At 60.7% G+C, this 55079-nt stretch carries 56 protein-coding genes (2 of these 56 running past the window's edge); 30 read left to right on the forward strand and 26 right to left on the reverse strand.

Translation table 11 applies throughout. The features are described from left to right. Both HYI44_RS03925 and HYI44_RS03930 read left to right on the forward strand, forming a co-directional pair. Positions 1-967, forward strand: the 3' portion of a protein-coding gene (locus HYI44_RS03925; protein ID WP_007913665.1) for an aspartate carbamoyltransferase catalytic subunit. Its footprint begins 38 nt before the window's first position; 967 of the gene's 1005 nt are visible here — the last part of the coding sequence; its start codon lies beyond the left edge, outside the window; its stop codon occupies positions 965-967. Then, positions 964-2235 (forward strand): dihydroorotase, encoded by a 1272-nt coding sequence (locus HYI44_RS03930; RefSeq protein WP_122841146.1) that lies wholly within the window; start codon positions 964-966, stop codon positions 2233-2235. Before HYI44_RS03925 ends, HYI44_RS03930 begins: the two co-directional genes overlap by 4 nt. A gap of 89 nt (positions 2236-2324) precedes the next feature. Here the strand turns inward: HYI44_RS03930 and HYI44_RS03935 are convergent, their stop codons facing one another. Continuing rightward, entirely contained in the window at positions 2325-2744 is a 420-nt protein-coding gene (locus HYI44_RS03935) for an NINE protein (protein ID WP_122841145.1), read from the reverse strand. A gap of 250 nt (positions 2745-2994) precedes the next feature. Between HYI44_RS03935 and HYI44_RS03940 the strand changes: the two genes are divergently transcribed. Continuing rightward, positions 2995-3603, forward strand: coding sequence for a C40 family peptidase (locus tag HYI44_RS03940; RefSeq protein WP_122841144.1), 609 nt, complete (start codon positions 2995-2997; stop codon positions 3601-3603). Positions 3604-3734: 131 nt separating this feature from the next. Here the strand turns inward: HYI44_RS03940 and HYI44_RS03945 are convergent, their stop codons facing one another. Beyond that, the gene (locus HYI44_RS03945) at positions 3735-4769 is read right to left on the reverse strand and encodes a type IV pilus twitching motility protein PilT (RefSeq protein WP_122841143.1); all 1035 of its coding nucleotides are present in this window, start codon (positions 4767-4769) and stop codon (positions 3735-3737) included. A gap of 57 nt (positions 4770-4826) precedes the next feature. On the opposite strand from HYI44_RS03945, the gene HYI44_RS03950 reads away from it, so the two are divergent. From HYI44_RS03950 to HYI44_RS03990, 9 genes are all read left to right on the forward strand, one after another. Next, the gene (locus HYI44_RS03950; protein WP_122841142.1) at positions 4827-5519 is read left to right on the forward strand and encodes a YggS family pyridoxal phosphate-dependent enzyme; all 693 of its coding nucleotides are present in this window, start codon (positions 4827-4829) and stop codon (positions 5517-5519) included. A gap of 24 nt (positions 5520-5543) precedes the next feature. Continuing rightward, positions 5544-6362 carry a pyrroline-5-carboxylate reductase gene (gene proC / locus HYI44_RS03955; RefSeq protein WP_122841141.1) on the forward strand — a complete coding sequence of 273 codons (819 nt, stop codon included), beginning with the start codon at positions 5544-5546 and terminating at the stop codon, positions 6360-6362. Between the two features lie 10 nt (positions 6363-6372). Further along, complete coding sequence (locus HYI44_RS03960) at positions 6373-6963, forward strand: YggT family protein (RefSeq protein ID WP_045059824.1); 591 nt, start codon at positions 6373-6375, stop codon at positions 6961-6963. Between the two features lie 193 nt (positions 6964-7156). Beyond that, complete coding sequence (metX, locus tag HYI44_RS03965; protein WP_045059823.1) at positions 7157-8296, forward strand: homoserine O-succinyltransferase MetX; 1140 nt, start codon at positions 7157-7159, stop codon at positions 8294-8296. Positions 8297-8303: 7 nt separating this feature from the next. Continuing rightward, on the forward strand, positions 8304-8924 hold the full coding sequence (metW, locus tag HYI44_RS03970) for a methionine biosynthesis protein MetW (protein WP_045059822.1): 621 nt from the start codon (positions 8304-8306) through the stop codon (positions 8922-8924). A 26-nt stretch (positions 8925-8950) separates the two neighbouring features. Next, positions 8951-9385, forward strand: coding sequence for a DUF4426 domain-containing protein (locus HYI44_RS03975; RefSeq protein WP_045059821.1), 435 nt, complete (start codon positions 8951-8953; stop codon positions 9383-9385). Beyond that, complete coding sequence (rdgB, locus tag HYI44_RS03980) at positions 9382-9978, forward strand: RdgB/HAM1 family non-canonical purine NTP pyrophosphatase (RefSeq protein ID WP_122841140.1); 597 nt, start codon at positions 9382-9384, stop codon at positions 9976-9978. Before HYI44_RS03975 ends, rdgB begins: the two co-directional genes overlap by 4 nt. Continuing rightward, positions 9975-11180 carry a radical SAM family heme chaperone HemW gene (gene hemW, locus HYI44_RS03985; protein ID WP_122841139.1) on the forward strand — a complete coding sequence of 402 codons (1206 nt, stop codon included), beginning with the start codon at positions 9975-9977 and terminating at the stop codon, positions 11178-11180. The genes rdgB and hemW overlap by 4 nt, the downstream gene beginning before the upstream one ends. 22 nt (positions 11181-11202) lie before the next feature. Further along, entirely contained in the window at positions 11203-11526 is a 324-nt protein-coding gene (locus HYI44_RS03990; protein WP_122841138.1) for a DUF3392 domain-containing protein, read from the forward strand. 128 nt (positions 11527-11654) lie between these two features. Here the strand turns inward: HYI44_RS03990 and trmB are convergent, their stop codons facing one another. The 4 genes from trmB to HYI44_RS04010 form a co-directional block, all read right to left on the reverse strand. Then, positions 11655-12380, reverse strand: coding sequence for a tRNA (guanosine(46)-N7)-methyltransferase TrmB (gene trmB / locus HYI44_RS03995; protein WP_045059818.1), 726 nt, complete (start codon positions 12378-12380; stop codon positions 11655-11657). A 9-nt stretch (positions 12381-12389) separates the two neighbouring features. Continuing rightward, positions 12390-13184: a thiazole synthase gene (locus HYI44_RS04000; protein WP_122841137.1), complete on the reverse strand. Its 795-nt coding sequence runs from the start codon at positions 13182-13184 to the stop codon at positions 12390-12392. 60 nt (positions 13185-13244) lie between these two features. After that, complete coding sequence (gene thiS / locus HYI44_RS04005) at positions 13245-13445, reverse strand: sulfur carrier protein ThiS (RefSeq protein ID WP_007897898.1); 201 nt, start codon at positions 13443-13445, stop codon at positions 13245-13247. 108 nt (positions 13446-13553) lie between these two features. Next, entirely contained in the window at positions 13554-13925 is a 372-nt protein-coding gene (locus HYI44_RS04010; protein WP_122841136.1) for a DUF423 domain-containing protein, read from the reverse strand. Between the two features lie 73 nt (positions 13926-13998). Between HYI44_RS04010 and mtgA the strand changes: the two genes are divergently transcribed. Then, positions 13999-14721, forward strand: a complete 723-nt coding sequence (gene mtgA / locus HYI44_RS04015) for a monofunctional biosynthetic peptidoglycan transglycosylase (protein WP_225568835.1) — start codon at positions 13999-14001, stop codon at positions 14719-14721. Positions 14722-14870: 149 nt separating this feature from the next. On the opposite strand, the gene rpoH is transcribed toward mtgA, so the two are convergent. From rpoH to ftsY, 4 genes are all read right to left on the reverse strand, one after another. Beyond that, the gene (gene rpoH / locus HYI44_RS04020) at positions 14871-15725 is read right to left on the reverse strand and encodes an RNA polymerase sigma factor RpoH (protein ID WP_045059814.1); all 855 of its coding nucleotides are present in this window, start codon (positions 15723-15725) and stop codon (positions 14871-14873) included. Between the two features lie 113 nt (positions 15726-15838). Next, positions 15839-16861 (reverse strand): permease-like cell division protein FtsX, encoded by a 1023-nt coding sequence (gene ftsX, locus HYI44_RS04025; RefSeq protein ID WP_225568836.1) that lies wholly within the window; start codon positions 16859-16861, stop codon positions 15839-15841. Then, positions 16858-17529: a cell division ATP-binding protein FtsE gene (ftsE, locus tag HYI44_RS04030; RefSeq protein WP_045059812.1), complete on the reverse strand. Its 672-nt coding sequence runs from the start codon at positions 17527-17529 to the stop codon at positions 16858-16860. Before ftsE ends, ftsX begins: the two co-directional genes overlap by 4 nt. Next, positions 17526-18998, reverse strand: a complete 1473-nt coding sequence (gene ftsY / locus HYI44_RS04035) for a signal recognition particle-docking protein FtsY (RefSeq protein WP_225568837.1) — start codon at positions 18996-18998, stop codon at positions 17526-17528. The genes ftsE and ftsY overlap by 4 nt, the downstream gene beginning before the upstream one ends. 343 nt (positions 18999-19341) lie before the next feature. On the opposite strand from ftsY, the gene HYI44_RS04040 reads away from it, so the two are divergent. The 4 genes from HYI44_RS04040 to HYI44_RS04055 are packed head-to-tail and all read left to right on the forward strand — an operon-like array spanning position 19342 to position 23849. Further along, the gene (locus HYI44_RS04040; protein WP_045059810.1) at positions 19342-20697 is read left to right on the forward strand and encodes a M16 family metallopeptidase; all 1356 of its coding nucleotides are present in this window, start codon (positions 19342-19344) and stop codon (positions 20695-20697) included. Beyond that, positions 20690-22180, forward strand: coding sequence for a M16 family metallopeptidase (locus HYI44_RS04045; protein WP_225568838.1), 1491 nt, complete (start codon positions 20690-20692; stop codon positions 22178-22180). The genes HYI44_RS04040 and HYI44_RS04045 overlap by 8 nt, the downstream gene beginning before the upstream one ends. After that, positions 22180-22794 carry a 16S rRNA (guanine(966)-N(2))-methyltransferase RsmD gene (rsmD, locus tag HYI44_RS04050; RefSeq protein WP_122841131.1) on the forward strand — a complete coding sequence of 205 codons (615 nt, stop codon included), beginning with the start codon at positions 22180-22182 and terminating at the stop codon, positions 22792-22794. Before HYI44_RS04045 ends, rsmD begins: the two co-directional genes overlap by 1 nt. A gap of 29 nt (positions 22795-22823) precedes the next feature. Further along, a complete protein-coding gene (locus tag HYI44_RS04055; RefSeq protein WP_263868212.1) occupies positions 22824-23849 on the forward strand; it encodes a hydrolase in 1026 nt (341 codons plus the stop codon). Positions 23850-23953: 104 nt separating this feature from the next. Here HYI44_RS04055 and HYI44_RS04060 read toward each other — a convergent pair whose 3' ends face one another. After that, positions 23954-24808 (reverse strand): sulfurtransferase, encoded by an 855-nt coding sequence (locus HYI44_RS04060; protein ID WP_225568839.1) that lies wholly within the window; start codon positions 24806-24808, stop codon positions 23954-23956. A 15-nt stretch (positions 24809-24823) separates the two neighbouring features. After that, the gene (locus tag HYI44_RS04065; RefSeq protein WP_225568840.1) at positions 24824-25513 is read right to left on the reverse strand and encodes a TetR/AcrR family transcriptional regulator; all 690 of its coding nucleotides are present in this window, start codon (positions 25511-25513) and stop codon (positions 24824-24826) included. 149 nt (positions 25514-25662) lie between these two features. Between HYI44_RS04065 and HYI44_RS04070 the strand changes: the two genes are divergently transcribed. The 5 genes from HYI44_RS04070 (at position 25663) to HYI44_RS04090 (ending at position 30413) form a co-directional block, all read left to right on the forward strand. Further along, positions 25663-27093 carry a coniferyl aldehyde dehydrogenase gene (locus tag HYI44_RS04070; RefSeq protein WP_122841128.1) on the forward strand — a complete coding sequence of 477 codons (1431 nt, stop codon included), beginning with the start codon at positions 25663-25665 and terminating at the stop codon, positions 27091-27093. Positions 27094-27118: 25 nt separating this feature from the next. Next, the gene (locus tag HYI44_RS04075; protein WP_122841127.1) at positions 27119-27664 is read left to right on the forward strand and encodes a twin-arginine translocation pathway signal protein; all 546 of its coding nucleotides are present in this window, start codon (positions 27119-27121) and stop codon (positions 27662-27664) included. 128 nt (positions 27665-27792) lie between these two features. After that, complete coding sequence (locus tag HYI44_RS04080) at positions 27793-29388, forward strand: GMC family oxidoreductase (RefSeq protein ID WP_225568841.1); 1596 nt, start codon at positions 27793-27795, stop codon at positions 29386-29388. Positions 29389-29503: 115 nt separating this feature from the next. Then, a complete protein-coding gene (coaD, locus tag HYI44_RS04085) occupies positions 29504-29983 on the forward strand; it encodes a pantetheine-phosphate adenylyltransferase (protein ID WP_045059801.1) in 480 nt (159 codons plus the stop codon). A gap of 178 nt (positions 29984-30161) precedes the next feature. Next, positions 30162-30413, forward strand: coding sequence for a YfhL family 4Fe-4S dicluster ferredoxin (locus HYI44_RS04090; RefSeq protein WP_028621174.1), 252 nt, complete (start codon positions 30162-30164; stop codon positions 30411-30413). Positions 30414-30436: 23 nt separating this feature from the next. On the opposite strand, the gene HYI44_RS04095 is transcribed toward HYI44_RS04090, so the two are convergent. From HYI44_RS04095 to HYI44_RS04105, 3 genes are read right to left on the reverse strand one after another with little or no spacing between them, the layout of a single operon-like run. Continuing rightward, positions 30437-30760 (reverse strand): hypothetical protein, encoded by a 324-nt coding sequence (locus HYI44_RS04095; RefSeq protein WP_045059800.1) that lies wholly within the window; start codon positions 30758-30760, stop codon positions 30437-30439. A gap of 52 nt (positions 30761-30812) precedes the next feature. Further along, on the reverse strand, positions 30813-31625 hold the full coding sequence (gene mutM / locus HYI44_RS04100; protein ID WP_045059799.1) for a bifunctional DNA-formamidopyrimidine glycosylase/DNA-(apurinic or apyrimidinic site) lyase: 813 nt from the start codon (positions 31623-31625) through the stop codon (positions 30813-30815). A gap of 41 nt (positions 31626-31666) precedes the next feature. Next, the gene (locus HYI44_RS04105; RefSeq protein ID WP_205940129.1) at positions 31667-32482 is read right to left on the reverse strand and encodes an HDOD domain-containing protein; all 816 of its coding nucleotides are present in this window, start codon (positions 32480-32482) and stop codon (positions 31667-31669) included. 207 nt (positions 32483-32689) lie between these two features. Between HYI44_RS04105 and HYI44_RS04110 the strand changes: the two genes are divergently transcribed. The 4 genes from HYI44_RS04110 to ilvD all read left to right on the forward strand — a co-directional run bounded on the left by HYI44_RS04110 (position 32690) and on the right by ilvD (position 37450). Next, positions 32690-33229: a type 1 glutamine amidotransferase domain-containing protein gene (locus tag HYI44_RS04110; RefSeq protein WP_122841124.1), complete on the forward strand. Its 540-nt coding sequence runs from the start codon at positions 32690-32692 to the stop codon at positions 33227-33229. Positions 33230-33396: 167 nt separating this feature from the next. Next, positions 33397-34593, forward strand: coding sequence for a class I SAM-dependent rRNA methyltransferase (locus tag HYI44_RS04115; protein WP_122841123.1), 1197 nt, complete (start codon positions 33397-33399; stop codon positions 34591-34593). Positions 34594-34792: 199 nt separating this feature from the next. After that, a complete protein-coding gene (locus HYI44_RS04125; RefSeq protein ID WP_225568842.1) occupies positions 34793-35251 on the forward strand; it encodes an REP-associated tyrosine transposase in 459 nt (152 codons plus the stop codon). Positions 35252-35608: 357 nt separating this feature from the next. Then, positions 35609-37450 carry a dihydroxy-acid dehydratase gene (gene ilvD / locus HYI44_RS04130; RefSeq protein ID WP_045059795.1) on the forward strand — a complete coding sequence of 614 codons (1842 nt, stop codon included), beginning with the start codon at positions 35609-35611 and terminating at the stop codon, positions 37448-37450. 176 nt (positions 37451-37626) lie between these two features. Here the strand turns inward: ilvD and HYI44_RS04135 are convergent, their stop codons facing one another. Next, on the reverse strand, positions 37627-38682 hold the full coding sequence (locus HYI44_RS04135; RefSeq protein WP_122841121.1) for a haloacid dehalogenase-like hydrolase: 1056 nt from the start codon (positions 38680-38682) through the stop codon (positions 37627-37629). 240 nt (positions 38683-38922) lie between these two features. On the opposite strand from HYI44_RS04135, the gene HYI44_RS04140 reads away from it, so the two are divergent. After that, entirely contained in the window at positions 38923-40314 is a 1392-nt protein-coding gene (locus HYI44_RS04140; protein ID WP_122841120.1) for an L-cystine transporter, read from the forward strand. 122 nt (positions 40315-40436) lie between these two features. On the opposite strand, the gene HYI44_RS04145 is transcribed toward HYI44_RS04140, so the two are convergent. Beyond that, positions 40437-40949 (reverse strand): dihydrofolate reductase, encoded by a 513-nt coding sequence (locus HYI44_RS04145; RefSeq protein ID WP_225568843.1) that lies wholly within the window; start codon positions 40947-40949, stop codon positions 40437-40439. Between the two features lie 99 nt (positions 40950-41048). Here HYI44_RS04145 and HYI44_RS04150 point away from each other — a divergent pair, with 99 nt between their 5' ends. Continuing rightward, positions 41049-42419: a DUF2868 domain-containing protein gene (locus HYI44_RS04150; RefSeq protein WP_225568844.1), complete on the forward strand. Its 1371-nt coding sequence runs from the start codon at positions 41049-41051 to the stop codon at positions 42417-42419. After that, positions 42412-43788 carry a GTPase/DUF3482 domain-containing protein gene (locus HYI44_RS04155; protein ID WP_225568845.1) on the forward strand — a complete coding sequence of 459 codons (1377 nt, stop codon included), beginning with the start codon at positions 42412-42414 and terminating at the stop codon, positions 43786-43788. The genes HYI44_RS04150 and HYI44_RS04155 overlap by 8 nt, the downstream gene beginning before the upstream one ends. 136 nt (positions 43789-43924) lie before the next feature. Here the strand turns inward: HYI44_RS04155 and HYI44_RS04160 are convergent, their stop codons facing one another. From HYI44_RS04160 to HYI44_RS04190, 7 genes are all read right to left on the reverse strand, one after another. Then, positions 43925-44485 (reverse strand): phosphonate degradation HD-domain oxygenase, encoded by a 561-nt coding sequence (locus HYI44_RS04160; RefSeq protein WP_122841116.1) that lies wholly within the window; start codon positions 44483-44485, stop codon positions 43925-43927. 2 nt (positions 44486-44487) lie between these two features. After that, a complete protein-coding gene (locus HYI44_RS04165) occupies positions 44488-45618 on the reverse strand; it encodes a TIGR03364 family FAD-dependent oxidoreductase (protein WP_225568846.1) in 1131 nt (376 codons plus the stop codon). 206 nt (positions 45619-45824) lie between these two features. Further along, entirely contained in the window at positions 45825-46850 is a 1026-nt protein-coding gene (locus HYI44_RS04170) for a putative 2-aminoethylphosphonate ABC transporter substrate-binding protein (RefSeq protein ID WP_225568847.1), read from the reverse strand. A gap of 27 nt (positions 46851-46877) precedes the next feature. Continuing rightward, positions 46878-48602: a putative 2-aminoethylphosphonate ABC transporter permease subunit gene (locus tag HYI44_RS04175; RefSeq protein WP_225568848.1), complete on the reverse strand. Its 1725-nt coding sequence runs from the start codon at positions 48600-48602 to the stop codon at positions 46878-46880. Continuing rightward, positions 48602-49678, reverse strand: coding sequence for a putative 2-aminoethylphosphonate ABC transporter ATP-binding protein (locus HYI44_RS04180; protein ID WP_045059785.1), 1077 nt, complete (start codon positions 49676-49678; stop codon positions 48602-48604). The genes HYI44_RS04175 and HYI44_RS04180 overlap by 1 nt, the downstream gene beginning before the upstream one ends. A gap of 119 nt (positions 49679-49797) precedes the next feature. Next, positions 49798-50661, reverse strand: a complete 864-nt coding sequence (locus HYI44_RS04185; protein WP_225568849.1) for a LysR family transcriptional regulator — start codon at positions 50659-50661, stop codon at positions 49798-49800. A gap of 16 nt (positions 50662-50677) precedes the next feature. Continuing rightward, entirely contained in the window at positions 50678-52945 is a 2268-nt protein-coding gene (locus HYI44_RS04190; protein ID WP_225568850.1) for a heavy metal translocating P-type ATPase, read from the reverse strand. 86 nt (positions 52946-53031) lie between these two features. Here HYI44_RS04190 and cadR point away from each other — a divergent pair, with 86 nt between their 5' ends. Next, positions 53032-53481: a Cd(II)/Pb(II)-responsive transcriptional regulator gene (cadR, locus tag HYI44_RS04195; protein WP_225568851.1), complete on the forward strand. Its 450-nt coding sequence runs from the start codon at positions 53032-53034 to the stop codon at positions 53479-53481. Positions 53482-53600: 119 nt separating this feature from the next. On the opposite strand, the gene HYI44_RS04200 is transcribed toward cadR, so the two are convergent. Then, the gene (locus tag HYI44_RS04200) at positions 53601-54572 is read right to left on the reverse strand and encodes a thymidylate synthase (protein WP_225568852.1); all 972 of its coding nucleotides are present in this window, start codon (positions 54570-54572) and stop codon (positions 53601-53603) included. A gap of 48 nt (positions 54573-54620) precedes the next feature. Then, positions 54621-55079: the 3' portion of a prolipoprotein diacylglyceryl transferase gene (gene lgt, locus HYI44_RS04205; RefSeq protein WP_045059780.1), read on the reverse strand. Its footprint extends 348 nt past the window's final position; the window shows 459 of its 807 coding nt (coding positions 349-807); its start codon lies off the right edge, out of view — the gene reads right to left on this strand; its stop codon occupies positions 54621-54623.

Genomic DNA, 55079 nt, shown 5'->3' on the forward strand with positions numbered 1-55079 from the left:
TGATCAGGGCCAGCTGCGCCACTTCCTCTCGCTCGACGGTTTGCGCCGCGAGTTGCTGACGGAAATCCTCGACACTGCCGACTCGTTCCTGGAAGTCGGCGCCCGGGCGGTAAAAAAAGTCCCGCTGCTGCGCGGCAAGACCGTGTGCAACGTGTTTTTCGAGAACTCTACCCGTACCCGCACCACCTTCGAACTGGCGGCCCAGCGCCTGTCGGCGGATGTCATCACCCTGAACGTGTCGACTTCCTCGGCGAGCAAGGGCGAAACGCTGCTCGACACCCTGCGCAACCTCGAAGCCATGGCCGCCGACATGTTCGTCGTGCGCCACGGTGACTCCGGCGCGGCGCATTTCATTGCCGAGCACGTCTGCCCGCAGGTGGCGATCATCAACGGCGGCGACGGCCGGCATGCGCACCCGACCCAGGGCATGCTCGACATGCTGACGATCCGTCGGCACAAGGGTGGTTTCGAAAACCTCTCGGTGGCCATTGTCGGCGACATCCTTCACTCGCGGGTCGCGCGCTCGAACATGCTGGCGCTCAAGACCCTCGGCTGCCCGGACATCCGCGTGATTGCGCCGAAGACCCTGCTGCCGATCGGCATCGAGCAATACGGCGTCAAGGTCTACACCGACATGACCGAAGGCCTCAAAGACGTCGACGTGGTGATCATGCTGCGCCTGCAGCGAGAGCGCATGACTGGCGGCCTGCTGCCGAGCGAGGGCGAGTTCTACCGCCTGTTCGGCCTGACGACCGCACGCCTCGCCGGCGCCAAGCCCGATTGCATTGTCATGCACCCGGGCCCGATCAATCGCGGGGTGGAAATCGAGTCTGCAGTGGCCGATGGTCCGCACTCGGTCATCCTCAACCAGGTGACCTACGGGATTGCCATTCGTATGGCCGTTTTGTCCATGGCCATGAGCGGGCAAACCGCCCAGCGCCAATTCGAGCAGGAGAACGCCCAGTGAAACTCAGCATTCTCGGCGCACGCGTCATCGATCCCGTCAGCGGGCTGGATCAAGTCACCGATATCCACATTGAAGCCTGCAAGATCGTCGCCCTCGGCGCCGCACCTGCCGGTTTCGTCGCAGTCGACACCATCGACGCCCAGGGCCTGGTGGCCGCTCCAGGGCTGGTCGACCTGAACGTTGCCCTGCGCGAGCCCGGCTACAGCCGCAAAGGCTCGATCATCAGCGAAACCCGCGCCGCGGCTGCCGGCGGCGTCACCAGCCTGTGCTGCCCACCGAAAACCAAACCGGTCCTGGACACCTCGGCCGTCGCCGAACTGATCCTCGACCGCGCCCGTGAGGCCGGCAACACCAAAGTCTTCCCGATCGGCGCCCTGAGCAAAGGCCTGGACGGCGAACAGCTTGCAGAACTGGTGGCATTGCGTGATGCCGGTTGCGTGGCCTTCGGCAACGGTCTGGAGAGTTTCCGCAACACCCGCACCCTGTGCCGGGCACTGGAATATGCGGCAACGTTCGACCTGACAGTTATCTTCAACTCCCAGGATCATGACCTGGCTGAAGGCGGCCTGGCCCACGAAGGCCCGACCGCGAGCTTCCTCGGCTTGCCAGGCATTCCGGAAACCGCCGAAACCGTGGCCCTGGCCCGGGATCTGTTACTGGTCGAGCAAAGCGGCGTACGCGCGCACTTCAGCCAGCTCACCAGCGCCCGCGGCGTAGCCCTGATCGCCCAGGCCCAGGCCCGTGGTCTGCCGGTGACCGCCGATGTGGCCCTGTATCAGTTGATCCTGACGGATGAAGCGCTGATCGACTTCAGCAGCCTCTATCACGTCCAGCCGCCGCTGCGCACCCGTGCTGACCGCGACGGCCTGCGCGAGGCGGTGAAGTCTGGCGTGGTGTCAGCCATCTCCAGCCACCACCAGCCCCACGAGCGCGATGCCAAACTGGCGCCGTTCGGCGCGACCGAACCGGGCATCAGCAGCGTCGAACTGCTGCTGCCGCTGGCCATGACGTTAGTGGAGGATGGGTTGCTCGACCTGCCGACACTGCTGGCGCGACTGAGCGCGGGCCCCGCCGAGGCGTTGCGCCTGCCGGCAGGCAAGCTGGTGGTAGGGGGTGCGGCGGATATCGTGTTGTTCGATCCGGCGGCCTCGACCGTAGCCGGTGAAAACTGGCTGTCCAAAGGCGAGAACTGCCCGTTCATTGGCCACAGCCTGCCGAGTGTGGTGCGGTACACCCTGGTGGATGGACGGATCAGCCACCAGGCCTGAAAAAAAAGATCGCAGCCTGCGGCAGCTCCTACAGGGAAACGCATATCCCAGTGTAGGAGCTGGCGAAGCCTGCGATCTTTTGATCTTGCTTAACGGCTCTGCGCGTTACGCACGGAAACCTGGTCATTCAACGTCCAGAAGTCATACAGCACCCCCAGGAAGAACAACCCGCCCGTCACCAGGTACAGCAACCCGCTGATCCATTTCCCCTGGTACATGCGGTGTACACCGAACACGCCCAGGAAGGTCAGCAGAATCCACGCGACGTTGTATTCGATCGGCCCAGCGGTGAAGCGCAGGTCTGCCTCGCGATCCATGGCCGGGATCAGGAACAGGTCGATCAGCCAACCGATACCCAGCAAACCGAAGGTGAAGAACCAGATCGTCCCGGTCACCGGCTTGCCGTAATAAAAGCGGTGAGCACCGGTAAATCCGAGGATCCACAGCAGGTAGCCAATGAGCTTGCTATGGGTGTCCTGATGCGGAACAGGGTGTTGATAGGTATTCATGAATGACCTCGATTCACACGATAGATAAATATTCTTTAATTCTTTGTGACTTTTTTACGCGTGGCCGACAAATGGCAAATGTTATCCTGCCGTTCTCTAAAGTCTTGTCGCATAAGGCATTTGCCTGACGACTCGCGTACATCTGTCGCCAATTTGGTTCCCTTGAGACTTTTGCGAATCGACCAACGGACCCGGAATGGACAAAAAAGCTGTTATAAAGTTGCGCGCTAACCAATATGAGCCCTGCCTAATGCGTCCATTTTTCAAGACATGGCTAACCATTTGCCTTTTGATGCCACTGGCCGCCCACGCCACCAATCGTGAGCAACGTCTTCCTAACGTTAATGGTTACACCCCGAAATCCCATGCTTCTGCTCCTTCGAGCAAAAGCAAAAAAACCGCTCCAACCCTGACCAGTAAAAGCAGCCTGGTCCCGCCAATGGCGAGCAAGGAAAGCAGCAACGTGCTCAGCCGTGCGGTGAATGTGCTCGGTACTCCTTATCGTTGGGGCGGTAGCAGCCCAAGTAAAGGGTTTGACTGCAGCGGGCTGGTAAAATACGCGTTCAACGACGCGACATTCGACCTGCCCCGCACGTCGAACGCCATGGCCAGTGGTCATGGCGAGAAAGTCGATCGCAAGGATCTGAAGCCTGGCGACCTGATTTTCTTCAACATCAAGAGCCGTCGGGTCAATCACGTCGCCATTTACCTGGGCAACGACCGCTTCATCCACGCACCGCGTCGTGGCAAGTCGGTGAGTATCGATACGCTGAAAAAACCGTATTGGGAAAAACACTACGTAGTGGCCAAGCGCGTACTGCCGAAAGAACAGAGCGCGTTGCGGGTTGTTCAGCGCTGATCTGAAAGCACGACATCTTCGCCGGACATTACGGCCCTATCGCGAGCAGGCTCGCTCCCACTTTGGAATGCATTTCCCTGCGGGAGCGAGCCTGCTCGCGATGGCATACTTGATAGCGCCACCGATCTCCCTCAGAAGTTATCCGGCAACCGCGCCTTCTCCCGCGCATGCTCGCGACTGATCAGCCCTTTGTTGACCAGATCCTTCAAGCACATATCCAGCGTCTGCATCCCCAACGACGCGCCGGTCTGAATCGACGAATACATCTGCGCCACCTTGTCCTCGCGGATCAGGTTACGGATCGCCGACGTTCCTATCATGATCTCGTGCGCGGCAACCCGGCCGCCACCGACTTTCTTGATCAGCGCCTGCGATACCACGGCCAGCAGGGACTCGGAGAGCATCGAACGCACCATCGACTTCTCGTCTCCCGGAAACACGTCCACCACCCGGTCGATGGTTTTCGCCGCCGACGTGGTGTGCAGCGTGCCAAACACCAGATGCCCGGTTTCCGCCGCCGTCAAGGCCAGCCGAATAGTCTCCAGGTCGCGCATTTCACCCACCAGAATCACGTCCGGGTCCTCGCGCAGGGCCGAGCGCAGGGCCGTGGCGAAGCTGCGGGTATCACGGTGAACTTCGCGCTGATTGATCAGGCATTTTCGTGATTCGTGGACGAATTCGATAGGGTCCTCAATGGTGAGGATATGGTGATGACGATGGTTGTTCAGGTAATCGATCATGGCCGCGAGGGTGGTCGACTTGCCGGAGCCGGTGGGCCCGGTCACCAGCACCAGGCCGCGCGGAGCCTCGGTGATTTTGCGAAACACCTCCCCCATGCCCAGGTCATCCATGCTCAGGACTTTCGAGGGAATGGTGCGAAACACTGCACCAGCGCCACGGTTCTGGTTGAAGACATTGACGCGAAAGCGCGCCACGCCGGGCACATCAAAGGAAAAGTCGGTCTCCAGGTGCTTCTCGAAATCCACCCGCTGGGTGTCGTTCATGATCGCGTAGATAAGCTCCTGCACCTGTTTGTGATCCAGGGCAGGCAAGTTGATGCGGCGTACATCGCCATCGACGCGAATCATCGGTGGCAGGCCGGCGGACAAGTGCAGGTCGGACGCGCCCTGTTTGGCGCTGAAGGCCAGCAGCTCAGTGATATCCATAGCGCTCCTCAATTCCAGTAGAATGCCGCCAACCTCAGAACCGCTGGCGCCTCTTGAATGTCCACGATAGCAGACAACATCGCACAGGTTAGTTCGCGCATCCATGCTGCGGCCCGGGCCGCTCACCGCGACGAGCACAGCGTGCAGTTGCTCGCCGTGAGCAAGACCAAGCCCGCCGAAGCGTTGCGCGAAGCACATGCCGCCGGTATCTGCGACTTCGGCGAGAACTATCTGCAGGAAGCCCTGGGCAAACAGCTCGAATTGGCCGACCTGCCCTTGATCTGGCACTTCATCGGCCCCATTCAATCGAACAAGACTCGCGCTATCGCCGAGCACTTCGCCTGGGTGCATTCCGTGGATCGCTTGAAAATCGCACAACGCCTGTCCGAACAACGTCCGGCCGATTTGCCTCCACTGAATATCTGCATCCAGGTCAACGTCAGCGGTGAAGCCAGCAAATCCGGCTGTACCCCTGAAGATCTGCCGGCGCTGGCGCAAGCCATCAGCCAATTGCCGCGCATCCGCTTGCGCGGGCTGATGGCGATTCCCGAGCCAACTGAAGATCGCGCCGCCCAGGACGCCGCCTTTGCTGCCGTACAGCAACTGCAAGCCAGTTTGAACCTGCCGCTCGACACACTTTCCATGGGCATGAGCCACGACCTCGAGTCGGCCATCGCCATGGGCGCCACCTGGGTCCGTATCGGTACGGCCCTGTTTGGCGCCCGCGGCTCTCAACCAATGCAGCCTTGATGGCTCTCTTTGTAAGGACCTGACATGAGCAAGACTCGTATTGCCTTTATCGGTGCCGGCAACATGGCCGCCAGCCTGATCGGCGGCCTGCGCGCCAAAGGTCTGGAAGCCGCGCAGATCCGCGCCAGCGATCCGGGCGCTGAAACCCGCTCGAAGGTCGCCGCTGAACACGGCATTGCTGTATTTGCCGACAACGCCGAGGCCATCAAAGACGCCGACGTGGTCGTCCTGGCGGTCAAACCCCAGGCGATGAAGGCCGTGTGCGAAGCGATTCGCCCAAACCTGAAGCCGAACCAACTGGTGGTGTCCATCGCTGCCGGCATTACCTGCTCCAGCATGAACAACTGGCTCGGCGCACAGCCTATCGTGCGCTGCATGCCCAATACCCCGGCGCTGCTGCGCCAAGGTGTGAGCGGGTTGTTCGCTACGGCCGAAGTCAGCGCCGAGCAACGCCAGCAAGCCGAAGAGTTGCTGTCCGCCGTCGGCATCGCCCTGTGGCTTGACGAAGAACAGCAGCTGGACGCGGTCACTGCGGTGTCCGGCAGCGGCCCGGCGTACTTCTTTCTGCTGATTGAAGCGATGACCGCTGCCGGCGTGAAACTCGGCCTGCCAGCAGATATCGCCGCTCAACTGACCATGCAAACGGCGTTGGGCGCTGCACACATGGCGGTTGCCAGTGACGTCGACGCGGCTGAATTGCGTCGCCGCGTGACTTCCCCTGCAGGTACCACCGAAGCTGCAATCAAGTCGTTCCAGGCTGGCGGCTTTGAAGCGCTGGTAGAAAAAGCACTCGGCGCCGCTGCGCACCGCTCGGCCGAAATGGCCGAACAATTGGGTCAATAAGGAGCCTTACATGATTGGATTGAACACTGCAGCGGTCTACGTGCTGCAAACCCTCGGCAGTCTGTATCTGCTGATCGTACTGTTGCGTTTCGTGCTGCAACTGGTGCGGGCGAACTTCTATAACCCGCTCTGCCAATTCGCGGTAAAAGCCACCCAACCGCTGCTCAAGCCCCTGCGCCGGATTATCCCGAGCATGTTCGGCCTGGACATGTCGTCCCTGGTGCTGGCGATCCTGGTGCAATTGGCACTGATGGCGCTGACACTGCTGCTGACCTACGGCACGACCGGCAACCCGCTGCAACTGCTGATCTGGTCGCTGATCGGCGTGACCGCGCTGTTCCTGAAGATTTTCTTCTTTGCCCTGATCATCAGTGTGATCCTGTCGTGGGTTGCACCGGGTAGCCACAACCCTGGCGCCGAGCTGGTCAACCAGATCTGCGAACCGGCCCTTGCACCGTTCCGCAAGATCCTGCCAAACCTCGGCGGCCTGGATATCTCGCCGATCCTCGCGTTCATGGTGTTGAAGCTGATCGACATGCTGGTCATCAACAATCTGGCCGAGATGACGATGATGCCGCAGATCCTGCGCTTGCTCATCTAACTCCCAGGCTCACTGCAGTATCGTTCTTCGCGAGCAAGCCCGCTCCCACAGGTAAAGTGCCGACTTGTGGGAGCAAGGCTTGCCCGCGATGGCCACGCCTCGGTATGACAAGTAACAAACAGCCCCGGCCTTTGCTTGCCGCTAACCCCACCGGTCTTTAGACTTACGCCTCATTTCAACGAGAGCAGGGTCGATGCCAACTGCCTTTCCCGCCGATTCTGTTGGCCTGGTGACGCCGCAAGTGGCGCACTTCAGTGAACCGCTGGCCCTGGCCTGTGGCCGTTCGCTTCCAGCCTATGACCTGATCTACGAAACCTACGGCACGCTGAACGCCACGGCGAGTAACGCCGTGCTGATCTGCCACGCCTTGTCCGGCCACCACCACGCCGCCGGTTTCCACAGCCCCGACGACCGCAAACCCGGATGGTGGGACAGTTGCATCGGCCCCGGCAAGCCCATTGATACGACTAAATTTTTTGTCGTCAGCCTGAACAACCTGGGCGGCTGCAATGGCTCCACCGGCCCGAGCAGCATCAACCCGGAGACCGGCAAGCCATTTGGAGCCGACTTCCCGGTGCTCACGGTGGAGGATTGGGTGCACAGCCAGGCACGCCTGGCGGACGTGCTCGGCATCAACCAATGGGCCGCCGTGATCGGCGGCAGCCTGGGCGGCATGCAGGCGATGCAATGGAGCATTACCTACCCCGATCGCATCCGGCACTGCCTGGCAATCGCCTCAGCCCCCAAGTTGTCGGCACAGAACATCGCGTTCAACGAAGTGGCGCGCCAGGCCATCCTGACCGACCCCGAATTCCACGGTGGCTCGTTCCAGGAAGCAGGCGTAATCCCCAAGCGCGGCTTGATGCTGGCACGGATGGTCGGGCACATCACTTATCTGTCCGATGACTCCATGGGCGAGAAATTCGGCCGCGGCCTAAAAAGTGAAAAGCTCAACTACGACTTCCACAGCGTCGAGTTCCAGGTCGAAAGCTACTTGCGTTACCAGGGGGAGGAGTTTTCCGGCCGCTTCGACGCCAACACCTATCTGTTGATGACCAAGGCGCTGGACTACTTCGATCCCGCGGCGAATTTCGACGACGACCTGGCGAAAACCTTCGCCAACGCCCAGGCCAAATTCTGCGTGATGTCGTTCACCACCGACTGGCGCTTCTCCCCTGCCCGCTCGCGGGAGCTGGTGGATGCGCTGATGGCCGCCAAGAAAGACGTGTGCTACCTCGAGATCGACGCTCCGCAAGGCCACGACGCCTTCCTGATTCCGATTCCGCGTTACCTGCAGGCGTTCAGCAACTACATGAACCGAATTTCGCTTTGAGGACATCATGAGAGCCGATCTGGAAATCATCCAGGAATGGATCCCCGCCGGCAGCCGCGTACTCGACCTGGGTTGCGGCGACGGTGAACTGCTGACCTGGCTGCGCGACAACAAGCAGGTGACCGGCTACGGGCTGGAAAACGACCCGGACAACATTGCCGAATGCGTCGCCAAAGGCATCAACGTCATCGAGCAGGACCTGGACAAGGGCCTGGGCAACTTCGCCAGCAACAGTTTCGACATCGTGGTCATGACCCAGGCGTTGCAAGCGGTGCACTACCCGGACCGAATCCTCGACGAGATGCTGCGGGTCGGTCGCCAGTGCATCATCACCTTCCCGAACTTCGGCCACTGGCGTTGCCGCTGGTACCTCGCGAGCAAGGGGCGGATGCCCGTTTCCGATTTCCTGCCCTACACCTGGTACAACACGCCGAACATCCACTTCTGCACTTTCGGCGACTTTGAAGAGTTGTGTCGCGAACGTGAAGCCAAGGTCATTGATCGGCTGGCTGTCGATCAACAGCATCGCCACGGGTGGGCCAGCAAGCTATGGCCTAATCTATTAGGTGAAATCGGCATCTACCGCGTCAGCAGCCCCGGCCTGCAGGATCACAAGATCGCGGTGTGAAACACGACATTTCGAGGAGAACCAACATGGGTCGTCTAGCGCTGTTTCTATTTACTGCCTGCCTGAGCGTGACCGCCATGGCCGCCGACGCCATCAAGGGTGAACGCCAGGAAAAATTCGGTGACGTGACGGTGCATTACAACACCTTCAATTCCACCTTCCTGACGCCGGACATTGCCAAAGCCGCGGAACTGACCCGCAGCAAGAACCAGGGCGTGATCAACATTTCCGTGCTCAAGGACGGCAAGCCGCTGATGGCCCAGGTCAGCGGCACCATCAAGGACCTGACCAGCCAGAGCGTAAAGCTCAACTTCCGCCAGATCACCGAACAGGGTGCGATTTACTATATCGCCCAATACCCGGTCGATCAGCAGGAGACCCGCACCTTTAATATTCAGGTGCAGACTGGCGATAAAATCAACACCATCAATTTCAACCAAGAGCTTTTCCCCGGCCAATGATGAACTTCACCCAACTCGTACTGGCCAGCCACAATGCCGGCAAACTCAAGGAACTCCAGGCCATGCTCGGCGATTCGGTGCAATTGCGCTCGATCGGCGAATTCAGCAATGTCGAGCCTGAAGAAACGGGCCTGTCGTTTGTCGAGAATGCCATTCTCAAGGCCCGCAACGCCGCGCGCATCTCTGGCCTGCCGGCGCTGGCCGATGATTCGGGCCTGGCAGTGGATTTCCTCGGTGGCGCACCGGGCATCTATTCGGCCCGTTACGCTGATGGCCAAGGCGATGCGGCGAATAACGCCAAGCTGCTCGACGCCTTGAAAGACGTACCTGAAACCGAACGCGGCGCGCAATTCGTCTGTGTACTGGCCCTGGTGCGGCACGCCGATGATCCGCTGCCGATACTCTGCGAAGGCTTGTGGCAAGGGCGCATCCTGACCCAGGCCAGCGGCGAGCATGGTTTTGGCTATGATCCGCTGTTCTGGGTGCCGGAACGCGACTGCTCCAGCGCAGAGCTGAGCCCTGGCGACAAGAACCTGATCAGCCACCGTGCCCGTGCAATGGAACTGCTGCGCCTGCGTCTGGGCCTGAAATGACCCACGACTCCTCCGCATCGCCGCTGATTTACGGCGGCGCTGCACAACCGCCTCGGGCAGCGCTTGCCGTACTGCCGCCCCTGGCGCTGTACATCCACATCCCGTGGTGTGTACGCAAATGCCCTTATTGCGACTTCAATTCCCACACGGCCAGCCCGGTGCTTCCGGAAGAGGAATACGTCGATGCCTTGCTGGCCGATCTCGATCAGGATCTGCACGCGGTGTATGGCCGCGAGCTGAGTTCGATCTTCTTTGGCGGTGGCACGCCGAGCCTGTTCAGCGCTGCGGCCCTGGGCCGACTGCTCAAGGGCGTCGAGCAGCGCATAACGTTCGCCGCAGACATCGAAATCACCCTGGAAGCCAATCCCGGGACCTTCGAGCAGGAAAAGTTCATGGCTTACCGCGCGCTGGGCATCAATCGCCTGTCGATCGGCATCCAGAGCTTCCAGGAAGAGAAACTCAAGGCCCTGGGCCGCATTCATAACGGTGACGAAGCCCTCCGTGCTGCCGGCATGGCGCGTCAGGCCGGGTTCGACAACTTCAACCTGGACCTGATGCACGGCTTGCCCGATCAGTCCCTGGACGATGCGTTGAGTGACCTGCGCCAGGCTATCGCCCTTAAGCCGACTCACCTGTCCTGGTATCAACTGACCCTGGAACCGAACACCGTGTTCTGGAACCAGCCGCCTGCGTTGCCTGAAGATGACACCTTGTGGGACATTCAGGAGGCCGGGCAGGCGCTGATGGCCGAGCACGGCTACGCGCAATATGAAGTGTCGGCCTATGCACAGCCTGGCCGCCCAGCGCGGCATAACCTCAACTACTGGAGTTTCGGCGATTTCATCGGCATCGGTGCCGGCGCCCATGGCAAGCTGAGCCATCCGGACGGGCGCATCGTGCGCACCTGGAAGACCCGGCTGCCCAAGGATTACCTCAACCCGGCAAAAAATTTCCAGGCCGGCGAGAAAGCGCTGACCAACGAAGAGCTGCCATTCGAATTCCTGATGAACGCCCTGCGCCTGACGCAAGGCGTGGATTCGCGACTCTATCCTGAGCGTACCGGCCTGCCGCTGGAAAGCTTCGCGCAAGGTCGGCTGGAGGCAGAACAAAGTGGCCTGTTGCAGGTCGAACCGTCACGCCTGGCGGCCACCGAACGCGGCCAGCTGTTTCTCAATGACTTGCTGCAGAATTTTCTGAGCTGATTTCAGCCCTAAGGGAAAACGAATGGATTTGGTACTCGACCTCCTCGCCACGGTGTCTCGCTGGAGCCGCAGCAACCTCTCGGAAATCGCCCTGGCCCTGGTGGGGTGCCTGTTGGTCTTGTTTGGTGCAGATTTCAAAGGTTGGGTCGAGCAACGCCTGGGCAGCGTCGCGGGCGCCTTGCGCGTCCCAATGATGGCCTTGCTGTGCATGGTCGGCAGCGGTGCCGCACTGATTTATGCGACGCCGTGGATCGTCAAGGGCCTGAGCCAGTTCAACAACTACAGCCTGGCGCCGGTGCTGGTCGTGGTGCTGGTGTTGATTGGTGTAGTGGCTGACCGCCGCTGATTCTGAACACGCCACAAAAACTGTGGGAGCGGGCTTGCCCGCGATAGCGGTCTGACAGTCAACACAGTTGTTGAATGTTATGGCGTCATCGCGGGCAAGCCCGCTCCCACAGGATTTTGCATTACGGTTCAGGACTGCTTTTCGAACTTCAGATCCCACACGCCATGCCCAAGACGTTCACCACGGCGTTCGAACTTGGTGATCGGCCGCTCCGCCGGGCGCGGTACGCACTTACCGTCCTCGGCCAGGTTGCGATAACCCGGCGCGACGTTCATCACTTCCAGCATGTACTCGGCGTACGGCTCCCAGTCCGTGGCCATGTGCAGCACGCCGCCGACCTTCAACTTGCTACGCACCAGCTCAGCGAACGACGCCTGAACGATACGACGCTTGTGGTGACGACTCTTGTGCCATGGATCCGGGAAAAACAGCATCAGGCGATCAAGGCTGTTATCCGCCACGCAGCGGTTGAGCACTTCGATCGCATCGCAATCGTAGACTCGAAGGTTGGTCAGGCCCTGGGTCAGCACGCCATTGAGCAGCGCACCAACACCCGGACGGTGCACCTCAACGCCAATGAAATCCTGCTCCGGCGAAGCCGCAGCCATTTCCAGCAAGGAATGGCCCATGCCGAAACCGATTTCCAGGGAGCGCGGCGCAGAGCGGCCAAACACTTGATCGAAGTCCACCGGCGCATCGGCGAGCGGCAGCACGAACAGTGGCGTGCCCTGCTCCAGGCCTTTCTGCTGGCCTTCGGTCATGCGCCCGGCGCGCATCACAAAACTCTTGATACGACGGTGTTGGCGCTCTTCGCCTTCTTCCGGCTGGATAGGCGTTTCTTTTGATTCAGTCATCAATGGCTCTTACTTGATCAGACCATCCAGCGGCGAGGAGGCGCTGGCATAGAGTTTTTTCGGCATGCGACCGGCGAGGTAGGCCAGACGGCCCGCGACGATCGCATGTTTCATGGCTTCGGCCATCATGACCGGCTGCTGGGCATGGGCGATAGCCGAGTTCATCAGCACCGCCTCGCAGCCCAGTTCCATGGCAATCGTAGCGTCGGAAGCGGTACCCACACCGGCATCCACCAGTACGGGAATCTTGGCTTCTTCGAGGATGATCTGCAGGTTGTAAGGGTTGCAGATCCCCAGTCCCGTGCCGATCAGACCGGCCAGCGGCATCACCGCGATCACACCGATTTCCGCCAGCTGACGGGCAATGATCGGGTCATCGCTGGTGTAGACCATCACATCAAAACCTTCCTTGACCAGCACTTCGGCAGCCTTCAGGGTTTCAATCACGTTGGGAAACAGGGTTTTCTGGTCCGCCAGCACTTCGAGCTTCACCAGGTTGTGGCCGCCCAGCAGCTCCCGGGCCAGCCTACAGGTGCGCACGGCCTCGGCGGCATCGAAGCAGCCTGCCGTGTTCGGCAGGAAGGTGTAGCGATCCGGCGACAGGACTTCGAGCAGGTTCGGTTCGCCCGGGTTCTGGCCAAGGTTGGTACGGCGCACGGCGAAGGTCACGATCTCGGCACCCGAGGCTTCGATGGCCAGGCGGGTTTCTTCCATGTCACGGTACTTGCCTGTGCCTACCAGCAAACGCGACTGGTAGGTACGACCGGCCAGGACGAAGGGCTTGTCGCTACGAACGATGCTCATGGGAAATCCTCTGTTGGGGTGAGGTTCTTGCAGAATTCTGTGCCCTTGCGGGCCGGGCGACTAGCCGCCGCCGATGGCGTGCACAACTTCGACTGAATCACCGTCGTTCAAGGTGGTTTCGGCATGCTGGCTGCGCGGGACGATGTCCAGATTGAGCTCGACCGCTACCCGGCGTCCGGTAAGTTCCAGACGGGTCAGCAGGGCCGCAACGGTTTCACCGTCGGGCAGTTCAAGGGATTCGCCGTTCAACTGAATGCGCATGCCGCAGGCCACCATCATTTTAAGGGGCTGGCATTCTAGCCCGATCAACCAGATCGACCCAAGCCATTCGTCTTGAAACGCAATCCCCCGGTAGGAGGTTTGGTTACCTCAGGCCAGGCGCCAGGCGGCAAGACCCAGGCAAAACCAGCCCACCAGAAACGCCAGCCCGCCAAACGGGGTGATGATCCCAAGTTTGCTGATGCCCGTCATGGTTAACACATACAAGCTGCCGGAAAACAGCAGGATGCCGATCGCAAACGAAGCACCTGCCCACGTGACCAGGCGTCCCGGCATTTGTGTCGCCAGCAGCGCCACGCCCAGCAATGCCAGGGTATGCACCAATTGATAAGTGACGCCGGTGTGGAATATCGCAAGGTATTCAGGCGTCAGGCGACTCTTCAGGCCATGGGCAGCGAATGCGCCCAGGGCAACTCCGGTAAAGCCGAAAAAAGCGGCCAGCATCAGAAAGCCACGCAGCATGAGAACTCCAGTCAGACTCGATCAACAGGGTCTGTATAATGGCCCGCTCAACGGGTTCGGCCAAGCCATCTCTATGCTGCGTTTAATTGTACGAAGATTCACCAAGGCCGTGCTCTGGTTCGCGGGCGGCAGCGTATTGCTGGTGCTGATATTTCGCGTGGTGCCGCCCCCGGGAACGGCCTTGATGGTCGAGCGCAAGATCGAGTCATGGTTCGACGGCGAGCCCATTGACCTGCAACGCACCTGGAAACCCTGGGATGAGATCTCCGACGACCTCAAGCTTGCAGTGATTGCCGGTGAAGACCAGAAATTCCCGGAGCACTGGGGATTCGATTTTGGCGCGATTCAAAAAGCCCTGGCTCACAACGAGCTCGGCGGTTCGATTCGGGGCGCCAGCACCTTGAGCCAGCAGGTGTCGAAGAACCTGTTCTTGTGGTCCGGCCGCAGCTGGCTGCGCAAAGGCCTGGAAGCGTGGTTTACCGGGTTGATAGAAGTGCTCTGGCCCAAGCAGCGGATTCTTGAGGTTTACCTCAACAGTGTGGAGTGGGATGAGGGCGTGTTTGGCGCAGAGGCGGCAGCGCGGCACCACTTTGGTGTTAGCGCAAAAGGGCTCAGTCGTCAGCAATCCAGCCTGCTGGCGGCAGTCCTGCCAAACCCGCGAGTCTGGAGCGCGAGCCATCCCACCAGCTATGTTGCGCGACGCGCAGGATGGGTTCGACAACAGATGGGCCAGCTGGGTGGCGACAGCTATCTGCTGGGCCTGAACGGCTCGCGTCGGCCGCCTTGGGCGCAATGAACGCCCAAAGCAAAAGATCGCAGCCTTCGCCAGCTACAGGTGTACACATTTATCTGTAGGAGCTGCCGAAGGCTGCGATCTTTTGATCTTATGAACAAAAACGCCCCGATCATCGCTGATCGGGGCGTTTTTCATGGCGTTCGCCAGAGTTACGCCGCGATAGACAACTTGAGCTTGTTCATCGCGCTCTTCTCAAGCTGACGAATACGCTCGGCCGACACGTTGTACTTCTGCGCCAGGTCATGCAGCGTGGCTTTCTCTTCAGCCAACCAGCGCTGATAAAGAATGTCACGACTGCGGTCGTCCAGCACTTCCAGCGCCTCATGCAGGTTGTGGTTGGAGTTGTCACTCCAGTCAGCGTCCTCCAGTTGACGTGCCGGGTCGTACCGGTGGTCTTCCAGATAGTTGGCTGGCGACTGGAAAGCACTATCGTCGTCTGCTTCGGCAGCCGGGTCGAAGGCCATGTCATGGCCGGTCAGGCGACTTTCCATCTCGCGCACTTCACGCGGCTCAACGCCGAGGCTTTCCGCCACGCGGTGAACTTCCTCGTTATTCAACCATGCCAGACGTTTCTTCTGGCCACGCAGGTTGAAGAACAGCTTGCGCTGGGCCTTGGTGGTCGCGACCTTCACGATGCGCCAGTTGCGCAGGATGAACTCGTGAATCTCCGCCTTGATCCAGTGCACGGCAAACGAAACCAGACGCACACCCATTTCCGGGTTGAAGCGCTTCACGGCCTTCATCAGGCCGACGTTGCCTTCCTGGATCAGGTCAGCCTGAGCCAGACCGTAGCCGGAATAGCTACGAGCAATGTGTACGACAAAACGCAGGTGGGCGAGCACCATCTGCCGAGCCGCCCCCAAATCCTGCTCATAATAGAGACTCTCGGCCAGTTCACGCTCCTGCTCCGGCGTCAGCAATGGAATGCTGTTCACCGTGTGCACATAGGCCTCCAGGTTCGCACCCGGGACCAGAGCATATGCAGGTTGCAAAGAATTGGTCATACGAAAAAACCTCCGTCTTACATAACTCGTGCAGTTCAGCACTGCGAAAATTGACCGGAAACTGAAGAATAAGTTCCCATAAACGCTGAAAGGTCAATACGAGCAAAATGATATTACTTCGGCGCAAGCTCCCGCAGGTGGCGTGCGACTGCAATCCATGCACCGATATACCCCAACAGCACCGCGCCAAGCAAGAGTGACAGACCATCGGCAACCGGTACTCCGGCCAAGGCGAAATCACTGCCATACAAACCGGCCAGGCCGACCACCGCATCGTTCAGCCAGTCCAGGCCAAACGCCAACAATCCCCACGAAAAAATCCCTGCACCGAAGCCATACAGCGCGCCCATGTACAGAAAGGGCCTGCGTACATAACTGTCAGTGCCGCCCACGAGTTTAATCACTTCTATCTCTGTGCGGCGGTTTTCAATATGAAGACGAATGGTATTGCCTATCACCAAAAGTAATGCAGAAACCAGCAGCACGGTCAGACCGAAGACAAAACGGTCGCCCAGTTTCAGGATCGCGGCCAAACGCTCGACCCAGACCAGATCAAGTTGCGCCTGCTGCACCTTTGGCAACTCGGAAAGTTTTTGTCTCAATGCTTCAAGAGCGGGCTTGTCGACCTCATTCGGGGTGACCAGTACCACGCCAGGCAGCGGGTTTTCGGGCAGCTCCTTGAGCGCGTCGCCCAGGCCTGACTGCTGCTGAAACTCTTCGAGCGCCTGGTCGCGGCCTACGTATTGAGCATCGGCGACGCCGGGGATAGCTTTTATCTGCTCACGCAATGCCTCCCCCTGCTCAGCGCTGGCGTCGAGTTGCAGGTACAGGGAAATCTGCGCCGCACGCTGCCAGGAACCACCTAGACGCTCGACGTTACCTAGCAGAAGTGACAGCCCCATGGGCAGGCTCAGCGCGACCGCCATCACCATGCAGGTGAAAAAGCTGCCAATAGGCTGCTTGCCCAAACGACGCAGGCTGTCCATCAGGCTGGCGCGATGGCTTTCGATCCAGGCATGGAACAACGTGGCAAAATCGGGGCCGTCATCGTCGTCGCGTTTTTTCTTCTGCGGTTGCGGATCGGCGGCCTTCGGGGCCACGCGCTCGGAAACCTTGGGACTACGAGTCGCACTCATACGCCGGCCTCCCCGTCACCGATCAATCGACCGCGCTGCAGGGTCAGCATGCGGTGACGCATGCGGGCGATCAATGCCAGGTCGTGACTGGCGATCAGCACGCTGGTGCCGAGGCGATTGATGTCTTCAAATACCCCCATGATCTCTGCCGCCAGGCGCGGGTCGAGGTTACCGGTGGGTTCATCCGCCAGCAGCAAGGCCGGGCGATGGACGATGGCCCGGGCTATGCCGACGCGCTGTTGTTGACCAGTAGAGAGGTCCCCCGGGTACAGGTCGGTCTTGTCGGAAAGCGCCACACGCTCAAGGGCGGAGTCGACGCGCTTGACGATCTCGGCCTTCGACAAGCCGAGTATCTGCAGCGGCAAGGCAATGTTATTGAACACCGTACGATCGAACAGCAGCTGGTGATTCTGGAACACTACCCCGATCTGACGCCGCAAAAAGGGGATCTGCGCATTGCTGATGGTGGCCAGGTCCTGCCCGGCCAGCAGCAACTTGCCGGTAGTCGGGCGCTCCATGGCCAACAACAGCCGCAGCAATGTACTTTTACCGGCGCCGGAATGCCCGGTTACAAACAGGAACTCGCCCCGACGGACCCGAAAGCTCAGCTCGTGCAAGCCGACGTGACCGTTCGGATAGCGTTTACCGACCTGTTCGAAACGAATCATGAACGCTCCCGCTCGGCAAACAGTGCCTGGACAAAGGGTTCTGCTTCAAAAGTACGCAAGTCATCGATGCCTTCGCCGACACCAATGTAGCGAATAGGCAAGCCGAACTGCTTGGCCAGGGCGAAAATCACCCCGCCCTTGGCCGTGCCATCGAGCTTGGTCAGCGCCAGCCCGGTCAATTCAACGGTCTGGTTGAATTGCTTGGCCTGGTTGATGGCGTTCTGGCCGGTCCCCGCGTCAAGCACCAGCAACACTTCGTGCGGCGCGTCCGCATCGAGCTTGCTGATCACCCGGCGAACCTTCTTCAGTTCTTCCATCAGGTTGTCTTTGGTATGCAGGCGCCCGGCCGTATCGGCTATCAATACATCGATGCCCCGAGCCTTCGCGGCCTGCACGGCGTCAAAGATAACCGATGCCGAGTCGGCGCCAGTGTGTTGGGCGATCACCGGGATCTTGTTGCGCTCGCCCCAGACCTGCAACTGCTCGACCGCAGCGGCACGGAAGGTGTCACCGGCGGCCAGCATGACTTTCTTGCCTTCGAGCTGCAGCTTTTTGGCCAGCTTGCCAATCGTGGTGGTCTTGCCGGCACCGTTGACGCCAACGACCAGAATGACGAATGGCTTGTTCTGTGAGGTGATTTTCAGTGGCTGCTCAACCGGCTTGAGCATGGCGGCCAACTCCGCCTGCAGCGATTTATACAGCGCAGCCGCATCGGCCAACTCCTTGCGCGCGACCTTCTGGGTCAGGCGCTGGATGATCACCGAAGTGGCTTCGACGCCAACATCGGCTGTCAGCAGGCGGGTTTCGATGTCTTCGAGCAATTCGTCATCGATGAACTTCTTGCCCAGGAACAGGCTGGCCATGCCCTCGCCAATGCTGGCGCTGGTCTTGGACAAGCCTTGCTTGAGCCGCGCGAAGAAACCCGCCTTGGATTCTTCGGTTCGCACAGGCTCTGCAACAGGCTCGATGATGGCAACCGACGTCTCGACCACTGGCGCTGGTGCCGGAGCGGGTGCTGGTGCTGGTGCTGGCACTGGCACCACTGCAACAGCCTCAGGCTCAGCCAATACCACCGGGGCGACAGGCGGCTCCACAAACAGTGCCTGAGCGGGCTCCGGCGCGACAACCGTCGGTGCCGGGATTGGCGGCGGCAGGTGCGGTGCCAGTTCATCCTCGACCAACGCCACCGGTTCTTCCGCGACGGGCAATTTTAACCAGGGTTCGGCGACCGGAACCGGAGTCGAGGGTTGCTCAGCCACGACTTCAGGTTCAGGCTCGACGATCGGCTGCAGCACCGGCTCGGCGATCGGCAGGACAATCGGCGCCGGCTCCTCATCCAGTACCGGCTCATTAAGTGGCTGTGGCTGTTCGACGACGGTTTCCTGCGGCTTTTTGCGCAGCCATCCGAACAGGCCTTTCTTCTCGCCAGCCGCAGCTGGGGTCTTCTTGTCGTCGTTGGAACCAAACATGGAGGACGGCTATCTCACGGTAGCGACGCGCCCACAGGCGCCTCGGCAAATAAATATTCAATGCTGAACAGACTGCAATAGATCGAGCTTGTTCACGCGCAACATTTTGTAGAGGTGTACGGGACACCTCAGGAAAACGATTTAACACAGGACTGATGCGGCAAAATCGGCGAAAAAGCAGAACTCTGCCAATAAATGCCGAATTCCCGTCGCGAACCCATACAACCTGATCAAGCATCAAGGCCTGATAGGCGTGGCCGCCGCTAAAACGGATCAGTATCCTAGCACCCTCTCGCCCGCCGACGCTAAGACCAAGCGGGCCGCCCAACAGGTTTAAAAACGAATGAATGCTCTTGCCCGCCGCGCTGCAGGCCTGCTGCTCAGCACAGTTTGTCTGCCACTCTCAGCCTTGGCTGCCGATCCCCAACCCACCCACGAATTCACCCTGGACAACGGCCTCAAGGTCGTAGTGCGCGAAGACCATCGAGCGCCGGTGGTCGTTTCCCAGGTCTGGTACAAGGTCGGCTCCAGCTACGAGACACCAGGCCAGACTGGCTTGTCTCATGCACTGGAACACATGATGTTCAAGGGCAGCGAAAAAATCGGCCCCGGTGAAGCCTCGCTGATCCTGCGCGACCTGGGCGCTGAAGAGAACGCATTCACCAGCGACGATTTCACGGCCTATTACCAGGTGCTGGCCCGTGATCGCCTCGGCGTCGCCTTCGAGCTTGAAGCCGACCGCATGGCCAGCCTGCGCCTGCCACCCGACGAGTTCGCCCGTGAAATCGAAGTCATCAAGGAAGAGCGCCGCTTGCGCACTGATGACAAGCCCATGTCCAAGGCCTATGAGCGCTTCAAGGCCATGGCCTACCCGGCCAGCGGCTACCACACGCCGACCATCGGCTGGATGGCCGACCTGGACCGCATGAAGGTCGAGGAGCTGCGCCATTGGTACCAATCCTGGTACGTGCCGAACAATGCCACCCTGGTGGTGGTCGGCGACGTCACTCCAGACGAGGTCAAGACCCTGGCCCAGCGCTATTTCGGCCCGATCCCCAAGCGTGACGTGCCGTCAGCCAAGCAGCCTCTGGAACTGGCCGAGCCCGGTGAAAGGAAGATCACCCTGCACGTGCAGACCCAATTACCGAGCCTGATGCTGGGCTTCAATGTGCCGAGCATCGCCACGGCTGAAGACAAGCGCTCGGTCAACGCGCTGCGCCTGATCTCGGCCCTGCTGGACGGCGGCTACAGCGGCCGCATCCCGACCCAACTGGAACGCGGTGAAGAACTGGTGTCCGGCGGTTCGTCGAGCTATGACGCCTACACCCGTGGCGACAGCCTGTTCACCTTGTCGGCGACCCCCAACACCCAGAAAAACAAAACCATCGCCCAGGCCGAGGCCGGCTTGTGGAAACTGCTCGACCAGTTGAAAACCACCGCACCTGCCACTGAAGAGCTGGAGCGGGTGCGCGCACAGGTCATCGCCGGCCTGGTCTACGAGCGCGACTCGATTACCAGCCAGGCCACCTCCATTGGCCAACTGGAAACGGTAGGTCTGTCGTGGAAACTGATGGACACCGAACTCGCCGACCTGGAAAGCGTGACCCCGCAAGACATCCAGAAGGCCGCCAAGCTGTATTTCACCCGCGAACGTCTCAGCGTCGCCCACGTACTGCCACAGGAGACGACTCATGAGTGAGCGTAAAAAACCGCGCCTGGCGCTGATCGGCCTCGTCGTTGTCGCGCTGATCGGCTCCGCGACCGTCTACTTGCTGCGGCCCGACGACTCGACAGCCAGCGAGGCCCTCGACAAGGCCAAGTCCAGCCAGAAGCTGCAATCCCTGGCCGAACTCGATGGCAAGGCGCCGAGCCACCGCTCCCTGGATGTGCAGACCTGGAACACCGCCGAAGGCGCCAAAGTGCTGTTCGTTGAGGCTCGCGAGCTGCCGATGTTCGACCTGCGCCTGATTTTCGCCGCCGGCAGCAGCCAGGACGGCGACGCGCCAGGCCTCGCCCTGCTGACCAATGCCATGCTCAACGAAGGCGTTGCAGGCAAGGACGTCGGCGCTATCGCCCAGGGTTTTGAAGGCCTGGGCGCCGATTTTGGCAATGGTGCATTCAAGGACATGGCGCTCGCCTCGCTGCGCAGCCTCAGCGCCGCAGATAAACGCGCGCCGGCCCTGGAGCTGTTTTCCGAAGTAGTGGGCAAACCGAGCTTTCCGGCTGACTCCTTTGCGCGCATCAAGAACCAGATGCTCGCCGGCTTCGAATACCAGAAGCAGAACCCTGGCAAACTCGCAGGCCTGGAGCTGATGACCCGTCTTTACGGCGACCACCCCTACGCCCACTCGAGCGATGGCACGGCGAAAACCGTTCCTGCAATTACCCTGGCGCAACTTAAGGCCTTCCATGAGAAAGCCTATGCCGCTGGCAACGTGGTCATTGCCCTGGTCGGAGACCTGTCTCGCGCCGATGCCGAGGCCATTGCCGCACAAGTGTCCAGCGCCCTGCCAAAAGGCCCGGCACTGGCGAAAATTGCGCAACCGGCAGAGCCCCAGGCCAGCATCGGGCACATCGAGTTCCCTTCCAAGCAGACCAACCTGATGCTCGCGCAACTGGGCATCGACCGTGAAGATCCGGACTACGCCGCATTGTCCATGGGCAACCAGATTCTCGGCGGTGGCGGTTTTGGTACTCGGCTGATGACCGAAGTCCGGGAGAAACGCGGCCTGGCTTACGGTGTCTACTCCGGCTTCACGCCCATGCAGGCGCGCGGCCCATTCATGATCAACCTGCAGACCCGCGCCGAAATGAGCGAAGGGACCTTGAAACTGGTGCAGGACGTCCTCGCCGACTACCTCAAGACCGGCCCAACCCAGAAAGAACTCGACGACGCCAAGCGCGAACTGGCCGGCAGCTTCCCGCTGTCGACGGCCAGTAACGCCGACATAGTCGGCCAACTGGGCGCCATGGGGTTCTACAACCTTCCGCTGAGTTACCTGGACGATTTCATGCGTCAGTCGCAAAGCCTGACCGTCGAGCAGGTCAAGGCTGCATTGAACAAACACCTGAGCACGGACAAAATGGTCATCGTCAGCGCTGGCCCGACCGTGCCGCAAAAGCCGTTACCGGCCCCTACTGATAAACCTGCCGAGCAACCGCTCGGGGTTCCGGAGCATTAATGGCCAGTTCTCGCCCTAAAAAACCTGTTCACAACGTGCATAACGGCGTGAACCAATTGCGCATCATCGGCGGCGAATGGGGCAGCCGAAAGCTGAGCTTCCCCGACGCACCAGGCTTGCGCCCGACGCCGGACCGGGTGCGTGAAACCCTGTTCAACTGGCTCGCGCCTTATGTCGCCGGGGCGAAAGTGTTCGACCCCTTCGCCGGCAGTGGCGCGCTGTTCCTCGAGGCACTGTCCCGAGGCGCCGCCCTGGGCCAGGCGCTCGACGCCAGTAACATTGCCGTGTCGAGCATCAAGGAGCACCTGGGTACGCTGCGTTGCACCACCGGGCAAATCCAGACGGCCGACGCATTGCGTTACCTGGAAACCCAGGCCGCCGTGGCCTACGACCTGGTATTCCTCGACCCGCCGTTCAACCAGAACCTGTTGCCAACCGTGTGCACCCTGCTTGAGGAGCGCCAGTGGCTGGCCGACGAGGCCTGGATCTACACCGAGAGCGAAAACGCGCCATCCAGCCTTGGCTTGCCAGGCAACTGGCGCCTGCATCGGGAGCAGAAATCCGGGCGGGTGTACTACGCGTTGTGGCAACGTATGGCACAGATCGCCGGTTAATCGACCCGCCTGAAAAGGTGCCTGCCTCAATGGAAGCAGGCACCGCCGCCTCGAGAGTAATCGTGCACCCTCCGTCAGAACGCTTCAGCCCCGCCTTCGGCCTTGGTAACCCGCACTTGCAAACATTGTGGGGACCGCTGTGGCGTAAAACCACCCACATTGGACGCGAGCGCGAGCGCCTGTGGCTTGAGGATGGTGACTTTCTTGACCTCGACTGGCATGGCCCGCATGGCGCCGACACCCCGCTGGTGCTGGTCCTGCACGGGCTGACCGGCTCTTCCAATTCACCTTATGTCGCGGGCGTGCAAAAGGCGCTGGCGGCCCAGGGCTGGGCCAGCGTTGCACTGAACTGGCGCGGCTGCTCGGGGGAACCGAACCTGTTGCCGCGCAGTTACCATTCCGGCGCCAGCGATGACCTGGCCGAAACCCTCAAGCACCTGCGCGCCAGGCGGCCACTCGCTCCGTTGTACGCAGTCGGTTATTCCCTGGGCGGTAATGTGTTGCTCAAATACCTGGGTGAAAGTGGCCGTGACAGTGGCTTGCAGGGTGCGGTGGCGGTATCGGTGCCCTTTCGCCTGGATCAATGTGCAGATCGCATCGGCCAGGGTTTTTCAAGGGTCTATCAGGCGCATTTCATGCGCGAAATGCTGGCCTACATCAAGAACAAACAACGCCAGTTCCAGCATGACGGGCGCGAAGATGGGCTGGCGTCCCTGGCGGCCTTGGGCTCTCTGGAGAACATGCGCACTTTCTGGGACTTCGATGGCCGGGTGACCGCTCCACTGCACGGGTATGCCGATGCCGAAGATTACTATCGCCGAGCGTCGAGCCGTTATTTCCTCGGGCAGATCCAAACGCCAACGCTGATGATCCAGGCGGCAGACGATCCGTTTGTATTCCCGCACAGCCTGCCCCGAGCCGACGAGTTATCCCCGTGCATCCAGTTCGAATTGCACGCCGCAGGTGGGCATGTCGGGTTTGTCGAGGGTTCGATCAGGCAACCGGGATACTACCTGGAGCGGCGCATCCCAGCGTGGCTGGCAAACCCCCTGTAGGAGCGAGCTTGCTCGCGAGAAACCCGAGAGCGCCGCGGGGTGCCTGATTTCCCGCGTTATCGTTCATCTCCATCGCGAGCAAGCTCGCTCCTGCAGGTACAGGATTATTCGCCTTTGGCGACGCCTCGCGCAGGATCGTTGATCCATTCGCTCCAAGACCCCGCATACAAAGCTCCCAACGGATAACCCGCCAGGCACAGGGCGAACAGGTTATGGCACGCCGTCACCCCGGAGCCGCAATAGGCCACCAGCTCCGTCGGCGAACGGTCTGCCAGTTTCGCCGCAAAGCGCTGCTTTAGCTGATCGGCCGGCAAGAATCGCCCGTCGCCGCCCAGGTTATCGGTGAATGCTGCGCATTGCGCCCCGGGAATATGCCCCGCCACCGGATCGATCGGCTCCACTTCGCCCTTGAAACGAGCCAGGGCACGAGCATCGAGCAAAGTCATGGCCGGCTGGTCGAGACGCTGCTGCAATTGTTCGCAGCTCAGCACCAACGAGGCGTCCGGCTCACCGGTGAAGGTGCCCCGCTCTTTACCGGGTGCATCCAGGCTCAGTGGCAGGCCGGCGGCATGCCAGGCCTTGAGTCCGCCATCAAGGATGAACACGCCATCACGCTTGCCCAGCCAGGCCAGCAACCACCAGGCCCGCGCCGCGAACGCACCAGGACCGTCGTCATACAGAACCACTTCACTGTCGGCATTGATGCCCCATGCCTGCAGGCGTTCAATCAGGTCTTCGGGGTTTGGCAATGGATGTCGACCGGTCACGCCCTTGACGACAGCCCCGCTCAAATCCCGCTCCAGGTCGGCAAAACTCGACCCGGCGATATGGCCCTCCGAGTAACTGCGCTGGCCGTAGTCCGGATCCTCCAGGGCAAAACGACAATCCAGGATCACCAGCCCCGGCTGCTCCTTCTTCAGGTCCAACGCGTGCGGGCTGATCAACTGCGCAATAGGCATAACGGGCTCCTGTGATTAAAGCGGTTGTGATTCCTCATGCGCTTCTTCGAGCGCCTGACCCAGCGGCACATAAAATTCTTCGTACAGCGCATTGACCTCATCACGCGCCTGATCCGTGACGAAGCCCGCCTCCAGCACCAGCACCTGATACACCCCACGCTTGACGGCTTGCTCACTCAAGTGATTGGAATTTTCCCGCGTCGTGCAGAGAAAACGCACCCAGGAGGTCAGGATAATCCAGGCGTTGAGGGTCAGGGACTCGATCTGCACCTTATCCATGCGCAGGATCCCGGCCTCGACGAAGCCGGCGTAGATGTGCGTGCCATGGATCAGGCAGCGCTGGGAAAAGCGTCGGTAGCGCCCGGCCAACTCCGGATCGCTGTCGAGCAGGTGCTCGAGGTCACGATGCAGGAAGCGATACCGCCACATGGCTGCCAGCAGTTCCTTAAGGTAGAAACGCTTGTCCTCCACCGTGGAAGCGCGGCCCTGGGGTGGACGCAGGAAGCTGTCCACCAGGCTTTCGTACTCACTGAAGAGCACGGCGATGATCGCCTGCTTGTTAGGGAAGTGGTAGTAGAGGTTGCCCGGAGAAATCTCCATATGGGCAGCAATGTGGTTAGTGCTAATGCTGCGTTCGCCTTGCTGGTTAAACAGCTCGAGGCTGTTCTGCACGATGCGCTCGCTGGTTTTTATTCGAGGGGCCATGGCTTGAGCTTTAATTCAGGAATGCGATGGAGAGCATCTTACGGCCTATCCGCAACCGGATAAAACAAAGCTGCACCAGGATGTCAGTTGACTTTATAGAGCATAAACTCTAGAAAGTTATCCAGTAAAATAAAAATCCGGAGCTGATCATGACCGCTGACGTCGCCTACCTGCAAAACCTGCAGCAGCCGTTGGAAGAACTACGCAGCCTGTTTGAAGCTCAACGCGCTGCGTACGCTGCCAACCCTATGCCTCCTGCAGCTCAGCGTCAGCAATGGCTCAAAGCGTTAAGGGATTTGCTCAGCACTGAGCGCCAGGCCCTGATCGACGCTATCAGCCAGGATTTCAGCCACCGCAGCGCCGATGAAACCCTGCTCGCTGAACTGATGCCCAGCCTGCATGGCATCCATTACGCGAGCCAGCACCTGAAAGGCTGGATGAAGCCCTCGCGACGCAAAGTCGGAGTTGCGTTCCAGCCTGCTTCAGCCAAAGTCGTGTACCAGCCCTTGGGCGTGGTCGGCGTGATCGTGCCGTGGAACTATCCGCTGTACCTGGCCATTGGGCCTCTGGTTGGCGCGTTGTCGGCGGGTAACCGGGTGATGCTCAAACTCAGCGAATCCACGCCAGCCACCGGATTGCTGCTAAAGGAACTGCTGGGACGGATTTTCCCCCAGGATCTGGTCTGCGTCGTGCTCGGTGAAGCTGATGTTGGCGTAGCATTTTCCCGGCTGCGTTTTGACCATCTGCTGTTCACCGGCGCCACCAGTATCGGCAAGCACGTGATGCGCGCGGCAGCGGAGAACCTGACGCCGGTCACCCTGGAACTGGGCGGAAAATCCCCCGCGATCGTGTCCCACGATGTGCCGCTCAGAGACGCCGCCGAGCGCATCGCCTTTGGCAAGACGCTAAACGCCGGGCAAACCTGCGTGGCCCCCGACTACGTGCTGGTGCCGCACGACCGGGTCGGTGGCTTCGTTGAAGCCTATCGCCAGGCCGTTCGCGGGTTTTATCCGACACTGGCGGACAACCCGGACTACACCGCCATCATCAATGACCGCCAACTGGCGCGCCTCAACGGCTACATCAGCGACGCTACCAGCAAGGGCGCGCTGCTGATACCGCTGTTCGAGCAGGGTCAGGGACGCCGCATGAGCCATAGCCTGCTGCTCAACGTCAGCGATGACATGACCGTGATGCAGGACGAAATCTTCGGCCCGTTGCTGCCGATCGTGCCCTATACGGACCTGGCGCAAGCATTTGCCTACATCAACCAGCGCCCCCGTCCGCTCGCCCTGTATTACTTCGGCTACAACAAGGGCGAACAGCAGCGCGTTCTCCATGAAACCCACTCCGGCGGTGTCTGCCTCAATGACACCCTGCTGCACGTCGCACAGGACGACATGCCGTTTGGCGGCATCGGCGCATCCGGCATGGGCCATTACCACGGCCACGAGGGTTTTCTGACGTTCAGCAAAGCCAAGGGCGTTTTGATCAAGCAGCGCTTCAATGCGGCGAAGCTGATCTATCCGCCTTATGGCAAGGCCATCCAGAAGCTCATCCAGAAGCTGTTCATCCGCTAAACATCATCGCCGGGTAATAACAATAATGAATCCCAGCCTGTCCGATACACCCGCGCTATCACGTCGCGGCCTGCTGAAATTCAGCCTGGGCGCCACGGCTTTCCTTGCCACGGCCGGTTTGGGCGCAAGCCTCAGCGGCTGCTCCTCAAGCACGCCGGCCAGCGGTTTCGCAATCCTGCGCCGAGGGGACCTGATGTTTTTGCGAGCACTGATTCCAGTGATGCTCGAAGGCGCGGTGGCTACCGAGCAAATGCCGCAAGCCGTCGATAGCACCCTGAAAAATCTGGACAACGGCCTCAATCACCTCTCGCCGCAAATGCTCAAGCTGACCCAGCAGTTGTTCGACGTGCTCGGCTTGACCGTCACTCGCGGCCCGCTGACCGGCGTTTGGGGCAGTTGGGAGAATGCCAGCGCCGATGAAGTCCGGCAGTTCCTTGATCGCTGGGAAAACAGTTCGTTAAGCCTGCTGCGCATGGGCCATAGCTCACTGCTGCAGCTGGTGATGATGGCTTGGTATAGCCGGCAGGAGTCGTGGGCACATTGCGGGTATCCGGGGCCGCCTGCTGTCTGAGACCGGGGGAATGCCATCGCGAGCAGGCTCACTCCCAACTTTATCGCGTACGCCCTGTGGGAGCGAGCCTGCTCGCGATGGCGTCGGTAGCCTCACCACAAAACCAAAACAATAACGAGAACCCGAACATGCCCGTACCTGATCCGTTCCGTGAAGGCCTGGCCCGCGGCTGGAAAACCTACAACGGTTCGCAACTGACCGAGGACCTGACCCTGGAAGCCGACGTGGCAATCATCGGCAGCGGCGCCGGCGGCGGCACCACGGCAGAAATCCTCAGCGCCGCCGGATTCAAGGTGTTGCTGATCGAAGAAGGTCCCCTCAAGACCAGCAGCGACTTCAAGATGCTCGAAGACCAGGCCTACACCAGCCTCTATCAGGAAGGTATCGGCCGCATGAGCAAGGACGGCGCCATCACCATCCTGCAAGGGCGCGCGGTGGGCGGCACCACGCTGATCAACTGGACATCGAGCTTTCGCACCCCGCCCCCGACGCTCGAACACTGGGCCCGGGAACATGACGTAAAAGGCCACAGCCCTGCCGACATGGCGCCGTGGTTCGAGAAAATGGAGCAGCGGCTCGGGGTCGCCCCCTGGATGGTACCGCCCAACGCCAATAACGACGTCATCCGCAAAGGCTGCGAAAAACTGGGCTACAGCTGGCACGTGATTCCGCGCAACGTTCGGGGCTGCTGGAACCTGGGTTACTGCGGCATGGGCTGTCCGACCAATGCCAAGCAGTCAATGCTGGTGACGACCATTCCCGCCACCCTGGAAAAAGGCGGTGAATTGCTCTATCTGGCTCGCGCTGAAAAGCTCTCGATCAAGGACGACAAGGTCATCGGCCTGAGCTGTGTCGCGATGGATGAGCGCTGCGTTGCGCCCACGGGAAGGACGATCACGGTCAAGGCGCGACATTACGTACTGGCCGGCGGCGCAATCAACAGCCCGGCGCTGCTGCTGCGCTCCGCGGCCCCCGATCCGCACAAGCGCCTGGGCAAACGCACGTTCCTGCATTTGGTGAACATGTCCGCCGCCCTGTTCGATGAGGTGATCAACCCGTTCTACGGCGCTCCGCAGTCGATCTACTCCGATCACTTCCAGTGGCAGGACGGTACCAGCGGCAAGATGTCCTACAAACTGGAAGTACCACCGCTGCACCCAGCGCTCGCCACCACGCTGCTGGGCGGCTTCGGCGAAGAGAATTCCCGACACATGGAGAATTTACCGCACACCCACGCCATGTTGGCGCTGCTACGTGACGGCTTTCACCCGGACAGTCCCGGCGGCAGCGTCGAATTACGCGGTGACGACACCCCGGTGCTCGACTATCAGGTTTCTGCCTATGCCTGGGACGGCTTGCGCCGGGCGTTCCACAGCATGGCCGAAATCCAGTTTGCCGGTGGCGCCAATGCAGTGATGCCGATGCATGCCGATGCTCGCCACGTCAAAACCCTGGCCGAAGCGCGCACGCTGATCGACAGTTTGAGCCTGGAGCTCTACCGCACCCGCTTGGGCAGTGCCCATGTGATGGGCGGTTGCGCCATGGGCGAAGAGCCGAAAAACGCCGTGACCGACAGCCTCGGCCGTCATCACCAGATCAGCAACCTGTCGATCCATGATGGCTCGCTATTCCCCACCAGCATTGGTGCAAACCCTCAATTATCGGTGTACGGACTGACCGCGCAACTGGCCACCGCGCTCGCCGACCGTTTAAAAAATCCGTGAAAACGAGGACTATTCCCATCGTCTATAGTGCTTTCTTACCCAACAGGCGACTTGGCCGACCGGGAATGCTGCGATACCATCCGACTCCCCAACGGACTCCCGCCAGGACGACGCGATGAACCGAGTGTTGTACCCAGGTACCTTCGACCCTATTACCAAGGGCCATGGCGATCTGGTCGAACGCGCCTCGCGCCTGTTCGATCACGTGATCATTGCCGTCGCCGCCAGCCCGAAGAAAAACCCCTTGTTTCCCCTGGAACAACGGGTGGAGCTGGCTCGCGAGGTCACCAAGCATCTGCCGAACGTGGAAGTGGTCGGTTTCTCGACGCTGCTGGCGCATTTCGCCAAAGAGAAAAACGCCAACGTCTTTCTCCGTGGATTGCGAGCAGTGTCGGACTTCGAATACGAATTTCAGCTGGCCAACATGAACCGTCAGCTTGCACCGGATGTGGAAAGCCTGTTTCTCACTCCATCCGAGCGATACTCGTTCATCTCCTCGACGCTGGTCCGTGAAATTGCGGCCCTGGGCGGCGATATCACCAAATTCGTGCACCCTGCGGTGGCGGATGCCCTGACCGAGCGCTTCAAGAAATAACGCAGGCTGCAGGAGCCAGCTTGCTGGCGATGAACGTTAACGATGACGCGCGGGCTGCCTGGATAAACTTGGCGCTCTCCCGTCCATCGCGAGCAAGCTGGCTCCTGCAGCGCCAATACGGCACAATTGCGCGCATTGGTTTATAGCGCCCGGGTCTTCCACCCTGGCTGGAGTTAGCATGTCCCTGATCATCACCGACGATTGCATCAACTGCGACGTCTGCGAGCCCGAATGCCCGAACGCCGCCATCTCCCAAGGCGAAGAGATCTATGTGATCGACCCCAACCTGTGCACGCAGTGCGTCGGCCACTACGACGAGCCACAGTGCCAGCAAGTGTGCCCGGTGGATTGCATTCCGCTGGATGAGGCACATCCGGAAACTGAAGAGCAGTTGATGGCGAAGTATCGGGTGATTACCGGTAAGGTCTGATTTCTGGAGTGTTGCAACTGGCCTCACTCCCGCTGCTCAAACCCCTCCCCAATGCACCCAAGGCACCGCACAAACGCTGCCCGCGCCGGGTCCACCACCAGTGCCTGCCCCGCATCCCCAATGCCGCCGCCCAGCGCGGTGAAGGGAAGCGACACTACAAACGCCCCGGCACCGATCACCGTCGCCACCACCAGCAAGGGTCGGGCGATCAGCAAGTCGCCGATCATGGCGTAGGCCGGGGGATTCTGGATGGTGTAGCGCGGGTCGCCGCTGCCATTGCTGGCTGCCAGCACTGGCGCTGCAACGCTCAATAACAACACGACGACTAGGGTTCGAAACGAATTCATGGCACGGTCCTTCGGCTGAGCAGTGAACACAGACTATAGCCCGTAGGACCAGTCAACTTTGACAACGAGGGCAAAAGACACTCGCACGCTGCCCCAGCTTCACTTCCCGCAACCCGGTTCCGCAGACCTTGCAGTGCTCGCCACCACGGCCGTAGACAAACAATTCCTGCTGGAAATAACCCGGCTGGCCGTCACCGCCGATAAAGTCGCGCAAGGTGGTGCCGCCGCGCTCGATGGCGTGGATCAGGATGCGCTTGATCTCGATGGCCAGTTTCAGATAGCGCGCCCGGGAAATGCTCTTGGCCTCGCGGCGCGGGTCGATTCCAGCGGCGAACAGCGCCTCGGTCGCATAGATATTGCCCACCCCCACCACCACTGCGTTATCCATGATGAACGGCTTGACCGCCATGGATCGCCCACGGGACTGTTGAAACAGGCGCTCGCCGTCGAACAGCTCGGTCAACGGTTCCGGCCCCAGGCGTACCAGCAGCTCGTGATTGAGCGGGTCAAGGCTCCAGAGCATGGCGCCGAACCGTCGCGGGTCGGTGTAGCGCAGGGCCAGGCCTGATTCCAGCTCGATGTCCACGTGCTCATGCTTGGCCGCCGGGGTGCCGGCCTCCACCAGGCGCAAGTTGCCGGACATGCCCAGGTGGCTGATCAAGGTGCCAACTTCGGCATTGATCAGCAGGTACTTGGCGCGCCGCTCCACCAGCACGATGCGCTGCCCGGACAAGCGCACATCGAGGTCTTCGGGTATCGGCCAGCGCAGGCGTCGATCACGCACAATCACCCGGCTGACGCGCTGGCCTTCAAGGTGTGGCGCGATCCCGCGGCGAGTTGTTTCAACTTCTGGCAGTTCAGGCATGGCGCACTCGAATCAGGACTGGGTCAGAGAAGGATCAGCACTCAGCGATGATTGCCGAGGTCGCGAATGGTTTGCTTGAGGGTCTCGAAGTCGTAGTCCGAGAGGCCGACATAATCGAGCACCAGGTGACTGATGCTGTTCCACTCATGGTCGATTTTCTGATTGCCCAGCACCCGATACGACGCGCAGATGTGTTCGGCCATCTTGAGGATCGCCAGCAGGTTCTTCAACTGACTGTTGCGCGACGAGTCATCGCTGAAGATCGCCAGGGCATTGTGGTGGTTGGCGATCGCATGGGATACATGCTCCGGCAGACGCCAGGACTTCGCCGTGTAGTAGCCGACCACCGCGTGGTTGGTGTTGAACCGGCTGTTTTCCGTATCGACCACCCGATATTCCGCACTCGCGCTGGCGTAAGCCTCCTCCAGCACACCCATGTAGTCGGGGAAACGCTGCAGCATCAGCGGCACACCGCAATCGTGAAACAGCCCCAGGGCATAGGCTTCGTCGCCCGCCTGTCCGCCGAGGCGCTTGGCCAGGGTCAGGCAGGTCATCGCCACGTCCTGGGCGGTGTCCCAGAATCGGTTCAAGGTGACGATGGTGTCGTCGTTCATCTCGCCCTTGATCGACATCGCATTGATCAGGTTGATGACCGAACGGCTACCCAGCAGATTCACCGCACGCTGGATCGAGGCGATCTTGTTGCTCAGGCCGTAATACGGCGAGTTGACGATCTTCAACAGTGAACCGGACAGGCCAGGATCCTGGGAGATCAGCTTGGCGATCACCTCCAGGTCCGGGTCCGGCATGTACTGCTCCATTTGCAAATCCACCATGATCTGCGGCTGGGCCGGCACGCTAATGCCTTGCAGGGTCTGTTGAATCTGTTCGGTGGTCAGCTCTTGGGACATAAGTACACGCTCTGGGACAGGCGGCAATTCTAACCTTTATGAAGTTGGATCCGACACACCAGCGGGCACATCGGAGGAACTTTCATCCACGCCTCGGCTTCGGACTGAGTAATGCCCACGGGCAAACATTTACCCACCTCAGGAGCTGTAATCATGTCCAATTCCCTGAACGGCAAGCGTGTCGCGATTCTGGTAACCGATGGTTTCGAGCAGGTTGAACTCACAGGTCCGAAACAGGCTCTGGAGGACGCCGGCGTTCAGGTCGATATCCTGTCGGCCGAGCAAGGCCAGGTCAAAGGCTGGAATCACGACGAGCCCGCGGATGATTTCAAAGTCGACGGCACGTTCAAGGGTGCCAGCGCCGACCATTACGACGCCATTGTGCTGCCGGGCGGTGTGCAGAACTCCGACACCATCCGCATCGACCAGGACGCCCAGCATCTGGTCAAGACCGGCACTTCGGCGGGCAAGCCTATCGCGGTGATTTGCCATGGCGGCTGGTTGCTGGTGTCTGCCGGACTGGTCAGCGGCAAGACCATGACCAGCTACAAGACGCTCAGGGACGATCTGGTGAATGCCGGGGCCAATTGGGTCGACAAGGAAGTGGTCAAGGACGGTAACCTGATCAGCAGCCGGCAGCCGGATGATATTCCGGCTTTCAATCGGGAGTTGATTGCCGCGCTTTCCGAGTAATAGTTCGAGGCCGCCTTCGCGGGCAAGCCCGCTCCCACAGGGATCTGCTGTGCATGCATAATTTGCATTCGGCACCAAAGCCCTGTGGGAGCCGGCGTTTCATCACCTGCAAGCCCGCCACAACCCCCAACACGCTATACTCCCGCTCTTTTTTCCGGAGCGACGTCATGTCCCTGCCTAGCCTGCGCCTCAAAGCCAACGCCGACCGTCGCCTGCGAAACGGCCACCTGTGGGTCTACAGCAACGAAATCGATGTAGCCGCCACACCGTTGCACGGCTTCAAGGCCGGCGATCAGGCGATCCTCGAAGCCGCCGGTGGCAAGACGCTGGGCATCGTTGCCATGAGCCCGAACAACCTCATCTGCGCCCGCCTGCTGTCGCGCGACATCAAGTTGCCGCTGGACAAGTCGTTGCTGGTGCACCGCCTCAACGTTGCCCTGTCGCTGCGCGACCGCCTGTTCGACAAGCCGTTCTATCGCCTGGTCTACGGTGATTCCGACCTGCTGCCAGGCCTGGTCGTCGACCGTTTCGGCGACATCCTGGTGGTACAGATCGCCTCGGCGACCATGGAAGCGCATAAGGAAGACGTGATTGCCGCACTGACCCAAGTGCTCAAGCCAAGCGGCATTCTGTTCAAGAACGACTCCGCCGCCCGTGACGCCGAAGGCCTCAACCGCTACGTTGAAACCGTGTTTGGCCTGGTGCCTGAGTGGGTTGCACTGGAGGAGAACGGCGTGAAATTCGAAGCGCCGGTCATTCAAGGCCAGAAAACCGGCTGGTTCTATGACCACCGCATGAACCGTGCTCGCCTGGCGCCTTATGCCAAGGGCAAACGCGTACTCGACCTCTACAGCTACATCGGCGGCTGGGGCGTGCAAGCAGCGGCCTTCGGCGCCAGTGAAGTCTTCTGCGTCGACGCTTCGGCCTTCGCCCTCGATGGTGTCGAGCGTAACGCCGCGCTGAACGGTGTCGCCGAGAAAATGACCTGCCTCGAAGGCGATGTGTTTGATGCCCTTAAAGAACTCAAAGCCAGCGAAGAACGTTTCGACGTGATCGTGGCCGACCCGCCGGCGTTCATCAAGCGCAAGAAAGACATGAAAAATGGCGAAGGCGCCTACCGCCGCCTGAACGAACAAGCCATGCGCCTGTTGACCAAGGACGGCATCCTGGTCAGCGCTTCGTGCTCGATGCACCTGCCGGAAGACGACCTGCAGAACATCCTGCTGACCAGCGCCCGTCACCTGGACCGTAACATCCAGCTGCTGGAACGCGGCGGCCAGGGTCCGGATCACCCGGTTCACCCGGCAATTGCCGAGACGCGCTACATCAAGAGCATCACCTGCCGGTTGCTGCCAAACAGCTAAACACTATCTGTAGGAGCGAGCTCGCTCGCGATGGTCGTCAACGATGACGCTGGCAGCCTGACACCCTGCGGCGTCCTCTGGTTTTTCGCGAGCAAGCTCGCTCCTACAATGGCCGTGACATATCCAGAACTACTGTGATGGCGACAACCGCCACTCGTGCATCTACCGTTTCCCTTCCATCCCCGAAGAGGACAACGGAATGTCCAACACGCCAAAAGCCCATTGCTTAAGACTCGGCCGCTACTCTGAACCCGGCCGTATCTATCTGCTAACTGCGGTTACTCATCGACGACAATCGGATTTCAAGGATTGGCGTATGGGTCGCTTGCTGGTAAGCGAGTTCAAACGAGCCCAGGAAGACAGCAAGGCCACTTCCTTGGCCTGGGTTGTCATGCCTGATCACTTCCATTGGCTGGTCGAACTGCACAGCGGTGATTTGCCAAAACTGATGCAGACGACGAAATCGCGCAGCGCGAGAGCCATCAATCAGGCACGAGGGGGTTCTGCGACCGTATGGCAAAAGGGCTACTTCGATCGGGCGCTTCGCCGAGAGGAAGATCTCAAAGCCATGGCCAGATACATTGTTGCCAATCCATTACGAGCAGGGTTAGTCGCACGTATCGGTGACTACCCTCTGTGGGACGCCATCTGGATTTGAACCCCGCCCACTGTAGGAGCGAGCTCGCTCGCGAGGGTCGTCCACGATGACGCTGGCAGCCTGACACCCCCCGGCGTCCTCTGGTTTTTCGCGAGCGAGCTCGCTCCTACAGGGTGGCCGCGCGTCTCGTGAGCGCGGCCAGTGCGCGTTCCGGCATTCCCTCTCGCCGCCAGCCGTGTAGAATCGCTTCATTCATCGCCAGTCATCCCCCGGCGGGTTTATGAGCTCAAGCTGAAGCGCGCGGCGATCCCGCAAAGTTATCGGCAACTTCCGGACACACGGCCATTTCTGAGTGTTCCAGACGTCAATAGAAGCTCACTTCCCCTTTGATACCTGATTAGCCGCCCGGAGTGCTTCATGCCTGATTACCGCTCGAAAACATCCACCCACGGCCGCAACATGGCCGGCGCCCGCGCACTGTGGCGCGCCACGGGGATGAAAGATGACGACTTCAAAAAGCCGATCATCGCCATTGCCAACTCCTTCACCCAGTTCGTACCGGGTCACGTCCACCTTAAGGACCTCGGCCAACTGGTCGCCCGTGAAATCGAACGCGCTGGCGGCGTGGCAAAAGAATTCAACACCATCGCCGTGGATGACGGCATCGCCATGGGCCATGACGGCATGCTGTACTCGCTGCCGAGCCGCGAGATCATCGCCGACTCCGTCGAGTACATGGTCAACGCCCACTGCGCCGATGCCATCGTCTGCATTTCCAACTGCGACAAGATCACCCCTGGCATGCTGATGGCCTCCCTGCGCCTGAACATACCGGTGATTTTCGTTTCTGGCGGCCCGATGGAAGCCGGCAAAACCAAACTTGCCTCCCATGGCCTCGACCTGGTCGATGCCATGGTGATCGCCGCCGACTCCAGCGCTTCTGACGAGAAAGTCGCTGAGTACGAGCGCAGCGCCTGCCCGACCTGCGGTTCGTGCTCCGGCATGTTCACCGCCAACTCGATGAACTGCCTGGTCGAAGCCCTAGGCCTGGCGTTGCCGGGTAACGGTTCGACCCTGGCGACCCACAGCGACCGCGAACAGCTGTTCCTGCAGGCCGGCCGCACCATTGTCGAGCTGTGCAAGCGTTACTACGGCGAGAACGATGAGTCGGTACTGCCGCGCAATATCGCCAACTTCAAGGCGTTCGAAAACGCCATGACCCTGGACATCGCCATGGGCGGTTCCACCAACACCATCCTGCACTTGCTGGCCGCCGCCCAGGAAGCCGAGATGGAGTTCGACTTGCGCGACATCGACCGCCTGTCCCGATTCGTGCCGCAACTGTGCAAAGTCGCACCGAACATCCAGAAGTACCACATGGAAGACGTGCACCGCGCCGGCGGGATCTTCAGCATCCTCGGTTCGCTGGCCCGTGGCGGCCTGTTGCACACCGACCTGCCGACCGTGCACAGCAAAACCCTGGCCGAAGGCATCGCCAAGTGGGACATCACCCAGACCGACGATGAAGCCGTGCATCATTTCTTCAAAGCCGGCCCGGCGGGCATCCCGACGCAAACCGCATTCAGCCAGTCGACCCGTTGGGAAACCCTGGACGACGACCGTGAAAACGGCTGCATCCGCAGTGTTGAGCATGCGTATTCGAAAGAAGGCGGCCTGGCCGTTCTGTACGGCAACATCGCGCTGGACGGCTGCGTGGTGAAAACCGCCGGCGTCGATGAATCGATCCACGTGTTTGAAGGCAACGCGAAGATCTTCGAGAGCCAGGACAGTGCCGTACGCGGCATCCTCGCTGACGAAGTGAAGGCCGGCGACATCGTGATCATCCGTTACGAAGGCCCCAAAGGCGGCCCGGGCATGCAGGAAATGCTCTACCCGACGTCGTACCTGAAATCCAAAGGCCTGGGCAAAGCCTGCGCCCTGCTCACCGACGGTCGTTTCTCCGGCGGCACTTCTGGCCTGTCCATCGGCCACGCTTCGCCGGAAGCGGCAGCCGGTGGTGCGATTGGTCTGGTGCAGGACGGCGACAAGGTGCTGATCGACATTCCCAACCGCTCGATCAACCTGTTGATCAGCGATGAAGAAATGGCCGGCCGGCGTGCCGAGCAGGATCAGAAAGGCTGGAAGCCGGTGGAGAAACGTCCCCGCAAGGTGACCACTGCCCTGAAGGCCTATGCCCTGCTGGCAACCAGCGCCGACAAGGGCGCGGTGCGTAACAAGGCGATGCTCGACGGGCTGTAACGCTTAACCGTCGAACAAAACAATGCCCCGCCAAGCGCGGGGCATTTTTGTTTCCGAAGATCCCCCGTAGGAGCTGCCGGAGGCTGCGATCTTTTGATCTTTCCTGGACGCGACCTCTGAAGATCAAAAGATCGCAGCCTTCGGCAGCTCCTACAGGGGGATCGGCAACTCTGGGATTATTGGATTTCTTCAGGCTTCACGATCACCCAGTTCTTGTCTGCCGTCACCGGCAAGCCTTCCTTGGCCTGGGCCGCTGCATGCTTGGCCATCATGCCGTTTATCTGGGTCATGTATTTGTCCTTGCGGTTGATCCACAAGTGAATACCGCCCTTGGCCACGTCGACGCTGTGAAACAACATGAAACCATCACTGGTTGGCGTATCGCCGCCGACCAGCACCGGTTTTTTCCACTCGTCGATGTAAGTCAGGATCGCCGCCTGCTTGCCTGCCATCCAGGTCGCCGGGGTCCACAGGTACGGAGTCAACTCCAGGCCCAGGTTGGCTTTCTCGTCATACTTGCCGGCAGTAATCTGCTTGCGTGCAGTGGTCAGTTCGCCGGTCTTGGCGTCCTTGAGCAGCAGGCTCACGCCGATCACGTTCTGCGGCTTGACGTTGTAGCCGTACTGCGGATCTGACGCCACCATGCGCACCAGCTCTTCCGATGCGGCAGTCATCACGTAGACCTCGATGCCGTTTTCCATCAGCTTGTTATAGAGCTCTTTTTGCCCAGTGAAGATTTTCGGCGGGTTGACGTCGAGTGTCTTCACCACGTCGCCTTCGTAATAAGTGGCTGGCACCGGTTTGCCTGACGCCATCAACTCGTCGACATACCCCTTGAGCTCTTTGAGGGTAAAACCGGAAAACACCTGCGCGACCCATGGATAGCAGACCATGTCGTCGAGTTCGCAAAGGCGATAGTAGTAACTGAAGAGGCTTTCCTTGTGCTCGGCGGTGTCTTTGAACGGGATCAGCTTCAGGGAGGGATCAAGCTTCTCGCGGGTGATCAGCCCTTTGTTCTCCATGAACGGCAGCAACGACTCTTCCAGGTCGTAGCGGTAACTGGTGTTGTCCATGTCGAACACCGCGTAGTTACCCTTGTTGGCGTTGGCCGCGATCATCGCGTCCAGCGCCTTGGCCTGATCGGCTGGCCAATGTTTCAGATCCGTGGCGAAGGCCTGTCCAGCAAGGCCCAGGCAGAGTGCTGCGAGCAAAAATTTCGGAGCAAGCTTCATCGTCGTTCTCCCTGATTCAAAGAGCTCGACGCTATCAAATAAGTGTGACATTCCCCGCCCGCCTGCGACCGTTCACGTCTCCATTGCGCCAGCTGCATTCCCGGAAGCGACATGCGCTTATTCCGAAAACGACAGTTATCATGCGTTTTTGATATTAATTCATTAGTTTTCAAGCTGTTAGGCTTGCCGGTTCGCAGCTGCCCCGCAAGGCAGCGGGCACAAGTCTTTCTCGGAGTTTTCATGAATCTGCCGCTGATCCTCAATCTGCTGGTGTTCCTGGCCTTGCTGTTCGGCTTGGCGCAAACCCGTCACTCCAACTGGAGCCTGGCGAAAAAAGTCCTGCTTGCGCTTGTGTTAGGCGTGGCGTTTGGCGTGGCCCTGCACACCATTTATGGCGCGGGTAACCCGGTGCTGAAGGCGTCGATCGGCTGGTTCGACTTGGTGGGTAACGGTTACGTACAACTGCTGCAGATGATCGTGATCCCGCTGGTGTTCGCCTCCATCCTCAGTGCAGTGGCGCGGCTGCACAACGCCTCGTCACTGGGCAAAATAAGCTTCCTGACCATTGGTACGCTGCTGTTCACCACGGCCATCGCCGCGCTTGTCGGTATCGGCCTCACCAACCTGTTCGGCCTGACCGCTGAGGGCCTGGTCGCAGGCACCCAGGAAATGGCCCGCCTGCAAACCATCCAGACCGACTATGCCGGTAAGGTCGCCGACCTGAATGTGCCGCAGTTGCTGCTGTCGTTCATCCCGCAAAACCCGTTCGCTGACCTGGCACGCGCCAAGCCGACATCGATCATCAGCGTGGTGATCTTCGCGGCCTTCCTCGGGGTTGCGGCCTTGCAACTGCTCAAGGATGACGTCGAAAAAGGTCAGAAAGTGATCAACGCCATCGACACCCTGCAAGCCTGGGTGATGCGCCTGGTGCGTCTGGTCATGAAGTTGACCCCCTACGGCGTGTTGGCCCTGATGACCAAGGTGGTCGCCGGTTCCAACCTGCAAGACATCATCAAACTGGGCAGTTTTGTGGTGGTGTCCTACATCGGCCTGGGCTTGATGTTTGTGGTGCATGGCGTGCTGGTGTCGGCGGCCGGGATCAACCCGCTGCGTTTCTTCCGCAAGATCTGGCCAGTGCTGACGTTTGCCTTCACCAGCCGCTCGAGCGCCGCGACCATTCCGCTGAGCATCGAAGCCCAGACCAGCCGCCTGGGTATCCCGCAGTCCATCGCCAGCTTCGCCGCCTCGTTTGGCGCGACCATCGGCCAGAATGGCTGTGCCGGCCTGTACCCGGCAATGCTGGCGGTGATGGTTGCACCGACCGTGGGCATCAACCCGCTGGACCCGCTATGGATCGCGACGTTGGTGGCGATTGTTACCCTGAGTTCGGCTGGGGTGGCCGGCGTCGGCGGTGGCGCGACCTTTGCCGCGTTGATCGTGTTGCCGGCAATGGGCTTGCCAGTGTCACTGGTGGCTTTGCTGATTTCGGTTGAGCCGCTGATCGACATGGGCCGCACCGCGTTGAACGTGAGCGGTTCGATTGCAGCTGGTGCGGTGACCAGCCAGATCATGCAGCAGACGGATAAACAGTTGCTGGACGCGGATGAGCATTCGGCGTTGGCTCACGCTTAAATTCTTTAGCGTCTGATCTGGCCTCATCGCCAGCAGGCTGGCTCCCACAGGGATTTGGGGTGTTCACACAATCTGTGTTTCACCTCACATTCACTGTGGGAGCCAGCCTGCTGGCGATGCTTTCAGGCTTTTTCCCAGACTTCGAAGTTGTACGCTGGCTTGTCATCGACTGCCGGATTTTCGATGTTGGAAACCAGTTTCCACTGCGTCAAATCAAACTCCGGAAACCAGGCATCCCCCTCGGGGCTCAGCGCCACACGGGTCAGGTACAGGCGATCCGCCTGCGCCATGCCTTGGGCATACAACTGCGCCCCGCCAATTAACATCACCTCATCGACGCCCTGCTGGTTCGCCCATTCCTGCGCCCGAACCACTGCGGACTCCAGCGACGGATAAACCTCGGCGCCTTCCAGCTGCAGACCGGCCTGGCGACTGACGACGATATTCAATCGTCCCGGCAGCGGGCGACCCAGGGAATCCCAGGTCTTGCGACCCATGATGATCGGCTTGCCCAGGGTGGTGGCCTTGAAGTACTTGAAGTCCCCCGGCAAGTGCCAGGGCATGCTGTTGTCGATGCCGATCACACGGTTTTCACCGAGGGCTGCGATCAGGCTGAGGGGGAGTGATTTAGTCATGTCGGCGAGGATACCAGAGCCTCAACTTCTCGCAACGCAGGCCCCCGACAAGCGCTACAGCGGTTATGCTCACGGCTCAATTAAGCGACGGGATGCCGCGTGACTGAACTGACTAACCTCTGGCTGACTGAAACCATCCGCCTGCGCGAAGAACATGCCGGGGCCCTGGACGATCTTGAAGCCAATCGAGTAGCCCGCAGCGAAGGCGGCGACCTGCCGACACGGATTCAACGCCGGGCCCTGTGGCTGGCGGAACGCGACGGGCTGAGCAGCGCCCTCAGCCATTGGCAGCAAGGTGCGCGACTGGCGCTGATTGTCCTGGCGGCACTGGCAGTGATCAGCGGCGCCGGCCTGGCGTTTGCCGCGCTGGGCGACGGGCAGATGCCGGTCAATGTGTTCTGGGCCTTGGGCAGCCTGCTCGGGCTCAATCTGATTTTGCTGCTGAGCTGGGCCCTGGGCCTGATGTTCGCCGGCGAACACGGCGCCAGCCTCGGCCGTTTGTGGCTGTGGCTCAGCGAAAAACTCGCCCGAGACGCCAAGGCCGCACAACTGCCGCCCGCGCTGCTGCTGTTGCTGCAACGACACAAGCTCAATCGCTGGGCGATCGGCTTGCTGGTCAACGGCCTGTGGTTGCTGGCGATGCTTAGCGCACTGGTGATGCTGCTGACCCTGATGGCCACCCGGCGTTACGGCTTCGTCTGGGAGACCACGCTGCTTGGCGCCGACACCTTCGTCGCCATGACTCAAACCCTGGGTGCCCTGCCCGCCTTGCTTGGCTTCAACATACCGACGGTCGAGATGATCCGCGCCAGTGGCGACGCAGCGCTGAACATCGAAAGCGCCCGGCAAGCCTGGGCCACCTGGCTGGTGGGCGTGCTGGTGGTCTACGGGGTCGTCCCGCGCCTGCTCCTGGCGTTGTTCTGCCTATGGCGCTGGAAAACCGGCCAGGCAAAATTGCACTTGGACCTCAACCTGCCCGGCTATGCGCAACTTCGTGAAAGGCTGATGCCCAGCAGCGAACGACTGGGCATCAGCGATGCTGCGCCCGAGCAGTTGCATCGGGTGCAAACCAGCACCAGCGACTTGCAAAGCGAGGGCGCGCTACTGGTCGCTATCGAGCTGGACGATCAACGCCCGTGGCCGCCGCAGTTGCCGAAGAATGTCAGCAACGCGGGGATTCTCGACAGTCGTGAATCGCGCCACAAACTGCTCGAGCAGCTCAGCCGGTTTCCCCCCGCGCGCCTGGCCATCGCCTGCGATCCACGCCGCTCGCCGGATCGCGGCAGCCTGGCGCTCATCGCCGAACTGGCTCGCAACGCCAGCGCCACACGTATCTGGCTGCTGCAGGCGCCACCCGGCGAGGCCCTGGATGCCGAGCGCCTGGGCGATTGGCATGTGGCGCTGCAACAGCTGGAACTGCCGTTCGCCGACAGCGCGCCATTGAACTGGCTGGAGAACGGTCATGACTGATTCGCAAAAAAAACCGCTGAAACTCGCGGTGGTGGGTCACACCAACGTCGGCAAAACCTCGTTGCTGCGAACCCTGACCCGGGATGTCGGATTCGGCGAAGTGTCTCATCGGCCCAGCACCACCCGCCATGTCGAAGGTGCGCGCCTGTCGGTGGACGGCGAGCCGTTGCTTGACCTGTTCGACACTCCGGGCCTGGAAGATGCCATCGCCCTGCTCGATTATCTCGAGCGCCTGGAGCGCCCCGGCGAGCGCCTCGACGGCCCGGCACGCCTGGCCCGATTCCTTGAGGGCAGCGAGGCCCGGCAGCGTTTTGAGCAGGAAGCCAAGGTACTGCGCCAGTTGCTCACCTGTGATGCCGGCCTTTATGTCATCGATGCCCGCGAACCGGTGTTATCCAAATACCGCGATGAGCTCGAAGTGCTGGCCAGTTGCGGCAAACCCCTGCTGCCGGTGCTGAACTTCGTCAGCAGCGCCAACCATCGTGAACCGGATTGGCGTGAAGCATTGGCGCGGCTGGGTCTGCATGCCCTGGTACGCTTCGACAGCGTCGCCCCGCCGGAAGATGGTGAACGTCGACTGTATGAAAGCCTGGCGCTGCTGCTGGAGAACGCCCGGCCGCAACTGGAGCGCCTGATCGCCGATCAGCAAGCCCAGCGCCTGGCCCGCCAGAAGAGCGCCGCGCGGTTGATAGCCGAATTGTTGATCGACTGCGCCGCGTGTCGACGCAGCGTCGCCGCCCAGGCCGAGCAGGAACAGCAGGCGATCAGCGAACTGCGCAAGGCCGTGCGCCAGCGGGAACAGCGGTGCGTCGAAGCCTTGCTCAAGCTCTACGCTTTCCGCCCGCAAGATGCCGCCGCCAGCGACTTGCCGTTGCTTGATGGCCGCTGGGGCGATGATCTGTTCAATCCCGAGACCCTCAAGCAACTGGGCGTTCGGGTCGGCGGTGGCATCGCCGCCGGCGCAGCCGCCGGTGCCGGCGTGGATTTGCTGGTCGGTGGTCTGACGCTGGGCGCAGCGGCACTGGCCGGCGCCATTGCCGGCGGCGCCCTGCAAACCGCGCGCAGCTACGGCAGCCGCCTGCTGGGCAAGGTCAAGGGCCAGCGAGAACTGACTGTCGACGACAGCGTGCTGCGGCTGTTGGCATTACGCCAGCGCCAACTGCTGCTGGCCCTGAATGCCCGCGGGCATGCAGCGCTGGAGAGCATCCAGGTCGCCACGCCACAGGACAAGACCTGGCGCGAAGGCAAGTTGCCGGAAGCACTGAACAAGGCCCGGGCCTATCCCCAGTGGTCGTCGCTCAACCCCCATGCGAAGTTGAATCAGGCGGAGCGGCAGGAGCAGATAGAGGTGCTGGCGCAGCAGCTTTAGACCTCTGGTTTCTGTACAGCCCGCTTTCAGAGTGGATCGGTGTTGAACACACACTATGTGACCAACCCTGAACCAGGTGGGAGCGAACTTGCTCAGGGCGGCGGTTCGACGAAGAAAGCAACGCGGTCTGTCTGCCCTAGATCACCAATAGCCGCAACGCCTTGGCCTTCAACACCCCCAGATCAATCACCGGAACATCCATCTCCTTGGCTAACTCATCCCACTGCCGCATGCGCAGGCTCAGGGCGCACAAGGGATCACGCTCGAATGCCTCAGCTTCCTCAATGGACATCACCCCACCCTGATGCACCAGGGTCCGGCGACTGGCTACACTCAATCGTTCGTAGTACCCAGGCTCCCTGAGGGTCAGATAACGCTTGGCCTTAACGTGATACTCGACCAGCCGCGCCAGGCGTTCGCTGAAACCTGCGCGCCGCAGATAATCGGCACCCAACCGCTCATGGCTGACCACGCCAAATCCGCCCATGTTCCGGGCGGCATCGGCAGCGCAGATATGCCCGATGTCGTGGAAGAACGCCGCCAGCACCACCTCATCGTCAAAACCTTCGGCCATGGCCAGTTCGGCGGCCTGTGACATATGCTCGATCTGCGACACCGGCTCGCCGATGTAGTCGCTGGCGCCGTAACGCTCGTACAGGGCGAAAACCTCGCCGATCACTTGCTCATTGCGCTCCATGATTATTCCCCCAGCAGGATCGCCACGTTGCGCTCAGCCATGGCCGGCCCGACGCTCATGCCGACCCCGCTGTGCATCAGCGCTGCACTCAGCCCGGCGGCAGGACGCAGGAACGAAAAGGGCGCCGGCCCCCGTGAACCGTAGACTCCCTGCCAGCGCTCCACCACTTTGATCCTGCAGCCCAGCGTCTGCTCGGCCAGTTCGATCATGTAGTCATCCACCTGCTCGGCATTGAAGGGTGAGGCATCGTTGCCGTAATGGTGCGAGTCGCCAATGATCAATTCGCCGTAAGGCGTCGGGCTGATCAGCAGATGAATGCCGTTTTCGTGCAAGTAGGGTGTTTCTCGCACCATCTGCGCCTGCACTGCCGCAGCTTCGGGCAGATCGGCAAAGGCACCGTAGTGCACGCAGCTCAGGCCGGTGAGCAGCGCATGTTGCAGGTTAAGGTTGACCTGCGGCCGCGCCCGCAGCATTTGCAGGCGACAGACTTGCGGGTTGAGCTCGGCGATGGGCCCGGCCAGCAGGGTCTGATAATCATGACCGGAGCAAACGATGATCTGTCCGGCACTGAACACCCCCGCAGTGCTGTGCACGCGACCCGGTTCAATGTCGCGCACCAGCGTCGAAAAATGAAATTCGACGCCCAGCTCGCGGCGCAGGTAGTCGATCAATGCCGGGATCGCTTCCCGTGAATACAGTTGCTGATCCTCCAGGCCATGCAGCGCGGCCCGGTGATGGCGGAATTGACCGCCGTACAAATCGCGTAGCGCTGAGCCGCGCAGCAGGTCGACGCGGTAATCGTGTTTCACCGCGCGGCCGGCGCAAAAGGCTTCGAGCAAATCCTCTTCGGCTTCAGTGCGGGCGAACAGGTACGAGCCATTGCGCTTGAGCTGCAGCCCGGCAAGTTGCGCCCATTGGCCCCAGATATCACGGCTGGCCTTGGCCAGTTCGAGCATCGGGCCGGGCGGCTGGCCGGTGACCAGGGCCTGGCCGAAGTTGCGCACTGAGGCGCCCAGGGGTGTTTCGCTGCGTTCGAAAACGCGGACCTTGAGCCCGCGCCTGGCGGCGGCGTAGGCATGGGACAGACCCAGGATGCCGGCGCCGACGATCAGTATGTCGCTGTGTTGTGTCATGGGTTTTGTCCTGAATTCGAAGCCGCCTTCGCGGGCAAGCCCGCTCCCACAGGTTCATTGGTGTTCACAACATCTGTGTTCACTACAAATCCCTATCGGAACTGGCTGCCAGGCCCCACAGGGTGGTGAGCGTTAAATTCGCGAACACCTCAAAACCTGTGGGAGCGGGCTTGCCCGCGAAGGGGCCCTGTCAGCCAATAAAGATCCTATTTGGCAGCCACTTTCTCGGACTTGCCGTCATAGCGCTTGCGCCACTCGGCCAGGATTTCGTCGCGATTCTTCGACGCCCAGGCAAAGTCGTTCTTGATCAAGCGCTGCTCGTAATCCGCCGGCAGCTCGGTCTGTGGCTTGGCGATTCCCGGCTGAGCCAGTACTGCAAAGTTCTCTTTATACAGCTCCATCGCCGCCGGACTGGCGGAGAAATCAGCCAGCTTCTTCGCCGCTTCTTCGTGCTGCGAGCCCTTGATCAGCGCGGTGGCTTCGATCTCCCAGCCAAGGCCTTCCTTCGGCAGGATGATGTCGAGCGGAGCCCCCTGGCGCTTGAGTTGAACGGCCGGGTATTCAAAGGAAATGCCGATCGGGAATTCGCCGGAGGCTGCGAGCTTGCAGGGCTTGGAGCCGGAATGGACGTATTGCCCGATGTTCTGGTGCAGGTCGTCCATGTACTGCCAGCCCTGCTTCTCGCCGAAGGTTTGCAGCCAGGCGCTGACGTCGAGGAAACCAGTGCCGGACGACGCCGGGTTAGGCATCACGATTTTGCCTTTGTACTCAGGCTTGGTCAGGTCCTGCCAGCTTACCGGCTTGGTCAGCCCCTGTTTCTCGGCCTCGACCGTGTTGAAGCAGATGGTCGCGGCCCAGACATCCATGCCGACCCAGGCGGGTGGATTGGCGGCGTCACGGTAGTTGCCACCGATCTTGTCCAGGTCCTTGGGTGCGTAGCTCTGCAGCATGCCTTGCTGGTCGAGAATCGCCAGGCTCGATGCCGCCAGGCCCCACACAGCATCAGCCTGCGGGCGGGCTTTCTCAGCCAGCAGCTTGGCGGTGATGATGCCTGTAGAGTCGCGAACCCACTTGATTCCGATATCCGGGTTGGCTTTCTCAAATGCCTCTTTGTAAGTCTTGAGCTGTTCCGCTTCGAGCGCGGTGTACACCGTCAACTCGGTTTTCGCCGCAAAGGCGTTCAGGCTGAAAGCGGTGAGGACAGCAGCGGCCAGGGCCATAGGCTTGAACATGATGCAGCTCCTTTTATGGGGACAGATCTATTTTTCGGGTGCAGTCTGCCGCCAGGCCTGGGAGCGACGCAGCAAACCGCGCGAAGCCCAGGCCAGCAGCAGGGACACGCCCGCCGAGGTGAACAGAATCAGGGTCGACATCGCGGCCGCACCACCAACGTTGCCGGCGTCATCCATGTTCAGCACCGCCACCGCCGCGAGGATGGTGTCGGGGCTGTACAGGAAGATCGCGGCCGAGACGGTGGTCATGGCCGAGACGAACAGGTAGCGAACGATGTCCAGCAGCGCGGGCAGGCAGATCGGCACGGTGACCCGCAGGTAGTGCCGATACAGCGGCGCCTTGAGCGACAACGCAGCGGCTTCGAACTCGCCATCGAGTTGGCGCAGCGCTGTGGTGGCGGTCATCTGGGCGGTGGTCAAATAATGAGCAATGGTGCACACCACCAGCAGCGTCATGGTCCCGTACAGCACATGCAGCGGGTTGCCGGTGAGATTAAAGAAGAAGACATAACCCAGGCCGAGCACCAGGCCGGGCACCGCCATCGGCACAAAGCTGAGCATGCGCAGGGTCAGGTTAAGGCCGCGCTGGCCCTTGGTTTTCTCCATCAGGTAGGCGCCGGTGAAGATCAGCACGCTGCCGATCAGCGCTGTGCACACGGCCATCTTCACGCTGTTGCCGTAGGCCAGCCAGCCACCGCCCGCCGTGTCGTTGAACTGGTAGTGATTGAGCGACAGCGACAGGTTGTACGGCCAGAATTTTACCAGCGACGAGAACACCGCCATGCCGAATACCAGCAGCAGCACCGCGCAGATCAGCATCACGATTGCCAGGTAACACCTGTCTCGCAGGGGCGATGGCAGCGGTTTGAACACTTGCGCCCTACCGCTCATGGAGTCGCCGTGACGGCGACGCAACCAGGCGTCGACACCGAAGCTGAGCAGTGCCGGCAGCAGCAGGACCATGCCGATCAACGCGCCACGGCCGAACTGTTGCTGGCCGACCACCGCTTTATAAGCTTCCAGTGCCAGCACTTGATAATCGCCGCCGACCACCACGGGGACGCCAAAGTCGGTAATGGTCAGGGTGAACACCAGGCAGAACGCCGCGAACACGGCCTGACGCGTCGCCGGCCAGGTGATGCTGCGGAACGCTTTCGCCGGACTGGCGCCCATGCTGGAGGCCGCGTCGAACAGGCGTGCATCTGCCAATGACAGCGCTGACAGCAGGATCATCAAGGCATGCGGGAAGGTGTAGATGACCTCGCCCAGAACAATGCCCCAGAAACCGTAGATGTTGTCCGAGAGCAGGCCGCGCAACATGCCCTGGTTGCCGAACAGATAGACCAGGGCGATTCCGGGCAGCATTGAGGGCGCCATCAGCGGCAACAGGGAAATACCGCGCCAGATGCCTTTGCCTGGAATCAGCGTTCGTTGCAGCGCGTAGGCAAACAGGTAGGCCAGCGGGACGACAATAGCCGCCACGCTGAGGGAAACTTTCAGGCTGTTGCCCAACAGCCAGTGGAAGTTCGCACTGGTCACCAGCTCACGGGCGGCGACCAGGCCACCGCCCTGCCCGGCCTCGGCGCTGAACCCGCGCCAGAAGATCGCCAGCAACGGCAGCAATACCGCGACGCCGAGCAATACCAGCAAAACCACTTTGCCGCCGACCACGAACAGCCGATCGCCGATCTCGGCTCGGGACGTCTGCCGCACCTGCTTGCGCGGCATCGGCAGGGCGATGTTCGCGCTCATCAGGCGAACACCTGCAGGCTGCGCGGCGGCAAAGCCACCATGATCTGCTGCGCGCCAAGACGCGGCATGGCTTCAGGCGCCAATTCAGCGAGCAGCGCATGGCCAGGCAATTGGTCGAGTTCAAAACTCATGCGGCAGCGGTTGCCGAGGAAAGTGATCTCGCGAACCTTGGCCGGGAACAGGTTTTCCTCATGCACCGTCGGGTTGACGCAGATGGCTTCAGGTCGGCAGAACAAGCGCCCCGATGCGGTTTTCGCGCCCCCCTCGGCCAGGCGCATGTTCATCCCGCCAACCTGGGCATGGCTGCCATTGCTGCGGCTGAACGGCAGCCAGTTGCCCTGGCCGACGAACTCGGCGACAAAGGGAGTCGCCGGACGGTCGTAGATTTCCTGCGCGGTAGCGTACTGCTCGACCTTGCCGTTGTTCATCACGGCGATGCGGTCGGCCATCAGCATGGCCTCGTCCTGGTTGTGCGTGACCATCAGGGTGGTAATGCCCAGGTTACGCTGCAGCTGGCGCAGCTCGGTGCACAGATGCTCGCGAACCCGGGCGTCGAGGGCCGACATCGGCTCATCGAGCAGCAACAGCGACGGTGCCGGCGCCAATGCCCGCGCCAGGGCGACGCGTTGCTGCTGGCCGCCGGACAGTTGCCCGGGGTACTTTTTTTCACTGCCGATCAGGCCCACCAGCTCCAGCATCTGCCCCACACGTTTACGCACTTCATCGCGACCACTGCCGGCTAGGCCGTAGGCGATGTTTGCCTCGACGGTGAGATTGGGGAACAAGGCGTAGGACTGGAACAGAATGCCGTAGTCCCTGGCCTGGGGCGCCAGGTGGGAAACGTCGCGATCGCCCAGGTACAGCTCGCCGCTGTCCTGTTTCTCCAGGCCGGCGATGCAGCGTAGCAATGTAGTCTTGCCGCAGCCCGACGGACCGAGCAGGCAAACCAGCTCGCCGGCTGCCACGTCGAGGGAAACGTTATCCAGTGCAGTGAACGCGCCAAAGCGTTTCTGCACGCCGCGCACTTTCATCGGGGCGCCGGGGTTGGTCAGGGCAGTTGCGATCGAGTGGTTCATGGACAGACCTCATCAAGCAGATGAGAGCCATCCTAGGGATGTAATGCGTACGTGATGTGGCAGTGAGGCAAAAACGGCTGATAGTGGTATTCAGGGATTTGGGTTGAAGTCAAAAAATCTCAGGCCGGCGCCATCTCTTGCGCCAACCCGAGAAACGCCGCCGGCAACCGCGCGCCCTTACGCTCCTTGAGGCAGTACAGGTATTCAGGGATCTGCGGCGCATTCTCGATGGTCAACACCCGCAGTTGCGGATCATGCGGCACTTCCTGGCGGGCAATGATGCTGATACCGATATTGCGCAGCACTGCCTCGCGGATCGACTCCCGACTGCCAATTTCCAGCAGCGGTCCGAAACCCACGCCGGCACTGGCCAGCAGCTCTTCAGTCAGGCGCCGGGTGGTGGAGCCGGATTCGCGCATCAACAGGGTATGCCCGGCCAGCGCGCTGAGCGGTACATGATCATGCACCGCCAGCGGATGATTGCGATGCACCGCCAGTACCAGTGGATCGGTACCCAGCACTCGACGGATCAATCGCGCATCATCCAGCAACTGCGAGGAAGCAGCGACGTCGACGCGGTACTCCTCCAGCGCCTCCAGCACCTGCTGCGAGTTGCCGATTTCCACTGACACTTCCACCTGGGGCAGGCGTTCGCGAAAGGTCTTCACCAGGTCGAGAATGTAATAAGGCGCAGTAGCCGCGATGCGCAAGGTGCCTTGAACCTGACCACTGTTGCGCAGGAAGAACTCGATGTCCGCCTCCTGCTGCATCAATGCCTTGACCATGGGCAGCAGTCGCGCCCCTTCATCGCTGACAGTGAGGCGGCGGCCACCGCGATAGAACAGTTCAACCGAGTACTGGCTTTCCAGATTGCGAATCTGGGTGGTCACCGTAGGCTGGCTCAACCCGAGCTTTTTCGCCGCCAGGGTGATGCTGCCCAGGCGGGCCACCATATAAAACGCCTTCAGCTCCGCACTCAGCACACCCAATCCTCATCGCTTACTTGCGCAACAAACGCAAACCATTGAACACCACCAACAGGCTCACGCCCATGTCGGCGAACACCGCCATCCACATGGTCGCGCCCCCCGCGAAGGTTACCCCAAGAAAGATCGCCTTGATTACCAATGCAAGGGCAATGTTCTGCTTTAGGATGCTCGACGTTTGCCGCGACAGGCGGATGAACGCGGGGATCTTGCGCAGATCGTCGTCCATCAGGGCGACATCGGCGGTCTCGATGGCGGTATCGGTGCCAGCAGCCGCCATTGCGAAACCGATCTCGGCCCGAGCCAGCGCCGGCGCATCGTTGATGCCATCGCCGACCATGCCGACGTGATGGCCCTGTGCATAAAGAGCTTCGATGGCTTGCAGCTTGTCGGTTGGCAGCAAGTCGCCCTTGGCCTCGTCGATACCCACTTGCGCGGCAATCGCCTGAGCGGTGTGGACGTTGTCGCCGGTAAGCATCAGGGTTTTGATGCCCAGTTCGTGCAGTTGCCGGATCGCCTCGCGGCTGGACTCCTTGACCGTATCAGCCACGGCGAATAGCGCCAGCGGGCCGGACTTGTCGAGCAACAACACTACCGATTTACCCTGTTTTTCCAGTGCAAACAGCTTCTCTTCCAGTTCCGGCGAGCAAAGGTTCAGCTCTTCCACCAGCCGATGGTTGCCCAAATGGTAGACCTGACCGTTGATTTCACCGCGCACACCGCGACCAGCCAGCGCTTCAAAGTTATCCACAACCAGCGGCGCGGATTGTTTATCCACAGCCGCATTGGCGATGGCCAAAGACACCGGGTGATCCGAGCGACCGGCCAGCGCCGCCGCAATCGCCGGGGCGGTGGCGTCAGCGGTTGGGTCAAGTGACAAATAATCGGTCTGCACCGGTTTGCCATGGGTGATGGTGCCGGTCTTGTCCAGCGCCAGGTAATCGAGCTGGTAGCCGCCCTCCAGATAAACCCCGCCCTTCACCAGGATGCCTTTGCGCGCCGCCGCCGCGAGGCCGCTGACGATGGTCACCGGGGTGGAAATCACCAACGCGCATGGGCAAGCGACCACCAGCAAGACCAACGCCCGGTAGATCCAGTCGAACCAGGCGCCGCCCATGAACAGCGGCGCAATCACGGCAACGGCCAAGGCCAGCAGGAACACTGCCGGGGTATAGATTTTCGAGAATTGATCGACGAACCGCTGGGTTGGCGCGCGTGCGCCCTGCGCCTGTTCCACGGCGTGGATGATCCGCGCCAGCGTCGAGTTATTGGCCACAGCAGTGACGGCATATTCCAGGGACCCTGCCTGGTTGATGGTCCCGGCGAATACCTTATCGCCCACTGTCTTCTCGATCGGCAGGCTTTCGCCCGTGATCGGCGCCTGATCGATGGTGGAACTGCCCGACACGACTTCACCGTCCAGACCAATTCGCTCGCCGGGACGCACCCGCACTCGCGCGCCGAGCTCGATGGTTTTGACGTCTTGCTCAACCCAGCGGCCGTCGGCTTGCTGCACCGTGGCCTGTTCCGGGGTCATCTGCATCAGGCCGCCAATGGCGTTGCGCGCTCGATCCAGCGACTTGGCTTCGATCAACTCGGCCACGGTGAACAGGAACATCACCATGGCCGCTTCGGGCCACTGGCCAATCAGGACCGCGCCGGTGACCGCGATGCTCATCAACGCGTTGATGTTCAGGTTGAGGTTCTTGAGCGCAATCCAACCTTTTTTGTAAGTAGTAAGGCCACCACTGAGGATCGAAACCAGCGCGATGATCGCCACCACCCAGTCCGGCGCGGCGTTGGTGAAGTGGATCACTTCTGCTGCCAGTGCACCCACACCCGACAGCGCCAGAGGCCACCAGTGCTTTTTCTCGGGGACCGGCGCTGGCGCTTCGGCGCCCTGCTCCATCGGCTCGGCCACCATGCCCAGCGACTTGATCGCCTCGATGATCGGCGCAGTGCTGGGCAGGTCATGGGTCACGCCCAGGACTCGATTGATCAGGTTGAATTCGAGTTGCTGCACACCTGCCAGTTTACCGAGCTTGTTCTGGATCAGCGTCTGCTCGGTCGGGCAGTCCATGGCATCGATGCGGAAACTGCTCAGGCGCGCACCGTCGGTCGGCGTTTCGCTCAGCTTGATCAGCGACGGCGCAGCGGCTTTGGAAGAACAGCACGAGTCGCCAGGGCTGCCATGGTCGTGCTTTTGTACAGGCTGAAGCCTGGGGCCGTGATCATGATCGTGATCCGCGCCGGGTTTGTGGATGTGCTGGGAGTCGCTCATTGGTTTGCGTCCATGTTGGTGCCTGTTGCCAAGTAAAGACCCTGTAGCCACTATAGGGTCAAGCACCCATTTGGAGATTCGCTGCCATGAAGATTGGAGAGCTGGCCAAACTGACCGACTGCGCCGTGGAGACCATCCGCTATTACGAGCGTGAGCACCTGCTGCCAGAGCCCGCGCGCAGTGACGGCAACTACCGCGTATACACCCAGGCCCACGTCGAACGCCTGACGTTTATCCGCAACTGCCGCACCCTCGACATGACCCTGGAAGAGATCCGTAGCCTGCTGGCATTGCGCGACAGTCCGCAGGATCAGTGTGAGAGCGTGAATGCGCTGGTGGATGAGCACATCCATCACGTCAGGGCCCGGATCGAGGGCTTGCTGGCATTGCAGGCACAACTTCTCGACCTGCGCCAACGTTGCAGCGAGGGGCCAGGGAGTGAGCATTGCGGGATTTTGCAGCGGCTGGAGGTGAGTGGCGGAGTTGTCGCGACGGAAGTCGAGCCCTCCCATGTTGGCCGCAGCCACGGCCACTAAAACCACCACCCATCCCCTGTAGGAGCTGCCGAAGGCTGCGATCTTTTGATCTTGGCTGTGAATCAAGATCAAAAGATCGCAGCCTTCGGCAGCTCCTACGCAGAGAGATACCGGAGGCGTTAGACTGCCATCGGCGCGGTCATTGGCGCGTGGTGCTGATAGCCTTCCAGCGAGAAATCGCCAGGTTCGATCAACTCAAGCCACTCAGGCTGATAAACACCGGTCTTGGCAAACTCCGGCACCCGGTCGCTGATCACCAGTTTGGGCATCGGGAACGGCTCACGCGTGAGCTGCTCGTTGAGCATGTCCAGATGGTTCTCGTACACGTGCGCATCACCGATGAAGTAGGTGAACCAGCGCGGTGCGTAGCCGGTCAGTCGGCCGATCAGGCTCAGCAGCGCGGCGCCTTCGGTGAGGTTGAACGGCGTGCCCAGGCCCAGGTCATTGGAGCGGATGAAGAGGGTCAGGGAAATCTCCCTGGTCTCGACATTGGGGTGGAACTGGTACAGCAGGTGGCACGGCGGCAGGGCCATTTCATCGAGCTGCGCGACGTTCCAGCCGTGGAACAGGATGCGCCGGCTACCCGGGTCCTTGATGATGGTGTCGATACACTGGCGGATCTGGTCGATCGCCTTGTACAGCACCACATAAGCCTCGCCGTCTTCTTCGCCCGCGGCGATCTGCCGATATCCCTGGCTCAGGGTCTGCTCGATCGCCGCCTGGTTGCTGACCGGGATCTGTTTATATGCCGGCCATTTGCGCCACTGCACACCGTAGATCTCGCCGAGATCGTCTTCACCCTGGCGGAACGGGTTGGCCAGCCATTGCGCATTTTCGTTGGCGTTCTGGTCCCAGACCTTGCAGCCCAGGGCGCGGAATTCGGCGGCGTTGTTCACCCCTCGCAAGAATCCGCACATCTCGCCAATGGCCGATTTGAAGGCCATTTTGCGGGTTGTGATTGCCGGAAAACCTTCCTGCAGGTCGTAACGCAGCATCGCACCGGGAAAACTGATGGTGTTCACACCGGTACGGTTGGCCTGTTTGGTGCCGTTCTTGATGACGTGGGCGACCAGTTCGAGATATTGCTTCATGAGTTACCTGTGTCCTTGAACCCGGGGCCCGAGCCCCGGGTTCGAATTTTATACTGCCGCTGCCGGAGTAGCCGGGGCGCGGTGATACGCCAGCCAGATCAGGAACAACCCGCCAACGATCATCGGTACGCACAGCACCTGACCCATGGTCAGCCAGTTCCAGGCCAGATAGCCCAGTTGCGCGTCCGGTACGCGGACGAATTCAACGATGAAGCGGAAGATGCCGTAGAACAGCGCGAACATCCCCGATACCGCCATGGTCGGCCGTGGCTTGCGGGAAAAGATCCACAGGATCGCAAACAGCGCCACGCCTTCCAGTGCGAACTGGTACAGCTGCGACGGGTGACGCGCCAGTTGCGCAGGATCGGTCGGGAACACCATAGCCCACGGCACGTCCGTTGCCTTGCCCCACAGTTCGGCGTTGATGAAGTTGCCGATACGGCCGGCACCCAGGCCGATTGGCACCATCGGCGCGATGAAATCCATCAGCTGGAAAAACGACTTGTT

This window comes from Pseudomonas sp. Y24-6, from assembly GCF_020295325.1.
Classification (GTDB): Bacteria; Pseudomonadota; Gammaproteobacteria; order Pseudomonadales; family Pseudomonadaceae; genus Aquipseudomonas; species Aquipseudomonas gregormendelii.

What these genes read in the sequence shown, in the direction of transcription:
- HYI44_RS03935 (WP_122841145.1), bottom strand. Translation starts at nt 2,744, where the DNA reads ATGAATACCTATCAACACCCTGTTCCGCATCAGGACACCCATAGCAAG.
- ilvD (WP_045059795.1), top strand. Translation starts at nt 35,609, where the DNA reads ATGCCTGATTACCGCTCGAAAACATCCACCCACGGCCGCAACATGGCC.
- mtgA (WP_225568835.1), top strand. Translation starts at nt 13,999, where the DNA reads ATGCTGCGTTTAATTGTACGAAGATTCACCAAGGCCGTGCTCTGGTTC.
- proC (WP_122841141.1), top strand. Translation starts at nt 5,544, where the DNA reads ATGAGCAAGACTCGTATTGCCTTTATCGGTGCCGGCAACATGGCCGCC.
- HYI44_RS04095 (WP_045059800.1), bottom strand. Translation starts at nt 30,760, where the DNA reads ATGAATTCGTTTCGAACCCTAGTCGTCGTGTTGTTATTGAGCGTTGCA.
- HYI44_RS04125 (WP_225568842.1), top strand. Translation starts at nt 34,793, where the DNA reads ATGTCCAACACGCCAAAAGCCCATTGCTTAAGACTCGGCCGCTACTCT.
- HYI44_RS04040 (WP_045059810.1), top strand. Translation starts at nt 19,342, where the DNA reads ATGAATGCTCTTGCCCGCCGCGCTGCAGGCCTGCTGCTCAGCACAGTT.
- thiS (WP_007897898.1), bottom strand. Translation starts at nt 13,445, where the DNA reads ATGCGCATTCAGTTGAACGGCGAATCCCTTGAACTGCCCGACGGTGAA.
- HYI44_RS04115 (WP_122841123.1), top strand. Translation starts at nt 33,397, where the DNA reads ATGTCCCTGCCTAGCCTGCGCCTCAAAGCCAACGCCGACCGTCGCCTG.
- HYI44_RS03940 (WP_122841144.1), top strand. Translation starts at nt 2,995, where the DNA reads ATGCGTCCATTTTTCAAGACATGGCTAACCATTTGCCTTTTGATGCCA.
- HYI44_RS04060 (WP_225568839.1), bottom strand. Translation starts at nt 24,808, where the DNA reads ATGCCTATTGCGCAGTTGATCAGCCCGCACGCGTTGGACCTGAAGAAG.
- HYI44_RS03945 (WP_122841143.1), bottom strand. Translation starts at nt 4,769, where the DNA reads ATGGATATCACTGAGCTGCTGGCCTTCAGCGCCAAACAGGGCGCGTCC.
- HYI44_RS04135 (WP_122841121.1), bottom strand. Translation starts at nt 38,682, where the DNA reads ATGAAGCTTGCTCCGAAATTTTTGCTCGCAGCACTCTGCCTGGGCCTT.
- ftsX (WP_225568836.1), bottom strand. Translation starts at nt 16,861, where the DNA reads ATGAGTGCGACTCGTAGTCCCAAGGTTTCCGAGCGCGTGGCCCCGAAG.
- HYI44_RS04075 (WP_122841127.1), top strand. Translation starts at nt 27,119, where the DNA reads ATGAATCCCAGCCTGTCCGATACACCCGCGCTATCACGTCGCGGCCTG.
- ftsY (WP_225568837.1), bottom strand. Translation starts at nt 18,998, where the DNA reads ATGTTTGGTTCCAACGACGACAAGAAGACCCCAGCTGCGGCTGGCGAG.
- HYI44_RS04140 (WP_122841120.1), top strand. Translation starts at nt 38,923, where the DNA reads ATGAATCTGCCGCTGATCCTCAATCTGCTGGTGTTCCTGGCCTTGCTG.
- HYI44_RS04170 (WP_225568847.1), bottom strand. Translation starts at nt 46,850, where the DNA reads ATGTTCAAGCCTATGGCCCTGGCCGCTGCTGTCCTCACCGCTTTCAGC.
- HYI44_RS04160 (WP_122841116.1), bottom strand. Translation starts at nt 44,485, where the DNA reads ATGGAGCGCAATGAGCAAGTGATCGGCGAGGTTTTCGCCCTGTACGAG.
- ftsE (WP_045059812.1), bottom strand. Translation starts at nt 17,529, where the DNA reads ATGATTCGTTTCGAACAGGTCGGTAAACGCTATCCGAACGGTCACGTC.
- hemW (WP_122841139.1), top strand. Translation starts at nt 9,975, where the DNA reads ATGACCCACGACTCCTCCGCATCGCCGCTGATTTACGGCGGCGCTGCA.
- coaD (WP_045059801.1), top strand. Translation starts at nt 29,504, where the DNA reads ATGAACCGAGTGTTGTACCCAGGTACCTTCGACCCTATTACCAAGGGC.
- HYI44_RS04145 (WP_225568843.1), bottom strand. Translation starts at nt 40,949, where the DNA reads ATGACTAAATCACTCCCCCTCAGCCTGATCGCAGCCCTCGGTGAAAAC.
- rdgB (WP_122841140.1), top strand. Translation starts at nt 9,382, where the DNA reads ATGATGAACTTCACCCAACTCGTACTGGCCAGCCACAATGCCGGCAAA.
- HYI44_RS03960 (WP_045059824.1), top strand. Translation starts at nt 6,373, where the DNA reads ATGATTGGATTGAACACTGCAGCGGTCTACGTGCTGCAAACCCTCGGC.
- HYI44_RS04155 (WP_225568845.1), top strand. Translation starts at nt 42,412, where the DNA reads ATGACTGATTCGCAAAAAAAACCGCTGAAACTCGCGGTGGTGGGTCAC.
- HYI44_RS04180 (WP_045059785.1), bottom strand. Translation starts at nt 49,678, where the DNA reads ATGAACCACTCGATCGCAACTGCCCTGACCAACCCCGGCGCCCCGATG.
- HYI44_RS04175 (WP_225568848.1), bottom strand. Translation starts at nt 48,602, where the DNA reads ATGAGCGCGAACATCGCCCTGCCGATGCCGCGCAAGCAGGTGCGGCAG.
- HYI44_RS04065 (WP_225568840.1), bottom strand. Translation starts at nt 25,513, where the DNA reads ATGGCCCCTCGAATAAAAACCAGCGAGCGCATCGTGCAGAACAGCCTC.
- HYI44_RS04200 (WP_225568852.1), bottom strand. Translation starts at nt 54,572, where the DNA reads ATGAAGCAATATCTCGAACTGGTCGCCCACGTCATCAAGAACGGCACC.
- HYI44_RS04090 (WP_028621174.1), top strand. Translation starts at nt 30,162, where the DNA reads ATGTCCCTGATCATCACCGACGATTGCATCAACTGCGACGTCTGCGAG.
- HYI44_RS03990 (WP_122841138.1), top strand. Translation starts at nt 11,203, where the DNA reads ATGGATTTGGTACTCGACCTCCTCGCCACGGTGTCTCGCTGGAGCCGC.
- HYI44_RS04165 (WP_225568846.1), bottom strand. Translation starts at nt 45,618, where the DNA reads ATGACACAACACAGCGACATACTGATCGTCGGCGCCGGCATCCTGGGT.
- HYI44_RS04070 (WP_122841128.1), top strand. Translation starts at nt 25,663, where the DNA reads ATGACCGCTGACGTCGCCTACCTGCAAAACCTGCAGCAGCCGTTGGAA.
- mutM (WP_045059799.1), bottom strand. Translation starts at nt 31,625, where the DNA reads ATGCCTGAACTGCCAGAAGTTGAAACAACTCGCCGCGGGATCGCGCCA.
- HYI44_RS03950 (WP_122841142.1), top strand. Translation starts at nt 4,827, where the DNA reads ATGTCCACGATAGCAGACAACATCGCACAGGTTAGTTCGCGCATCCAT.
- HYI44_RS04110 (WP_122841124.1), top strand. Translation starts at nt 32,690, where the DNA reads ATGTCCAATTCCCTGAACGGCAAGCGTGTCGCGATTCTGGTAACCGAT.
- HYI44_RS04000 (WP_122841137.1), bottom strand. Translation starts at nt 13,184, where the DNA reads ATGAGCATCGTTCGTAGCGACAAGCCCTTCGTCCTGGCCGGTCGTACC.
- metW (WP_045059822.1), top strand. Translation starts at nt 8,304, where the DNA reads ATGAGAGCCGATCTGGAAATCATCCAGGAATGGATCCCCGCCGGCAGC.
- HYI44_RS03975 (WP_045059821.1), top strand. Translation starts at nt 8,951, where the DNA reads ATGGGTCGTCTAGCGCTGTTTCTATTTACTGCCTGCCTGAGCGTGACC.
- rpoH (WP_045059814.1), bottom strand. Translation starts at nt 15,725, where the DNA reads ATGACCAATTCTTTGCAACCTGCATATGCTCTGGTCCCGGGTGCGAAC.
- HYI44_RS04080 (WP_225568841.1), top strand. Translation starts at nt 27,793, where the DNA reads ATGCCCGTACCTGATCCGTTCCGTGAAGGCCTGGCCCGCGGCTGGAAA.
- HYI44_RS04045 (WP_225568838.1), top strand. Translation starts at nt 20,690, where the DNA reads ATGAGTGAGCGTAAAAAACCGCGCCTGGCGCTGATCGGCCTCGTCGTT.
- cadR (WP_225568851.1), top strand. Translation starts at nt 53,032, where the DNA reads ATGAAGATTGGAGAGCTGGCCAAACTGACCGACTGCGCCGTGGAGACC.
- HYI44_RS04010 (WP_122841136.1), bottom strand. Translation starts at nt 13,925, where the DNA reads ATGCTGCGTGGCTTTCTGATGCTGGCCGCTTTTTTCGGCTTTACCGGA.
- HYI44_RS04190 (WP_225568850.1), bottom strand. Translation starts at nt 52,945, where the DNA reads ATGAGCGACTCCCAGCACATCCACAAACCCGGCGCGGATCACGATCAT.
- HYI44_RS04055 (WP_263868212.1), top strand. Translation starts at nt 22,824, where the DNA reads ATGGAAGCAGGCACCGCCGCCTCGAGAGTAATCGTGCACCCTCCGTCA.
- rsmD (WP_122841131.1), top strand. Translation starts at nt 22,180, where the DNA reads ATGGCCAGTTCTCGCCCTAAAAAACCTGTTCACAACGTGCATAACGGC.
- metX (WP_045059823.1), top strand. Translation starts at nt 7,157, where the DNA reads ATGCCAACTGCCTTTCCCGCCGATTCTGTTGGCCTGGTGACGCCGCAA.
- trmB (WP_045059818.1), bottom strand. Translation starts at nt 12,380, where the DNA reads ATGACTGAATCAAAAGAAACGCCTATCCAGCCGGAAGAAGGCGAAGAG.